The organism is Aeromonas australiensis (assembly GCF_000819725.1).
Classification (GTDB): Bacteria; Pseudomonadota; Gammaproteobacteria; order Enterobacterales; family Aeromonadaceae; genus Aeromonas; species Aeromonas australiensis.
The window spans coordinates 56,360-113,302 of sequence record NZ_CDDH01000069.1 but is presented as its reverse complement, the minus strand read 5'-3'; the positions used below and the strand labels follow the sequence as shown (position 1 = coordinate 113,302).

49 protein-coding genes, 3 tRNA genes, 4 pseudogenes and 1 riboswitch (2 of these 57 only partly in view) are annotated in these 56,943 nt (G+C 60.5%); of the genes and pseudogenes, 24 read left to right on the top strand and 32 right to left on the bottom strand.

What is annotated here, in order from left to right:
* The 12 genes and pseudogenes from yfiR to pspA all read right to left on the bottom strand — a co-directional run.
* Positions 1 to 357, bottom strand: the 5' portion of a protein-coding gene (gene yfiR, locus BN1117_RS11620; RefSeq protein WP_040097542.1) for a regulatory sequestration protein YfiR. It extends 201 nt beyond the left edge of the window; the window shows 357 of its 558 coding nt (coding positions 1–357); it begins with the start codon at positions 355 to 357; its stop codon lies beyond the left edge, outside the window.
* 190 nt (positions 358 to 547) lie between these two features.
* Positions 548 to 2,095 carry a transcriptional regulator TyrR gene (gene tyrR, locus BN1117_RS11615; protein ID WP_040097541.1) on the bottom strand — a complete coding sequence of 516 codons (1,548 nt, stop codon included), beginning with the start codon at positions 2,093 to 2,095 and terminating at the stop codon, positions 548 to 550.
* Positions 2,096 to 2,243: 148 nt separating this feature from the next.
* A pseudogene (locus tag BN1117_RS19085) lies at positions 2,244 to 2,360 on the bottom strand (4a-hydroxytetrahydrobiopterin dehydratase); the annotation flags it as partial.
* A gap of 33 nt (positions 2,361 to 2,393) precedes the next feature.
* Entirely contained in the window at positions 2,394 to 2,531 is a 138-nt protein-coding gene (locus tag BN1117_RS19080) for a 4a-hydroxytetrahydrobiopterin dehydratase (protein ID WP_082032595.1), read from the bottom strand.
* Between the two features lie 12 nt (positions 2,532 to 2,543).
* Positions 2,544 to 2,666, bottom strand: a pseudogene (locus BN1117_RS19945) (4a-hydroxytetrahydrobiopterin dehydratase); the annotation flags it as partial.
* 26 nt (positions 2,667 to 2,692) lie between these two features.
* Positions 2,693 to 3,031, bottom strand: a complete 339-nt coding sequence (locus BN1117_RS11610; protein ID WP_040097539.1) for a 4a-hydroxytetrahydrobiopterin dehydratase — start codon at positions 3,029 to 3,031, stop codon at positions 2,693 to 2,695.
* 52 nt (positions 3,032 to 3,083) lie between these two features.
* Positions 3,084 to 3,878, bottom strand: a complete 795-nt coding sequence (phhA, locus tag BN1117_RS11605) for a phenylalanine 4-monooxygenase (protein WP_040097537.1) — start codon at positions 3,876 to 3,878, stop codon at positions 3,084 to 3,086.
* Between the two features lie 158 nt (positions 3,879 to 4,036).
* A complete protein-coding gene (locus tag BN1117_RS11600; protein ID WP_040097535.1) occupies positions 4,037 to 5,068 on the bottom strand; it encodes a YcjF family protein in 1,032 nt (343 codons plus the stop codon).
* Positions 5,069 to 5,121: 53 nt separating this feature from the next.
* The gene (locus BN1117_RS11595; protein ID WP_040097533.1) at positions 5,122 to 6,528 is read right to left on the bottom strand and encodes a YcjX family GTP-binding protein; all 1,407 of its coding nucleotides are present in this window, start codon (positions 6,526 to 6,528) and stop codon (positions 5,122 to 5,124) included.
* Between the two features lie 145 nt (positions 6,529 to 6,673).
* Positions 6,674 to 7,078, bottom strand: coding sequence for an envelope stress response membrane protein PspC (pspC, locus tag BN1117_RS11590; protein WP_040097532.1), 405 nt, complete (start codon positions 7,076 to 7,078; stop codon positions 6,674 to 6,676).
* Positions 7,075 to 7,311 carry an envelope stress response membrane protein PspB gene (pspB, locus tag BN1117_RS11585; protein ID WP_005333672.1) on the bottom strand — a complete coding sequence of 79 codons (237 nt, stop codon included), beginning with the start codon at positions 7,309 to 7,311 and terminating at the stop codon, positions 7,075 to 7,077. The genes pspC and pspB overlap by 4 nt, the downstream gene beginning before the upstream one ends.
* A gap of 3 nt (positions 7,312 to 7,314) precedes the next feature.
* Positions 7,315 to 8,001 (bottom strand): phage shock protein PspA, encoded by a 687-nt coding sequence (gene pspA / locus BN1117_RS11580; protein ID WP_040097530.1) that lies wholly within the window; start codon positions 7,999 to 8,001, stop codon positions 7,315 to 7,317.
* 196 nt (positions 8,002 to 8,197) lie between these two features.
* Here pspA and pspF point away from each other — a divergent pair, with 196 nt between their 5' ends.
* From pspF to BN1117_RS11550, 6 genes are all read left to right on the top strand, one after another.
* Positions 8,198 to 9,226 (top strand): phage shock protein operon transcriptional activator, encoded by a 1,029-nt coding sequence (pspF, locus tag BN1117_RS11575; RefSeq protein ID WP_040097529.1) that lies wholly within the window; start codon positions 8,198 to 8,200, stop codon positions 9,224 to 9,226.
* 108 nt (positions 9,227 to 9,334) lie between these two features.
* Complete coding sequence (sapA, locus tag BN1117_RS11570) at positions 9,335 to 10,930, top strand: ABC transporter substrate-binding protein SapA (protein WP_040097527.1); 1,596 nt, start codon at positions 9,335 to 9,337, stop codon at positions 10,928 to 10,930.
* A 2-nt stretch (positions 10,931 to 10,932) separates the two neighbouring features.
* A complete protein-coding gene (locus BN1117_RS11565; RefSeq protein WP_040097525.1) occupies positions 10,933 to 11,892 on the top strand; it encodes an ABC transporter permease in 960 nt (319 codons plus the stop codon).
* Positions 11,893 to 11,927: 35 nt separating this feature from the next.
* Positions 11,928 to 12,821, top strand: a complete 894-nt coding sequence (locus BN1117_RS11560) for an ABC transporter permease subunit (protein WP_040097523.1) — start codon at positions 11,928 to 11,930, stop codon at positions 12,819 to 12,821.
* A 118-nt stretch (positions 12,822 to 12,939) separates the two neighbouring features.
* A complete protein-coding gene (locus BN1117_RS11555; protein ID WP_040097521.1) occupies positions 12,940 to 13,938 on the top strand; it encodes a peptide ABC transporter ATP-binding protein in 999 nt (332 codons plus the stop codon).
* A 34-nt stretch (positions 13,939 to 13,972) separates the two neighbouring features.
* Positions 13,973 to 14,758 carry a peptide ABC transporter ATP-binding protein gene (locus BN1117_RS11550; RefSeq protein ID WP_040097520.1) on the top strand — a complete coding sequence of 262 codons (786 nt, stop codon included), beginning with the start codon at positions 13,973 to 13,975 and terminating at the stop codon, positions 14,756 to 14,758.
* Between the two features lie 104 nt (positions 14,759 to 14,862).
* Here the strand turns inward: BN1117_RS11550 and htpG are convergent, their stop codons facing one another.
* Together htpG and recR are read right to left on the bottom strand one after the other, a co-directional pair.
* Positions 14,863 to 16,776, bottom strand: a complete 1,914-nt coding sequence (gene htpG, locus BN1117_RS11545) for a molecular chaperone HtpG (RefSeq protein WP_040097518.1) — start codon at positions 16,774 to 16,776, stop codon at positions 14,863 to 14,865.
* Between the two features lie 177 nt (positions 16,777 to 16,953).
* Positions 16,954 to 17,556, bottom strand: a complete 603-nt coding sequence (gene recR, locus BN1117_RS11540; RefSeq protein ID WP_040097517.1) for a recombination mediator RecR — start codon at positions 17,554 to 17,556, stop codon at positions 16,954 to 16,956.
* 207 nt (positions 17,557 to 17,763) lie between these two features.
* On the opposite strand from recR, the gene BN1117_RS11535 reads away from it, so the two are divergent.
* Entirely contained in the window at positions 17,764 to 18,486 is a 723-nt protein-coding gene (locus tag BN1117_RS11535; RefSeq protein ID WP_040097516.1) for a DUF2982 domain-containing protein, read from the top strand.
* Positions 18,487 to 18,759: 273 nt separating this feature from the next.
* On the opposite strand, the gene BN1117_RS11530 is transcribed toward BN1117_RS11535, so the two are convergent.
* Positions 18,760 to 18,847 (bottom strand) — tRNA-Ser (locus BN1117_RS11530).
* A 183-nt stretch (positions 18,848 to 19,030) separates the two neighbouring features.
* Positions 19,031 to 20,767, bottom strand: coding sequence for a C4-dicarboxylic acid transporter DauA (dauA, locus tag BN1117_RS11525; protein ID WP_040097514.1), 1,737 nt, complete (start codon positions 20,765 to 20,767; stop codon positions 19,031 to 19,033).
* A gap of 486 nt (positions 20,768 to 21,253) precedes the next feature.
* Here dauA and BN1117_RS11520 point away from each other — a divergent pair.
* The 5 genes from BN1117_RS11520 (at position 21,254) to BN1117_RS11500 (ending at position 25,307) form a co-directional block, all read left to right on the top strand.
* A tRNA-Asn gene (locus tag BN1117_RS11520) sits at positions 21,254 to 21,329 on the top strand.
* Between the two features lie 2 nt (positions 21,330 to 21,331).
* Positions 21,332 to 21,407: transfer RNA gene (locus tag BN1117_RS11515), tRNA-Asn, on the top strand.
* A 219-nt stretch (positions 21,408 to 21,626) separates the two neighbouring features.
* Complete coding sequence (locus BN1117_RS11510; RefSeq protein ID WP_040097512.1) at positions 21,627 to 22,112, top strand: YqhA family protein; 486 nt, start codon at positions 21,627 to 21,629, stop codon at positions 22,110 to 22,112.
* A 188-nt stretch (positions 22,113 to 22,300) separates the two neighbouring features.
* The gene (locus BN1117_RS11505) at positions 22,301 to 23,986 is read left to right on the top strand and encodes a hypothetical protein (RefSeq protein WP_040097510.1); all 1,686 of its coding nucleotides are present in this window, start codon (positions 22,301 to 22,303) and stop codon (positions 23,984 to 23,986) included.
* A 109-nt stretch (positions 23,987 to 24,095) separates the two neighbouring features.
* Positions 24,096 to 25,307, top strand: a complete 1,212-nt coding sequence (locus BN1117_RS11500; RefSeq protein ID WP_040097508.1) for a Bcr/CflA family multidrug efflux MFS transporter — start codon at positions 24,096 to 24,098, stop codon at positions 25,305 to 25,307.
* Between the two features lie 76 nt (positions 25,308 to 25,383).
* Here the strand turns inward: BN1117_RS11500 and nhaD are convergent, their stop codons facing one another.
* Positions 25,384 to 26,826 (bottom strand): sodium:proton antiporter NhaD, encoded by a 1,443-nt coding sequence (gene nhaD, locus BN1117_RS11495; protein ID WP_040097507.1) that lies wholly within the window; start codon positions 26,824 to 26,826, stop codon positions 25,384 to 25,386.
* A 105-nt stretch (positions 26,827 to 26,931) separates the two neighbouring features.
* Positions 26,932 to 27,402 carry a DUF4357 domain-containing protein gene (locus tag BN1117_RS11490; protein ID WP_040097505.1) on the bottom strand — a complete coding sequence of 157 codons (471 nt, stop codon included), beginning with the start codon at positions 27,400 to 27,402 and terminating at the stop codon, positions 26,932 to 26,934.
* A gap of 197 nt (positions 27,403 to 27,599) precedes the next feature.
* On the opposite strand from BN1117_RS11490, the gene BN1117_RS11485 reads away from it, so the two are divergent.
* The 5 genes and pseudogenes from BN1117_RS11485 (at position 27,600) to BN1117_RS11465 (ending at position 34,244) form a co-directional block, all read left to right on the top strand.
* Positions 27,600 to 28,280, top strand: a complete 681-nt coding sequence (locus BN1117_RS11485; RefSeq protein ID WP_040097503.1) for an ABC transporter ATP-binding protein — start codon at positions 27,600 to 27,602, stop codon at positions 28,278 to 28,280.
* A 30-nt stretch (positions 28,281 to 28,310) separates the two neighbouring features.
* Positions 28,311 to 30,740, top strand: coding sequence for an ABC transporter permease (locus BN1117_RS11480; protein ID WP_040097502.1), 2,430 nt, complete (start codon positions 28,311 to 28,313; stop codon positions 30,738 to 30,740).
* 277 nt (positions 30,741 to 31,017) lie between these two features.
* Complete coding sequence (locus BN1117_RS11475; RefSeq protein WP_040097666.1) at positions 31,018 to 32,058, top strand: lipocalin-like domain-containing protein; 1,041 nt, start codon at positions 31,018 to 31,020, stop codon at positions 32,056 to 32,058.
* 702 nt (positions 32,059 to 32,760) lie between these two features.
* Positions 32,761 to 33,033, top strand: a pseudogene (locus BN1117_RS19995) (type VI secretion system PAAR protein); the annotation flags it as partial.
* Positions 33,034 to 33,821: 788 nt separating this feature from the next.
* Positions 33,822 to 34,244, top strand: coding sequence for a hypothetical protein (locus tag BN1117_RS11465; protein ID WP_040097498.1), 423 nt, complete (start codon positions 33,822 to 33,824; stop codon positions 34,242 to 34,244).
* Positions 34,245 to 34,502: 258 nt separating this feature from the next.
* Here BN1117_RS11465 and BN1117_RS11460 read toward each other — a convergent pair.
* The 6 genes and pseudogenes from BN1117_RS11460 to BN1117_RS11435 form a co-directional block, all read right to left on the bottom strand.
* Positions 34,503 to 34,939 (bottom strand): annotated as a pseudogene (locus tag BN1117_RS11460) (alpha/beta fold hydrolase); the annotation flags it as partial.
* A gap of 172 nt (positions 34,940 to 35,111) precedes the next feature.
* The gene (locus BN1117_RS11455) at positions 35,112 to 37,904 is read right to left on the bottom strand and encodes an FAD-binding and (Fe-S)-binding domain-containing protein (RefSeq protein WP_040097496.1); all 2,793 of its coding nucleotides are present in this window, start codon (positions 37,902 to 37,904) and stop codon (positions 35,112 to 35,114) included.
* The gene (locus BN1117_RS11450; RefSeq protein WP_040097494.1) at positions 37,904 to 38,548 is read right to left on the bottom strand and encodes a LutC/YkgG family protein; all 645 of its coding nucleotides are present in this window, start codon (positions 38,546 to 38,548) and stop codon (positions 37,904 to 37,906) included. Before BN1117_RS11450 ends, BN1117_RS11455 begins: the two co-directional genes overlap by 1 nt.
* A 1-nt stretch (position 38,549) precedes the next feature.
* A complete protein-coding gene (locus BN1117_RS11445; protein WP_040097492.1) occupies positions 38,550 to 39,986 on the bottom strand; it encodes a LutB/LldF family L-lactate oxidation iron-sulfur protein in 1,437 nt (478 codons plus the stop codon).
* Complete coding sequence (locus BN1117_RS11440) at positions 39,979 to 40,755, bottom strand: (Fe-S)-binding protein (protein ID WP_082032594.1); 777 nt, start codon at positions 40,753 to 40,755, stop codon at positions 39,979 to 39,981. The genes BN1117_RS11445 and BN1117_RS11440 overlap by 8 nt, the downstream gene beginning before the upstream one ends.
* Before the next feature lie 12 nt (positions 40,756 to 40,767).
* Entirely contained in the window at positions 40,768 to 42,465 is a 1,698-nt protein-coding gene (locus BN1117_RS11435) for an L-lactate permease (protein WP_040097490.1), read from the bottom strand.
* 63 nt (positions 42,466 to 42,528) lie between these two features.
* Between BN1117_RS11435 and BN1117_RS11430 the strand changes: the two genes are divergently transcribed.
* Complete coding sequence (locus BN1117_RS11430; RefSeq protein WP_156129965.1) at positions 42,529 to 43,506, top strand: LysR family transcriptional regulator; 978 nt, start codon at positions 42,529 to 42,531, stop codon at positions 43,504 to 43,506.
* On the opposite strand, the gene BN1117_RS11425 is transcribed toward BN1117_RS11430, so the two are convergent.
* Positions 43,494 to 44,291: an alpha/beta fold hydrolase gene (locus BN1117_RS11425; protein WP_040097487.1), complete on the bottom strand. Its 798-nt coding sequence runs from the start codon at positions 44,289 to 44,291 to the stop codon at positions 43,494 to 43,496. The genes BN1117_RS11430 and BN1117_RS11425 overlap by 13 nt on opposite strands.
* 118 nt (positions 44,292 to 44,409) lie before the next feature.
* Here BN1117_RS11425 and BN1117_RS11420 point away from each other — a divergent pair, with 118 nt between their 5' ends.
* Genes BN1117_RS11420 through BN1117_RS11410 form a run of 3 tightly spaced genes read left to right on the top strand, consistent with a single transcriptional unit; the run spans position 44,410 to position 45,671 of the window.
* A complete protein-coding gene (locus BN1117_RS11420) occupies positions 44,410 to 44,793 on the top strand; it encodes an MmcQ/YjbR family DNA-binding protein (RefSeq protein WP_040097485.1) in 384 nt (127 codons plus the stop codon).
* Positions 44,790 to 45,278, top strand: a complete 489-nt coding sequence (locus tag BN1117_RS11415) for a GNAT family N-acetyltransferase (protein ID WP_040097483.1) — start codon at positions 44,790 to 44,792, stop codon at positions 45,276 to 45,278. Before BN1117_RS11420 ends, BN1117_RS11415 begins: the two co-directional genes overlap by 4 nt.
* A gap of 57 nt (positions 45,279 to 45,335) precedes the next feature.
* On the top strand, positions 45,336 to 45,671 hold the full coding sequence (locus BN1117_RS11410; RefSeq protein ID WP_040097481.1) for a DUF3802 family protein: 336 nt from the start codon (positions 45,336 to 45,338) through the stop codon (positions 45,669 to 45,671).
* A gap of 272 nt (positions 45,672 to 45,943) precedes the next feature.
* Here the strand turns inward: BN1117_RS11410 and msrA are convergent, their stop codons facing one another.
* The gene (gene msrA / locus BN1117_RS11405) at positions 45,944 to 46,576 is read right to left on the bottom strand and encodes a peptide-methionine (S)-S-oxide reductase MsrA (protein WP_040097479.1); all 633 of its coding nucleotides are present in this window, start codon (positions 46,574 to 46,576) and stop codon (positions 45,944 to 45,946) included.
* A 266-nt stretch (positions 46,577 to 46,842) separates the two neighbouring features.
* On the opposite strand from msrA, the gene argA reads away from it, so the two are divergent.
* Both argA and lysC read left to right on the top strand, forming a co-directional pair.
* Positions 46,843 to 48,171, top strand: a complete 1,329-nt coding sequence (argA, locus tag BN1117_RS11400) for an amino-acid N-acetyltransferase (protein WP_040097477.1) — start codon at positions 46,843 to 46,845, stop codon at positions 48,169 to 48,171.
* Between the two features lie 107 nt (positions 48,172 to 48,278).
* Positions 48,279 to 48,502, top strand: a riboswitch (Lysine riboswitch).
* A gap of 90 nt (positions 48,503 to 48,592) precedes the next feature.
* Positions 48,593 to 49,945: a lysine-sensitive aspartokinase 3 gene (lysC, locus tag BN1117_RS11395; protein WP_040097476.1), complete on the top strand. Its 1,353-nt coding sequence runs from the start codon at positions 48,593 to 48,595 to the stop codon at positions 49,943 to 49,945.
* A gap of 81 nt (positions 49,946 to 50,026) precedes the next feature.
* Here the strand turns inward: lysC and BN1117_RS11390 are convergent, their stop codons facing one another.
* Positions 50,027 to 51,112: a protein kinase family protein gene (locus BN1117_RS11390; protein ID WP_040097474.1), complete on the bottom strand. Its 1,086-nt coding sequence runs from the start codon at positions 51,110 to 51,112 to the stop codon at positions 50,027 to 50,029.
* Between the two features lie 254 nt (positions 51,113 to 51,366).
* Here BN1117_RS11390 and BN1117_RS11385 point away from each other — a divergent pair, with 254 nt between their 5' ends.
* Positions 51,367 to 53,622, top strand: a complete 2,256-nt coding sequence (locus BN1117_RS11385; RefSeq protein ID WP_040097472.1) for an LTA synthase family protein — start codon at positions 51,367 to 51,369, stop codon at positions 53,620 to 53,622.
* Positions 53,623 to 53,678: 56 nt separating this feature from the next.
* Here the strand turns inward: BN1117_RS11385 and BN1117_RS11380 are convergent, their stop codons facing one another.
* The 5 genes from BN1117_RS11380 to hppD all read right to left on the bottom strand — a co-directional run.
* Positions 53,679 to 53,861 (bottom strand): hypothetical protein, encoded by a 183-nt coding sequence (locus tag BN1117_RS11380; RefSeq protein WP_040097470.1) that lies wholly within the window; start codon positions 53,859 to 53,861, stop codon positions 53,679 to 53,681.
* 21 nt (positions 53,862 to 53,882) lie between these two features.
* The gene (gene maiA / locus BN1117_RS11375; RefSeq protein ID WP_040097469.1) at positions 53,883 to 54,518 is read right to left on the bottom strand and encodes a maleylacetoacetate isomerase; all 636 of its coding nucleotides are present in this window, start codon (positions 54,516 to 54,518) and stop codon (positions 53,883 to 53,885) included.
* Between the two features lie 68 nt (positions 54,519 to 54,586).
* Positions 54,587 to 55,582, bottom strand: coding sequence for a fumarylacetoacetate hydrolase family protein (locus BN1117_RS11370; protein WP_040097467.1), 996 nt, complete (start codon positions 55,580 to 55,582; stop codon positions 54,587 to 54,589).
* 10 nt (positions 55,583 to 55,592) lie between these two features.
* Entirely contained in the window at positions 55,593 to 56,744 is a 1,152-nt protein-coding gene (locus tag BN1117_RS11365) for a homogentisate 1,2-dioxygenase (protein ID WP_040097465.1), read from the bottom strand.
* Positions 56,737 to 56,943 carry the end of a 4-hydroxyphenylpyruvate dioxygenase gene (gene hppD / locus BN1117_RS11360; protein ID WP_040097662.1) on the bottom strand. Its footprint extends 945 nt past the window's final position, so the window shows 207 of its 1,152 coding nt (coding positions 946–1,152); the start codon falls outside the window, past its right edge; it ends in the stop codon at positions 56,737 to 56,739. The genes BN1117_RS11365 and hppD overlap by 8 nt, the downstream gene beginning before the upstream one ends.

The following is a 56,943-nucleotide window of genomic DNA, read 5'->3' as shown; positions in this document are numbered from 1 at the left end:
AAACAGCGCAATCCGGGTCGGCTCGTCGAGAACGCCCAGATAGAGTACATCGCAGTGATCGCTGATGGCCGGATCGCTCGCCTCGTAACGATGGACCTGCACGGTACGGCCATTGGCCTGACGATCGATGGTAAAGAGGGCGCCGGCATATTCGGTCGGCGCCGCCACACACAGGCGCAGCACCGCAGGCTCGGTGGGCCAGCGGGTGTAGCTCATGATATCGAGCACCAGCGCCCTGACCGCCGTTGCCCGGCTCTCTGCGGCCGTTTCCGCCAGCGCGCGGGGCAACAGCAGGCCACACGCCACCAACAGGAGCGCCAGACGGGCAGTTAAACGGGGGGAAAAGCGTAACAGCATGATCGGGAGGTGGTCGCCTTGACAATACCGCTGCTATGGCATTGCGGTTCGGGTAGATGAACCCGGATAGTAAGTTGGCTGACACTGGCCTGACAAGTCTGCCCCCCACCATCATCTACAGAGTTCGTGTAAAGAAAACGGAGAGCCCGTCTGATGACGGGCTCTCCGTTGGCAGGCAGCAAGGCGAAAATCACTTCTTGCTAATGCCATATTCCCGCAGCTTGTTGGCGATGGCGGTATGCGACACCCCCAGACGTTTGGCCAGCTGGCGCGTCGACGGGAAGGCGGGATAGAGCCGTGCCAGTAACTGGCTTTCAAAACGCTTCACCGCATCGTCGAGATTGCCCTCAAACCACTCGTCGATCAGCGGAGCCGCTTCGGCAACCACCGGCAGGTCGATCTGCTCGGGCCCCAGCTCATCCCCTTCCAGCAGGGTCATGGCACGGTAGAGACAGTTGCGCAGCTGACGCACGTTGCCTGGCCAGCGGTAGGCGGTCAGGTAGTCGGCCATGTTGCGGGTAAACCGTGGACGTGGCCGCTGCAACTCGCTGGCAAAGCGGGAGACAAACTGCTGGGCCAGCACCATGATGTCTGCCTTGCGCTCGCGCAGGGGGGGCAGCGCCAGACTGAGCACGTTGAGGCGATAGTAGAGATCCTCGCGGAAGCTGCCATCGTTGACCAAATCGAGCAACTGCTTCTGGGTGGTACAGATGAAACGGACGTTGACCTTCACCTCTTGCTCGTCACCGACCCGGCGAAAGACCCCATCCTGCAGCACCCGCAGGAACTTGGTCTGCAGATGAGGCGACATGTCACCTATCTCGTCCAGCATCAGGGTGCCGCCACTCGCCAGCTCCAGCACACCGCGCTTGCCCTCGGTGTTGTTGCCAAAGGCGCCGGGGGCATAGCCAAACAGTTCGCTCTCGGCCACGTTATCGGGCATGGCGGCGCAGTTGAGGGCCATAAAGGGGTGGCTGGAGCGCAGGCTGGCCCCGTGACAGGCGCGGGCCAACAGCTCCTTGCCGGTGCCGGTTTCGCCGACGATGAGCAGTGGTGCATCCTGCATCGCCAGCTTGCGCGCTTGCGACAGCACCTCTTTCATCTTGGGGCTCTCGGCTTGCAGGTGTTCAAAGCCCCCCACTTCCACTGCATGAAGTGCACTAAAGTGCAGGCCAATACGACGGGCAGACTTGAGCACCACTACCGCCCCCGCCAGCGCGTGCCGTCCCTTCTCTTCCGCCACGAACAGCGGCATCAGGTCTGCAAGATACTCCTCACCGTGGAGACTGAGCTTGCAGGTCTGTGGTTTGATCTCGTTCGCTTCCAACCAGCGACCAAACGAAAAACCCTTGACCAGCGAACCGAGTGCCACGCCGCGCACCTCCTCCACTGGTAACCCCAGGGTAGTGATCGCCGACTGATTGGCCTGAGTCACCTTGCCTTTGGCATCGAGGGAAAAGACCAGATCCGGCAGTGCCTTAAGCAGCGCCTCAATCTCGTGATGCTCCCGCTCGGAGGGCATGTAGGGGATGGTCTTGACGTCATAGACACCGGGAATGCGGCGGATCTCTGGCATCAGATGCTGAAAATCGCGAAATTCCAGCTCGGGAAAGTTGAGATAGATGATGCCTGAGGTATCGATTTCGATGCCGCGTAGATCGATATTGTGCTCCACCAGGCGGTCGAGCAGTTCCCGGGTCAGGCCCAGGCGGTCTTCACAGCTGACTTCAAGACGCATTCGGGACACACTTCCTAGCTAACTCTATGAATGAGCGGATAATACAGTCTCGATCCCCCCAGTGCGAGCGCCTGCCCATAAAAATGCGGGCCCACCCCGCTTTCGCAGGCAGGCCCGGGTCAACCAATGACGCTGGTGTGGGGTGCGATTAGCGGAGCAACTGATCGGGGCGCGCCGCCATGATGAAGTCGTTGCGATGTAAACCGCCAATCTTGTGGGTCCACCAGCTGACGGTCACCTTACCCCACTCGGTCAAAAATGCAGGAAGGGGGATACTCAGCCTCAACCTGCTCTCAAATTATCTGGGCAATTGGTCTGTACGCGCCGCCATGATGAAGTCGTTGCGGTGTAATCCGCCAATCTTGTGGGTCCACCAGCTGACGGTCACCTTACCCCACTCGGTCAGAAATGCAGGAAGGGGGATACTCAGCCTCAACCTGCTCTCAAATTATCTGGGCAACTGATCGGTGCGCGCCGCCATGATGAAGTCGTTGCGATGCAAGCCGCCGATCTTGTGGGTCCACCAGCTGACGGTCACCTTACCCCACTCGGTCAGAAATGCAGGAAGGGGATACGCCGCCTCAACCTGCTCTCAAATTATCTGGGCAATTGGTCTGTACGCGCCGCCATGATGAAGTCGTTGCGATGCAAGCCGCCAATCTTGTGGGTCCACCAGCTGACGGTCACCTTACCCCACTCGGTCAGGATGGCCGGATGATGGAACTCCGCTTCCGCCAGCTCCCCCAGGCGGTTGGTGAAGGCCAGCGCCTCCTTGAAGTTGCGAAACGTAAATTCCCGCCGCAGTTGCAGCGCCCCCTCCACCACCAGCGGCTGCCAGTCGGGAATCAGCTGCATCAGCTCGCGCAGCTCCTCATCGCTCACCTTGGGGGCATCGGCGCGGCACGCTTCACACTGCTGACTGGCCAGTTCGGACATGGGTGACTCCTGCTTGAATTAATGACAATGAAATAGGGTTGTTTGCTGTTGGTCAGCTCGCCTGCTTGCCAGTGGCAACCTCAAAGCGCGGCGGATAGAGGCCCAGCCGACTGGCCTCGGCCAGCGCAGCCATGATCTCCTGCCCGCTCAGCTGGTAGAGCTGATCGAGAGTCGGCAGCACAAAATAGGTGGGCTGCATGATGTCGATACGATACGGGGTGCGCAGCACGGTCAGCAGATCGAAAGATTGCAACAGCGGCTTACCCGAGAGGGCATAGGTAGTCTCGCCGATGGAGGAGAGAATGCCGCCACCGTAGATACGCAGCCCGTCCGGCGTTGCCAAGAGGCCAAACTCCACGGTGAACCAGTAGAGCCGCGCCAGAAAGACCCGTTGTTCCTTGCTCGCCTGTTGCCCCAACTGACCGTAGAGGTGGGTAAAGTGGGCAAATGCCGGATTGGTCAGCATGGCGCAGTGGCCGAAGATCTCGTGAAAGATATCGGGCTCTTGCAGGTAGTCGAGCTCGTCCCGGCGCCGGATAAAGGTCGCCACCGGAAACTGGCGATTGGCCAGCAGGGCGAAGAAGCGATCGAACGAGATAAGCGCAGGCACCGCCGCCACCGACCAGCCGGTCGCAGGCTGCAGCACGGCGTTGATCTCGGCCAGCTGGGGGATACGATCACGGGGCAAGTCGAGTCGCACCAGCCCGGACTGGTACTCGTCACAGGCTTTGTCCTCAAGCGCCGCCAGCTGACGGTCGATCAGGATCTGCCAGGTACCGTGCTCCTCGTTGCTATAGTGGATCACCCCGTCAGCATCCGGCTGGTGGGCGGTGTAACAGGTTGCCATAGCGGTTCCATCCTCTGGCGCCACATCAAGGCGCCTTGCCGTTTCATCACGGTTTCACTGTAACGAAATGGCAACAAAAAAAGCAGCCGACCCATGAGTCGGCTGCCTGAAACAGTTGTAAATAAATTGTGACAACAGCTGTTCATCTCCAGCAGCCATCAAGGCTTATTGAGATACTGCGCCAGCTGGCCGATCAGCCGCTTGCGCAGCTCGCCGAGTTTGGGTTTCTCGTCCGCACACCAGGGCAGCGGGCGGCACGCCTCTATGGTGCGCAGGCCAAGGCGAGCGGTGAGCAGCCCGGCCCCCACCCCCTGTGCAGCGCGGGCAGAGATCTTGGCGGCAAACTCGGCCCCCAGCAAGTCCATCCCCACCTCGGTCACCAGCTCGGTGGCACCGGCGTAGAGCATGTTGCGAAACACCTGACGAATAAGGCGAATGCGGCTCCAGTAGCCAAGCTCGATGGCGTAGACATCGGCGATATCCTCGATCATCCGCAGGTTGCGCCACAGCATCAACATCATATCGACAGTGGCAAGCGGGCTGAGCGCCACCAACACGGCGGCCTCCCCCGACCATTTGGCCACCCGCGCCTGTGCCAGCTTGTCGCGCTCGGCGAGCACCAGCTGGCTATAGAGGGTCAGCACTTCCCGATCGCTGTGGCTCTCGTCGAGCTGGGCCAGCCAGGTCTGATACCCCTCGCGCCCCTTGTCGCCACTTTTGGCTGCCAACCCTTCGCAGAAGGGCTGCCCCTGCCCGACTCCCTGATGGGCCAGCAGATCTTCTGCGCGCGAGCGCACATCCTGACGCCGCTTGAGGGTGCGCAGGCGCAGCCACTCGCGACCCACCACGCTGGCGGTCCCCACCGCCACCAGCGCCGAGGCTGCCAGCCAGGCGCTGCCCCAGAGCGGGGTGGTGAGAAACTGATCGTAAAGGAAGGCGCCATACTGGCCCAACGAGAGCAGACCGACCGCCCCAAGCCCCCACGCCAACAGCCGATGGCGGCGGCGCGGTTTGCTGACGAGGGCGCTCTCCACCTCGGTGAACTCGTCCAGCTCGTCGAGGCGCTCGAAACTCGCCTCCTCCAGTCGCTGGGCCGGTGCGGGCGGTCGCTCGTCACTGGCCACCGTCAAGGCTGGCTCAAGGATCACCTTGCCCTGCAGCGGTGGCCGCTCTTTTATCTGATCGTTCATCGCATTGTTCTCCTGTGCGCAGCCTTCGGCTCAGGTGCCAAGACCGCACACCGTTATTCGAGGTGATCCCCGAGTAGAAACTCCAGCGCCGCATCGAGCCGGATATGGGGTAGCGCCTGATGGGGGCTCATGGGCATGGGGCGAAACCCCTGAAAATCAAAACCCTGACTGTTCCACCACTGTGCGGGGGGAATATGGGGCGGCACCTCCCCGGGGAAGAGCAGCAGCGGCTCACCGCTCAGGCTGGTACCACGGATGGCGGGGAACTCGCGGCCATTGGCCACCCCCTTGCCCACCTCGGTCGCCTTGATGGCGGCAAGCGCCAAGCACTCAGTGGTGATCCCCTCAAAACGGGCCTGGCCGCGGCCACTGCGCACCAGATGCTGGAGCAGGGAGACCATGGGCCCATGCTGTTCTGGGGTGACGTGATCGGCCTTGCTCGCCACAAACAGCAGCTTGTCGATACGGGGCGAAAAGAGCCGGCGCCACCAGTTGCTCTTGCCGTAGGCAAAGCTCTCCATGATGCGGGCGATGGCCTGCTGCATGTCGCCAAAGCTGGCCGCCCCGGCGTTGAGGGGCTGCAGGCAGTCCACCAGCACGATCTGGCGATCAAAGCCGGCAAAGTGCTGCTGATAAAAACCCTGCACCAGATGCTGCTTGTACTGCTCGAAGCGCTGCTTGAGAGTGGCGTAAAGAGTGCCATCGGCGGGCTCGCCGGCGGGCATCTCCCACACCCAGGGGACAAATTGCAGCATGGGGGCGCCGGCATACTCCCCCGGCAACACGAAGCGGCCGGGCTGGATCAGATGCAATCCCAACTCCTGTTTGCAGGCGTGCAGATAGGCGGTATAGCGCTCGGCAAGTTCAGCCACCGGCCGCTCTTCGAAGCGCTGGTCGGCCTGCCACCCGGGGGTCAGCCAGCTGGCGGCAAGTGATTGCAGCTCGGGGCGACGCAGCTGCTCGCGCACCTGTTCACTCCACTGCTGGTAGCTCATCTCAAGGAGTGGCAAGTCGAGCAGCCACTCCCCCGGGTAGTCCACCAGATCCACGTAGAGGGTGGAGATCTCCCCCAGATGTTTGCGCAGGGGATGACGGGTGCGATAGCGAATTTCGAGGCGCACCTCGGCTACGCCGCGGGTAGGCTCGGGCCAGGCCGGTGGATCGCCAAACAGGGAGTCGAGGCCACGCTCATAGGCAAAGGTGGGAATGTGGGCGTTGAGCTGCGGCACCCGGCGCGCACCGAGAATGCGTCCCTGACGCAGGGCATCCCACAGCGGCAGGCGGCCATCGATGGCTGCGTGTTCCAGCTGGTTGACCAGCGCCGTGATAAAGGCGGTCTTGCCGCTGCGAGAGAGGCCGGTCACCGCCAGCCGGATGTGGCGATCCCGCACCCGGTTTACCACGTCGTTCGCCTTGTGTTGCAGGCGAGTCAACTTCTGTTCCAGTTTATTGCGTATCAAGACTTGACCTATTCTCCCTTGGTGGTTGCATCTGGCGTGATCGGCCGTGCGATAGGTCGACCGGTTATCCATCTCTGGATAGTTGGCATCGATGGTGGCGCATCACTGCAAGTTCCACCATCGCCATTGAGTGCTTGAGCAAGCACTACAGCTTGCGAAATTCCCGCTGCAGGGTGAACTCCCTGGAGGTCACCAGCTTCTCGATCCGCTGCACTCTGGGCTCCAGCGCGTCAAGTTCCTGCGCGATACGGCCCAGCGCCTGATGAGGGGTGATCCCCGCCTGCCAGCTGCGCGCCTTCATCCGCACCTCGGCAAAGTCGGCATCCTCTTGTGAATAGAGGGTGACCGGCTTTTTATCGAGCAAGAACCAGGCGGCGATATAGGCAGTGAAGGTGATGAAACCGGCGAAGATAAGGCCACTGATGGCGAGCAGCCGCACGATCCAGGTCTCCACCCCGAAATACTCAGCCAAACCGGCACAGATCCCGGCTATCTTGCCCTGCTGGGGATCGCGATAAAGGTTACGCCCTTCACGACTGACACTGCTCATACCTTGTTCCTCCAACCGGGTACTTCCGCATCCAGAATTGATTCCAGCGCGCCAACTCGCTCCTGCATCTTCTCGGTGCGAGCCAGCAATCCTTGCAGCTGTTCCCGCTCGCTATCGGCAAGACCGGCGCCAATCCGCCCCTTGGCACGATAGTGCAGCACCAGCCAGATGGGGGCCACCACCACCATGAAGACCACCATGGGAACCATCAATACACCCAACAGATCTTCCATCCGTTACTCTCCCTGTTTGCCTTCGCTTTTGCTGTCGCCCTGACCCAGCTTCTGGCGCATGGCTTCCAACTCGCGGCTTATCTGATCGTCTACTTCCAGCTCGGCAAACTGCTGTGCCAGCGCCTTGTCGGACTGACCCAGATCGGCGCGTGCTTCCATTTCGTCGATGCGACGCTCCATCCGCTCAAACTTGCTCACCACCGCCTGACTGTCACCACGGGCTACCTGGCTTTGCACGTTGAGACGGCTGCTGGCCGCTTCGGTGCGAATGGCCATTGCCTTTTGACGGGCGCGGGCATCTTCCAGCTTGGCTTCGAGCTGACGGATCTCCTCACCCAGCTTCTCGATACCGCTGTCGACCGCTTGCTGCTCGCGGTAGAGGGTCTCTGATAACTCGGTCTGTTTCTTCTTCTCGATAAGCGCAGCGCGAGCCAGATCTTCACGTCCCTTGGTCAGGGCCAGCTCAGCCTTGGCTTGCCACTCATCTACCCGCTCCTGATGACGGGCGACCTGACGGCCAATCTCTTTCTGGCTGGCGAGGAAGCGTGCCAGGTTGGAGCGCTCCTTGACCAGCTCGTCCTCCATCTCCTGGATGATCAGGCGCACCATCTTCTGGGGATCTTCTGCCTTGTCGAGCAGGGCCGTCAGGTTGGAATTGATGATGTCGGCCAGACGGGAAAAAATACTCATGATTGCACTCCTGTTATTGGCATGGCGTTGTTTCTCCATTGACAATGGCAACTTGTGTGCCAATCTGGAACAAAATTTAACTTGTTGATTTATATGGGGCAGAATAGCCGGATTGCAAGATGCCTCGCGCAAGTGATGATTAAAATCACCAACTTTTGGTAAGATTGACCAGCTTTTACAACTGACAGGGATCACTATGACCACGGCCACGGAAAGCCTGCTGGGGGAATCCAACGCATTTCTCGAGATCATTGAGCAGACCTCACGGCTCGCCCCGCTGCGCAAACCCGTGCTGATCATCGGTGAGCGGGGGACGGGCAAGGAGCTGATCGCCCACCGCCTACATTATCTCTCGGCGCGCTGGGATCAAAGCTTTGTCACCATCAACTGCGCCACCCTGAGCGAGAGCCTGCTGGAGACCGAGCTGTTCGGTCACGAGGCGGGAGCGTTTACCGGTGCGGCCAAGCGCCACCAAGGCCGCTTCGAGCGGGCCGATGGCGGCACCCTGTTCCTCGACGAACTGGCCACCACCAGCGCCCGGGTGCAGGAGAAGCTGCTGCGGGTGATTGAGTATGGCGAGTTCGAGCGGGTGGGTGGGGCCCAGCCCCTCAAGGTGGATGTGCGGCTGGTCTGCGCCACCAACGAGGATCTGCCGGCGCTGGCCGACAAGGGGCAGTTTCGCCACGATCTGCTCGATCGGCTCGCGTTTGATGTGATCACCCTCCCCCCCTTGCGGGAGCGGCGGGAGGATATCCTGATGCTGGCAGAGCACTTCGCCCACAGCATGACCCGGGAGCTGGGCTATCCGCTGTTTGCCGGGTTCTCGCGCAAGGCGACCCAGCTACTGCTGGATTACCACTGGCCGGGCAATGTGCGGGAGCTGAAGAACGTGGTGGAGCGTAGCATCTATCGTCAGGGCAATCCCCAGCTGCCGCTCTCGACCCTGGTGCTCAACCCGTTTGATTCACCCTGGCGACCACAGCTCACACAGCCTGCGCAAGAGACCCGAAGCGAGGTACAATCTGCATCCCCCCTTGCCCTGCCGCGCGATCTCAAGCAGGCGGTGGCGGAGTATGAGATTAATTTACTCAAGCAAGCGATGCTGCAATCCCAGTATAATCAGCGCAAAGCCGCTCAACAGCTGGCCTTAAGCTATCACCAGTTCCGTGGCATGCTACGCAAATATCAGCTGCAAGATGGCGATAATGATGCAGAACAAGAGTGAAAAAGCACGGTTAATGCCGATACCTGCAACATGCCAGCCTTCGCGCTGGCACATTTGTATCAAAAGATGCGTACCAAAATCCTATAAAAACATGGTTCAACAATGAGAATGCTCACCCCCCTGCTACTGGGTCTGCTGGTGCTGGTCACCGGCTGCCAGAAGCAATCCGAGGCCTCCAAAACCGGACTCATCTATTGTGCTGAGGGAGCGCCGCTCTCCTTCAACCCCCATGTTTCCAACTCAGGGGTAACGCTGGATGCCAGCGCCCGTCCGCTCTACGACCGCCTGCTGGAGGTGAACCCCAATACGCTGGTGCTGGAGCCGGCGCTCGCCACCCACTGGCACATCAGCGAAGATGGCCTCACTTATACCCTGACCCTGCGCAAGGGCGTGACGTTTCACCACACCCCCTGGTTCAAGCCAAGCCGTACCTTCAATGCCGATGACGTGGTCTTTACCTATGCCCGCCAGCTCGATGAGCAGCACCCCTATCACAATGTCTCCGGCGGCGATTACCCCTATTTCTACAGCCTGGGGCAGGATCAGCTGATCAAGAAGGTCTATAAGAAAGGGCCACAAACTGTCGTCTTTGAGTTGAACCAGCCGAACGCCTCCTTCCTCGCCACCCTGGCCAGCGACTATGCGGTGATCCTCTCCGCCGAATATGCCGATCAGATGCTGCAGGCTGGCACGCCGTCCCTGCTGGATAGCCGCCCCATCGGCACCGGCCCGTTCAGCTTCAAGGAGTATCGCCACAACGAGTTCATCCGCTATCTGCGTCATCCCGGCTACTGGGGCGGCGATGCCAAGATTGAACAACTGGTCTATGACATCACCCCCAAATCCGCCAAACGACTAGCCAAACTGCTGACTGGCGAATGCGATGTGATGAGTACGCCCGTGGCCAGCCAACTCTCGGTGATCAAGCAACACCCCAACTTGAACCTCTCGGTTCAGTCAGGGATGAATGTGGCGTATCTGGCACTTAATACCCGTACCCCCCCCTTCAACAACGTCAAGGTGCGTCAGGCCATTGCCAGCGCCATTAATATCGACAACCTGCTACAAGCGGTCTATTTCGATACCGGTCTGCCCGCAAACAGCCTGCTCCCCCCACTCTCATGGGGCTACAATCCCAGTCTGTCTGCTCGTAAGCCCGACCTGAAACGGGCGCGCCAACTGCTCAAGGAGGCGGGACTGGAGAAAGGGTTCGAGATGCAGGTGCTGGTCCAACCGGACGCCCGTCCCTACAACCCGGATGCGTTCAAGACAGCCCAGCTGATCCGCAGCGATCTGGCCAAGGTAGGGATCAAGCTCAAGATCGTACAGCAAGCCTGGCCAGTGATCGAAGGACGGCTCGCCAGAGGACAGTACGACAGCCTGCTGTCGGGCTGGATTGCTGACAACGCAGACCCGGACAACTTCTTTCGCCAGCTGCTGAGCTGCTCGGCAGTGGAGCGGGGTAACAACTACAGCCGCTGGTGCAGCCCGGCCTTCGATCAGCTGCTGGATGATGCGGTCACAACCCCCCAGCTGGCGTTCCGGCTGCGTAACTACTATTACGCCCAGACCCTGCTCAACGAACAGCTGCCGCTGATCCCGCTGGCACACGCCTTGCGTACCCAGGTCAGCCGCAGCGATATCGAGGGGCTGACGCTGATGCCCTTTGGCGGCACCTCCTTCAACCAGGCTCACAGGGAGTAAGCATGCTTTTATACACCTTGCGCCGCATCAACCTGCTGCTCATTACCCTGCTGGCGCTCACCTTCGTCGCCTATCTGCTGGACGTGCGACTTATCGGCCAGCATGCCAGCTTCTGGAGTGGCTATCCCGATTTCCTGCGCCGTATTCTGGATGGCGATCTGGGGCTCTCCAGCGTCTCCGGGCTACCGGTGCTGGACGAGATCCGCCACTACTTCCCTGCCACCCTGATCCTCTGTCTGGCAGCCTTTACCATCTCCCTGCTGGTAGGCATTCCGCTCGGTACCCTGGCGGCTCTCTCTCAAGGCAAACCACTCGACCTGGCCATTATGAGTGCCGGACTGATCGGCTATTCGGTACCTGTGTTCTGGCTGGCCCTGCTGGTAGTGATGCTGTTTTCGCTGGACCTCAGTTGGCTACCAGCATCGGGTCAGATCAGCCTGCTCTATGATGTGCCTCCCGTCACCGGCATTGCTCTCATCGATGTATTGCTCAGTAATGAACCTTGGCGAGAGGCGGCCCTGCACGATGCCCTGCGCCATCTTATTCTCCCGTCATTGGTGCTGGCGGTGGTGCCCACCACCGAGGTGCTCCGTCATGTGCGTAGCTCGCTGATCGATGTCATGAAGCAAAACTACATCAAGGCGGCGGCGAGCCGTGGCCTCTCCAAGGGCCAGATCGTCTGGCGCCATGGTCTGAAAAATGCCCTGCCACCGGTACTGCCGCTGCTGGGTCTGCAACTGGGCAGTGTGCTCACCTGTGCCATGATCACCGAAGTGGTGTTCGAGTGGCACGGGATCGGCCGCTGGCTCATCAACAGCATTGCCTTGCAGGATTACGCCGCCATTCGTGGCGCCACTCTGGTGGTGGCCAGTTTCGTTATCCTGACCAGCGTCAGCACCGAGTTGCTCACCACCCTTATCTATCCGGCACGGCGCAAAGAGTTGTATGCCAAACAAGATTGAACGCGCTCATGGCGTGACCAGGAGCCAGGTATCCTATGCAAGATAAATCGAACATCTATCCCGAGCTCAAGATCCTCTCGCCCCTTGAGCAGACGTGGGCCTCCTACAACCGCAATCCGCTGGCGATGGCGGGGCTCTGGTGTTTTTTGTTGCTGCTGATCATCACTCTGGTCGGGCCGCTGGTCGTTCCCTACGGCATCGACGAGCAACATGCCGAGCATTTGCTACTGGCTCCCTCCTGGGCAGCGACCGGCAATATCGACTACTTCCTCGGCACCGATGATCTGGGGCGCGATATGCTCTCCCGACTGGTGGTAGGGGCGCGTCTCACCTTTGGGTACGCCCTGGTGGTGGTGGTGATCGCCATGGTGGTGGGCTCCGCTATCGGTATCCTCGGCGGCATGAGCAAGGGGCTCAAATCGAGTGTGCTGCACCACCTGCTCGATACCCTGCTCTCCATTCCGTCCCTGCTGCTGGCCATCATCATGGTGGCCATCCTGGGGCCGGGTCTGTTCAACACCCTGATCGCCATCACCCTGGCGTTGATCCCCCCCTTTATCCGGGCCACCTACAACGCGGTCCATACCGAGATGCAGAAGGAGTACATCATCGCCAGCCGTCTTGATGGCTCGCCCCCCTTTCGGATCATGCGGCTGGCTATCTTGCCCAATATTGTTGAAACCCTGGTAGCGCAAACCACCCGTACCTTGTCTGCCGCTATTCTCGATATCTCGGCGGTGGGCTTTCTTGGCCTCGGCGCCCAATCCCCGTCCCCGGAGTGGGGCACCATGCTGGCCGACTCCAGCGACCTTATCTATCTCGCCCCCTGGACCGTCACCCTGCCCGGCATCGCCATCCTGTTTAGCGTGCTGGTGACCAATATCGTCGGTGAAGGCATTCGCGAAGCGCTCAAAGAGGGGAATGACTGATGCTGATAACCCTGTTAGATATTCGCATGGTCGCCATCGGCGCAGGTACACCATTATGTTGCATACCCATCGGCTATTCGCTGGTGGGTGAAGAGACCCTTGCCGCGGGGATGAACTGATGCCATTGCTAGATATTCGTAATCTCACCATCGAGATAGATACGCCGCAGGGCAAGGTCAAGGCGGTGGACAAGGTGAGCCTGACCCTTGCGGAGGGAGAGATCCGTGGTCTGGTGGGTGAGTCGGGCTCCGGCAAAAGCCTGATCGCCAAAGTGATCGTTGGCATCGAGAAGGATAACTGGACGGTACGAGCCGACCGATTCCGCTTCAACGATATGGATCTGCTGACCATGGCGCCCCGCGAGCGGCGCCGCATCATGGGGCGCGAGATCGCCATGATCTTCCAGGACCCCATCAGCTGTCTCGACCCCTCCGAGGAGATCGGTACCCAGCTGGAAGAGGCGATCCCGACCGATTCGTTCGAGGGGCAGCTCTGGCAGCGCTTCCAATGGCGCAAGAAGAGGGCTATCGCCCTGCTGCACCGGGTTGGGGTCAAGGATCACCGCAAGGTGATGCGTGCCTATCCCCACGAGCTGTCGGATGGCATGTGCCAGAAGGTGATGATCGCCATGGCGATTGCAAACCAGCCTCGCCTGCTGGTGGCTGATGAGCCCACCAGCGCCATGGAGTCCACCACCCACTCCCAGATCCTGCGACTGCTGGACAAGATGAACAAGCTGGGCAATACCACCATCCTGATCATCAGCAACGACATCGCCGCCATCGCCAACCTGACCGACACCATCAATGTGATGTACTGCGGCCAGATGGTGGAAGTGGGTACCCGCGAGCAGATCCTCGAGAGCCCGCATCACCCCTATACCGATGCGCTGCTCAAATCGATCCCCGACTTTGACAAGCTGGTGCGCCACAAGTCGCGGCTGGAAACCCTGCCTGGCGTCATCCCGCCACTGCAACACCTGCCCATCGGCTGTCGGCTGGGGCCGCGCTGCCCCTACGCCCAGAAGCAGTGTGTACAGACCCCGCTGATGAACAAGGTGAAAGGCCACCAGTTTAGCTGTCACTTCCCGCTGAACATGGAAGAGCCGAAAAAATGATGACCGTTAATGCCCCCATAAAGGAGCCCCGCTTGTGATCGAGCCGTCCCTGTTGCAGGTCAGAGGCCTTAGCAAAACCTACCAGAACCGCACCGGTCTGTTCCGCCGCCAGGCGGTGGAGGCGATCAAGCCCCTCTCGTTTGACCTTGAGGTTGGCCAGACCCTGGCCATCGTCGGCGAAGCGGGATCCGGCAAGAGCACCCTCGCCCGTATTCTGGCTGGCATGATCGAACCCACCGGCGGCGATATCGCCATTGACGGCCAGCTGATGGTGCACGGCGATTATCAGACCCGCTGCAAGCTGCTGCGGATGATTTTTCAGGATCCCAACACCTCGCTTAACCGCAAGATCCGGGTTGGCCAGATCCTGGAGACACCGCTACGCCTCAACACCGAAATGAGCGAAGAAGAACGTAGCGAGAAGGTGGTGCAGACCCTGCGCATGGTGGGGATGCTACCGGAACACGCCCTCTTCTACCCACAGATGCTCTCCGCTGGCCAGCAGCAGCGGGTAGCGCTGGCACGGGCACTGATCCTCAACCCCAAGATAGTGGTGGCCGATGAGGCGCTCTCCACTCTGGATATCTCGGTGCGCTCCCAGATCATCAACCTGCTGCTGGAGATGCAGGAGACCATGGGGCTGAGCTATGTGCTGGTGGCCAACGACTTGGGCATCGTCAGCCATATCAGTGACGAGGTGCTGGTGATGCACGAGGGGCGAGTAGTGGAGCGCGGCAAGACCCTCAGGGTGTTTGCCGATCCCCAGCACGAGGTGACCCGCCGTCTCATTCAGAACTACAACAACGAATACCGCAAATAGAGAGGCGCTGGCCCCTCCCCTTGCCACTGTTTTCGCCGAGCCCACACGGCGGGATCAAAAAAGCCCACTGCATGCAGTGGGCTTTCTGTTAGCGGCGTCGCGGCTTAGGCTTGCAGCAGCAGACGGTTGATGCGGGAGACGAAGCTCGCCGGATCATTCAGCCCGCCCTGCTCGGCCAGCTGGGCCTGTTCGTGCAGCAGGGTGACCCACTCACCGAACAGCGCCTCGTCTTCGATGGTATCGAGCTTCTTCACCAGCGCATGGTCAGGGTTGAGCTCCAGAATGTACTTCTGCTCCGGCACCGGCTGGCCGGCGGCGCGCATCAGCTTGATCATCTGGGTGCTCATACCGTAGGCGTCGGTGACGATGCAAGAGGGGGAGTCGGTCAGACGGTGAGTGACACGCACCTCTTTCACTGCATCGCCCAGGCTCTTCTTGACCCGCTCCACCAGACCGGCATTGGCCTTCTCAGCCTCTTCCTGGGCCTGCTTGGAGGCTTCGTCTTCCAGATCGCCGAGATCCAGCTCGCCACGGGTGACGGAGATAAGTTGCTTGCCATCGAACTCGGTCAGGTGGCTCATCAGCCACTCATCGACACGCTCCCACATCAGCAGCACTTCGACACCCTTCTTGCGGAAGATCTCGAGGTGCGGGCTGTTCTTGGCAGCGGCATAGGAGTCAGCAGTGATGTAGTAGATCTTCTGCTGGCCTTCCTTCATGCGGCCAACGTAATCCTCAAGAGAGACAGTCTGGGCTTCGCCCTCGCCCGCGGTACTGGCAAAGCGCAGGAGCTTCGCGATCTCTTCGCGGTTGGCGTAATCCTCGGCCGGGCCCTCTTTGAGCACGTTACCGAACTCTTTCCAGAACTTGGCGTACTTCTCGGCATCGTCTTTCGCCAGCTTGGAGAGCATGGTCAGGACGCGCTTGGAGCAAGCCTTGCGCAGGGAGGCGGTCACCTTGTTGTCCTGCAGGATTTCACGGCTGACGTTGAGCGGCAGATCGTTGGAGTCCAGCACCCCTTTGACGAAGCGCAGGTAGGTCGGCATAAACTGCTCGGCGTCATCCATGATAAAGACGCGCTGCACGTAGAGCTTCAGACCGTGCTTCTGCTCGCGGTTGTAGAGGTCAAACGGTGCGCGGGCCGGTACGTAGAGCAGACTGGTGTACTCCTGCGCCCCTTCCACCCGGTTGTGACCCCACAGCAGCGGATCTTCAAAGTCGTGAGCGACGTGCTTGTAGAACTCCTGATACTCCTCGTCTTTGATATCTTTCGGGTTACGGGTCCAGAGTGCCGTGGCGCGGTTGACCTGCTCCCACTCGCCCGGGGTGCCGACGATGGTTTCGCCATCCTCTTCCCGATCCGGGGTGCCCTCTTTGAACATTTCGACTGGCACACTGATGTGATCGGAATATTTGCCCACCACAGAGCGCAAACGCCAATCGTCGAGGAACTCGTCCTCTTCGGCACGCAGGTGCAGGATAACGTCGGTACCGCGACCCGCTTTGGTCACGTCAGCCACGGTGAAGGAGCCTTCCCCTTCAGATTCCCACTGCACGCCTTGCTCCGGCGCAGTACCGGCGGCGCGGGAGACCACGGTCACCTTGTCGGCCACGATAAAGGCGGAGTAGAAACCGACCCCGAACTGACCGATCAGCTGGGAATCCTTACCCTGATCGCCGGAGAGGTTTTTGAAAAATTCGGCGGTGCCGGACTTGGCGATGGTACCCAGGTGCTCAATCACCTGATCACGGGTCATACCAATCCCGTTATCGGAGATGGTCAGGGTACGCTTCTCTTTGTCCACCACCAGACGCACACGCAACTGGCCGTCGTTTTCGAACAAAGAGGCATCGGAAAGCGCCTTGAAGCGCAGCTTGTCCGCCGCATCGGAGGCGTTGGAGATCAGCTCGCGCAGGAATACTTCTTTGTTGGAGTAGAGGCTGTGAGCCATCAGGCTCAGCAGTTGTTTGACTTCAGTCTGAAAGCCGTGGGTTTCGGCATGAACACTTTGGGTCATGGACCAATCCTCAGAAACATCGGGTTGAACATATGCCCAACCTAGATGGGGACGGCCAATCAAATATCAAGGGGCGAGTGTGCAATCCTGCTCACTCGCCCCTTTAAACCCGCGCAAACGGCGATTTATTGCTCCACCCGAGCCCGTTTATGCGGGGCAGCAGGCAGGCTCACCATGTTATTTCAAACGTTGGCGTCCCATCAGGGAGTGGGAGAGCGTGGTGCCATCCACCAGCTCCAGCTCGCCCCCGACCGGTACCCCGTGGGCGATGCGGCTCACCTCTACCCCGGCCGCCCGGGCCATATCGGCAATATACCAGGCAGTGGCGTCCCCCTCGATGGTGGGGTTGGTGGCGAGGATCAGCTCGCTGATGTGCTCTTCCTTCAAACGCCGCTCGAGCATATCGAGCCCCAGCTCCTCCGGGCCGATACCGTCCAGTGGCGACAGGTGGCCCATCAACACAAAGTAGCGACCGGAAAACTGGCCGGTCTGCTCGATAGCAGCCACATCCGCCGGACTCTCCACCACGCAGAGCAGGCCATTCTCCTCCCGTTTGGGGTTGACGCAGATCTCGCAGCGCTCATTTTCCGTAAAGGTACGGCAGTGACTGCAGTGACCAATCTCGGTCAGCGCCCGGGAAAGCAGCTGAGCCAGCCGCAAGCCGCCACTTCGCTCGCGCTCGAGCAGGGTAAAGGCCATCCGCTGTGCCGATTTGGGCCCCACCCCCGGCAATACCTGCAGGGCCTTCATCATCTCATCGAGCAGGGGACTGAACTTCATAACACTCCTTACACGGGCTCGCCCTCGTCACCAGCAGGGTCACAACGGGTAAGCAAAACAGGATCACGCATTGGCGCAGGACTATACCCGAGCCCGTCTCTGACTGCCATGTGCTTTACGGGTCAGCGCAAAAACGCGACGCTTATACTTGCTCACAAACGGGTAGTATCGGAACGCTCGCCATCCTCAACAGGACAAGGAGGTTTAATGGAAACACGACATATCAAGCCTCTGGTCCGCCGCAATGGCTTGACCCTGATCTGGGCCGGGGGGCTTATCACCAGCCTGATGCTATTACTGCTTTGGTTGTTTGTGGCAAGCCCGCCCATCCCAGCCTATGTATTGCTGCTCAGTGGCCTGATGATGACATTGATTGGTTGTCTCAAGCTCAATGAGCCCCCGATCAGCCTCTCCCTATGCCAGCACTACCTCCACTATCACCACAAATATGGTGGCTGGGTCCTGAAGTGGCACAATATCCAGCGCATCGATCAACCCAGGGTCCATGTCGGGTGGGATCTCCAGCCATTGCCTTACATAGGCTTCAAGATCAAACGCTATGACGAGTTTCTAAAGCTCATCACCCCCAGACTGGCCGTGCATCTACTGACCGAACAACGCTCCTTGCTACTGCAAGCCATGCAAAACGAACCACTCCATGGCCAACCCGTTCGGGGAAACGACCCCCTGCAGGGCATCGATTTACTGGAAGAGAGTGCATTTTGTACCCCCGAAGGAACAAGGTATGACGGGGCACTGGCCATGCTCGCACAACGCATGACCCGGATGCGCCACTTGCTCGGCTATGATCTGCTCATTCCGATAAACAGCCTGGATCGGGAACCGGATGACTTTCTGCAACTGCTGCGCCAATATCGGCACGCATCTATGATGCTCTTGCCATCGCCAGCAGATCCGCACGAGCAATGACCCTCTCGCACCCTGTGTTCCCCCTCTGTCGCGCCTTGCTAACCGACTGCCGCTATCAAGGTCGGTGCGGTTACGTTCGATGTGGGTGTGCGGGTATGTGGAGTGCAGGTATGTGGGTGTGCGGAATGCGGTGTGCGCTGTGCGGGGGCCGTGCGCACTAGATGCCGGCGGCCGGTTTGCTCAGAGAGATGATTGTTCCACGCGGTTGATCCAGGAAAAAATCACGTAAGTCTAGAAATGAAAAAACCCGCTGATAAATCAACGGGTTATATTTGGCGGTGAGGGAGGGATTCGAACCCTCGATACGTTGCCGTATACACACTTTCCAGGCGTGCTCCTTCAGCCACTCGGACACCTCACCAAATTTTTGCTCACTGCTTTATGTGCTTGAGCTGCACATTCGCTGGCGGGCTATGCCGCGGCGACGGGGCGTAATGTAAGGGATACGATGGCTTTTGGTCAATGCAATTTTTTACTTTTTGCGTTCGTTTGCTCAATATCCGAACCAAGTGACCAAAAATATGCCGTTTCGTATCCCTTTCAATCAATTTACCGCCGCTTCGTGCAAATGTTCACCTTTGAGTGCTTCTTCCAGCGAGCTGTAAAACTCCAGCTTGCCGGGTACTGCACGCACCTGGGCCCGGGCCAGGGTCTTGAGCGGTTGGAACTGCAATTCGGCGATCCGCACCTGCACACCCGCCTTGGCCATTTGCTTTTCAAACTGCAGAAAAGCAGCGAGCCCCCCTGCATCGAGAATGGAGACGGCCTCCATCTGCAATACCAGCAGCTGGTGTCCCTTTACCTGAGCCGCCAGCTCGGCAAAGACCCGTTCCGCAGCGGCAAAAAACAAGGGGCCATTGACCTTGTAGAGCAAGGTGTCTGCAGGCACCTCACCGGCATAGCGCTTATGCTTGGCCAAGTCGTGCAGCTTGGTCATCTTGGCGATTTCACGCATAAAAAGCAGAGAAGCCAGGATCACCCCGAAGGTGATGGCGATGACCATGTCAAAGATGACAGTCAGCGACAGGCAGACCAGCAACACCAGCACATCGGATGTGGGGGCGCGACGGATCAGCTCCACCACCTTGTGCGCTTCACTCATGTTCCAGGCCACGATGAGCAACAAGGCAGCCATGGCCGAGAGCGGCAGCCAGGAGAGCCAGGGGGCCAGCACCAGAATGGCGGCCAGCACCACCAGCGCATGGACGATCCCCGAGATGGGGGACGTAGCGCCGGCACGGACGTTGGCAGCGGAGCGGGCAATGGCAGCGGTAGCAGTAATGCCACCAAAGAAGGGAGCCGCGATATTGCCAAGCCCCTGCCCCACCAGCTCGGCGTTGGAGCTGTGCTTGCGACCTGTCATCCCATCGAGCACCACGGCGCAGAGCAGCGATTCGATCGCACCCAGCATCGCCATGGAGAACGCAGCAGGCAGCAGTCGCTCAAGGGCCGCCAGGTTCCATTCAACCGGCAAACCATCCGGCCCCGGCAGTGCCCAGGGCATCACCAGCGTCGGCGCAATGGGGGGGATCCCCGTTCCCTGGGTGCCATCGGCCAGGGTATAGCTGAACTTGCTGCCGATGGTGGCCACATCAACACCGAAATAGTGCAGAGCAAAGCCCAGGCCCACCCCCACCAGCACCGCGGGCAGATGGCCAGGCACCGGCAGACGCAGACGCGGCCAGAGCAGCAGCACCGCCAGCGTGGCAACCCCCACCAGGGTATCGCCCCACTGCCAGCTTGGCAGGGCGGCGGCCAGCGCCTCGACCTTGCCCAGATAGGTTTCCGGCATCTCGGGCACAGTCAGGCCCAAAAAGTCCTTGATCTGCAAGGTGGCGATCACGATGGCAATACCACCGGTAAAGCCCAGCGTCACTGAAGGGGGGATGTACTCGATAAGACGGCCAAGACGGGCCATCCCCATCGCCACCAGAAAGAGGCCGGAGAGCAGGGTCGCCATCAACAACCCCCCGACCCCGAACTGCTGGGCAACCGGATAGAGGATCACCACAAAAGCGGCAGTCGGGCCAGAGACGGAGTAACGGGAGCCACCGGTCACGGCAATCACAATACCGGCGATGATAGCGGTATAGAGACCATGTTGCGGCGGCACACCGCTGGCGATGGCCAGCGCCATGGCGAGCGGGATGGCGATGATGCCCACCGTCACTCCGGCGATAAGATCACGGCCGAAGCGGGCCATGCTGTAGGGTTCATCAATACAGGACTGGCGTAAGGCGATGGCGAGCTTCACGCTATTTAAAGAGGCTTGCTTGTGCATGTATATCGTAATACCAGAAGAGGGAGATAAAGGCCGGAGGGATCCGGCGCCCGATCATCATCAAGGGCCGGCAGGGCTGTCGACGCGGCGATGGTATCCTGCGCAACCTTACTCCAGCCCGACCATTTTTTCGATGGGCAGGATCAATGAAAAACACTCTGACTCATGATTTGGCCCATTTACCGCCAAATCACCGATGTTAACTCTTGCTCTCCCCCTTTTAGCTGCAAAGATTACCATTTGAAACCCAATTGGTTACCTGCACGTTCGCGACATCATGCCGGCATCATCATGTTGATGCGAAACGCACAAATGCCTCTGCTCCGATCTGCCAAGGTGATGGCAAGGGACTGATTGTTCTGAAAATAAACCGTAAAGCGCAACTTTTGGGCAAACAGTCTGAAAATCCCGTTTTCGGGGAGCTCGCGGGTTGACACCTGCCGCCCTGGTCATTAATATTCGCCCCGTCTCAACGAGACAGGCAATTCCTCCTTAGTTCAGTCGGTAGAACGGCGGACTGTTAATCCGTATGTCACTGGTTCAAGTCCAGTAGGAGGAGCCAATTCCCTCGTAGTTCAGTCGGTAGAACGGCGGACTGTTAATCCGTATGTCACAGGTTCAAGTCCTGTCGAGGGAGCCATCTTCTAAAGCCCAGCCTTATGGCTGGGCTTTTTCATATCCATCTCTCCATTGTTTCAAGCCGAGCCAGCTACCCCTCACCGCTTGCTCTGCCACATTCCCCTCGCAGTGAACGATCCACTCCCACACAGAATCATTTACAGGCTCAGGCTTAGGGGTTCCACCTTGTCCTCTTTTTCACGCCATAATGAGCGCTACCTTACCCTGTTCAGGAGTGTTCATGCGCCCTTTCAACTTCATGCTCAATGGCAGCCGGTTGATGATGTTCCCCTTCTATATTTGCATGTTGATCTGCGTGGCTTTATTGATGATCAAATTTGTCATGCAACTCTATGAACTGTGCCGTGACATCATCAATATTCCCTATCTTGAGCTCATCACCGGTGTCTTGACCCTGGTGGACTTTGTGCTGGTGGCCCAGATGCTGATCTTGGTGGCCATCTGTGGTTATGTGCAGTTTATACAGACCCAGGATCAGCGGGCAGCTCTGGGTAATAACTGGCTAAGCAAGATCAACTTCGCCTCCTTGAAACTTATTGTCATCAACTCGCTGGTGACCATCGCCGGGATCGAGGTGCTCAAAGCCTTCTTGAGCGGGGGTAACAGCAATGAGACAGAAATGAAGTGGTCGGTGATTGTCTTTCTCGCGTTCTCCCTCGCCGCATTGATTTATGCCGTCACCGAGCGACTGGCAGAACACAAATAACCGCCATCCATATTGCCTGGATATGGACGCCGCTGACCCTATTCAGGCTCACTATCCCCTCGCTGCGGGCTATCCGTGCCCATGGCGACAGCCCGGTTAAAGAGCGTACATATTTCATCTGGCAGAGGCCAACGCGAGGGGACAAGTCGGTTACACTCACTTCGCATCCATAACAGATGAGTCTCCTTATGCGTGTAACCAGAGAGTGGCTGTGGGTTGTGTCGGTACTGACCGGGGTCTGCGCCCTTCTGTTGCTGCCATTCTGGCTGCGCGGCGGCAGCCAGGGCCATGATCTGTTTCACCATCTGCTCTCCGGTCACTTCTTTGCGGTGCAGCTGTGGCAAGGTGAGCTCTATCCGCGCTGGTTGATGGCGATGAATGGCGCCTTTGGCAGCCCGGTCTTTTTCTTCTATCCCCCCCTGCCCTACTATGTGAGCGCCCTGTTCGCCGGCCCCACCCCGCTGGCCCACGAGGCGATGACGCCGCTGCTCTGGAGCAGCAGCGTGGCGCTCTGGCTCTCCGGCCTGTTCGCCTATCTCTGGTTGCGCCCCTTTGCCGGCCACGGCCGGGCGCTGGCGGCCAGTCTGCTCTATATGGCGCTGCCCTATCATCTGGCCATTGATATCTATGCCCGCTTTGCTCTGGCGGAGAGCTGGGCCTTCGTCTGGGCACCACTGGCTCTGCTGGGGCAGGATCGCCTCTGCCGCCGCGCTCCTTTTGCCCTGCTGCTGCTCACCTTCGCGGTGGCCATGCTGACGCTTTCCCATCTACCCAGTACCCTGCTTGTTCTGGGCTTGCTCACCCTGCGCAGCCTGCTGCTGGTCTGGCGCGACAAGGGGAACACAGCACTTGTCAGTTCGCCTGTTACCGCCTCCCCGCTTATCGGCACCCTGCTGGGCCAGCTCTGGGGGTTGGCGATGGCCAGCCTGTTGCTGCTGCCCGCCCTGCTGGATCAGGGGGGGATCTCCATGGAGCAGATGCGCACCGGTATGTTCGAATTTCAGCGCAACTTTCTCGACCGCTTGCCCCAGAGCCGGGATGACTGGCGCTTTCGCGGCCATCTGGCCTGGCTGACGCTGCTCACCCTGGCCCTGCTGCTGGTAGCGTGGGCCGCCGCCCGCGAGCCGCGCCATCCCGAGTTGCTGATCTGGGGGATCATCGGCGCCCTGAGCTTTCTGATGATGTTGCCGCCAAGCGAGCCCCTGTGGCGCCTGCTCACGCCGTTGCAACTGGTGCAGTTCCCCTGGCGCCTCAATCTGCTACTGGTCATTGCCACCGTGGCCGTGGTGGCATTGGGCACCCCCTCTTATCGGCCATGGCAGTGGGTGTGGTGGGCCCTACTGGCCCTCACGCTGCTATCACAAGGGCGTTATATACGCGAGGCGCCACTCACCCAGGCCCCCATCAAGAGTCAGCTCGATGGGGAGTTCGACAGCAAACGCAGCGCCCGCGAATACCGGCCAAAACAGGTGCCGCGTGGCATGTTTGCCCCCACCCTGCTGGCCTGGAAAGATGAGTTTCAACCCGCCATCACCAGTGAACAGCACGGCGTATCGTGGCAGATCCTGCACTGGCAGCCGCGCCATATCGAATTGACCGTGGATGCCCCGGCGCCCGCCAAGCTGATCCTGCACCAGTTTGACTACCCGGGCTGGCAGGCGACGCTCAACCAGCAGCTGCCGCTGAGCGTCAGCAGCACCCCCAACGGGCTGGTGCAGGTATGGGTACCCGCCGGCACACATCGTCTCACCTTTACCCTGAGCGCCCGCTGGCCGGAGCGGCTCGGTTATGCCGTCTCGTTGCTGGCCTGGCTGCTCTGGCTGACGGTGCTGCTCAACACCGTGGCAACCCGGCGATCCGGGCCTTCGGGGTGAGGTCTATCCCCCTCTTTTGAGGGAGCAGGATCGTCATGCCGACCACAGGTAAACCTGATAGACTCGCTCTTCTCCCTTTTTTCAACCAAGGTTCACCAGCGGATACCCTATGCCCCACAGCCAGCCCCCCCAGGCCACCATGCTCTCTCCCCGTTTTCTGTTTATCCTGCTCGGCGCCCTGGCGGGACTAACCCCGCTGGCGGTGGATATGTATCTGCCCGCGATCCCGGCTATTGCCAACGATCTGGCCACCAGCATCGACGGCGCCCAACTCACCATCAGCGCCTTTTTGGGTGGCTTTGCCATCGGTCAGCTCTTCTACGGCCCGCTGGCCGACAGCTATGGCCGCAAGCCGGTGATCCTGGCGGGGCTCATCATGTTTGCCATCGCCTCGGTGGGCTGCGCCATGGCCGACTCCCTGCCCGAGCTGCTGGCCTGGCGCATGTTGCAGGCGGCTGGCGGGGCGGCAGGCTCTGTGGTGGTCAATGCCCTGCTGCGCGACCTGTTCGAGAAAGATGCGTTTTCTCGCGCCATGTCGTTCGTCATTCTGGTGATGACGCTGGCCCCGCTTGTCGCGCCGGTGGTGGGCGGCTATATCAGCGCCCATGCCGACTGGCGGGTGATCTTCTGGCTGCTGGTGGGGATCAGTCTGCTCATCTGTCTGGTGATGCAGTGGAAAATAGAGGAGACCCTGAAACCGGAGCACAAACAGCCACTGCGACTCGGCCAGGTGCTGAAGAACTACTGGGGCGTGCTCTCACACCGTGGCGCCATGGGCTATGTGCTGTGCGGCGCCCTCTCCAGCTCCGGCATGTTCGCCTTCTTAAGCGGCTCCCCTTACGTCTATATCGAGTACTTCAAGGTGCCGACCGAACATTACGGCTGGCTATTTGGCCTCAACATCCTGCTGATGATGGTGGTCACCTTCGTCAACAGCCGACTGGTGAAGGGGGTTGGCGCCGAGCGGATGCTGCAATACGGCCTGCTGGTGCTGCCCTGCGCCGGCGCCTTGCTGGTCTACAACGCCTGGAGCCAGACTGGCGGCCTGTGGGGCATCGTCATTCCGGTGGTGCTGTTTGTCGGCCATATCAGTCTGGTGGGGGCCAACGCCATGACCGGTCTGATGGGCCACTTCCCGCAGGCGGCGGGCACCGCCTCCGGGCTGGCTGGCACCCTGCGCTTTGGCATCGGCGCCCTGGTCGGCATTCTGGTTAACCTCAATCCGCCCCAATCGCCGCTGCCGATGGCCATCGCCATCGCCTGCTGTGGCCTGGGCTCGACCCTGAGTTACTGGCTGCTGGCGAGCAAGCGAAAGGAGTGATCCCCACTCTTGCGGCCAGATAAACAAAAGAGGCTCCCGTCAACGGGAGCCTCTTTTCGTGCTGGCGGCCAGTTATTCAGAACAAGGCACTGTTGAGCCAGAGGTGCGCGCCTATGCTCACCAGATAGCCAAGCAGAATGGCTGGCAGCCACTTCAGATGGCCAAAGAAGGTATACATGCCGTGAGCCTGCCCCATCAGGGCTACCCCGGCGGCAGAACCGATAGAGAGCATGCTGCCCCCTACCCCTGCGGTCAGGGTCACCAGCAGCCATTGACCCAGCGCCATATCCGGGTTCATCGACAGCACGGCAAACATCACCGGAATGTTATCCACGATGGCCGACAGCATCCCGATAAAAACGTTGGCCATGGTCGGGTCACCGCCGTCATAGAGCCAGTGTGACACCAGCTCCAGATAGCCCATAAAGCCCAAGCCACCCACACACATCACCACCCCGTAGAAGAATAACAAGGTATCCCACTCCGCCTTGGCGACCTTGTTGAATACATCAAACGGCACCACGGATCCCAGACTGCGTAATCGCTCGGTATCGCCATTGCGCTCATACAGCGCCCGCTTGCGTGCCAGCGATACAGGCAGGGTCTTGCGCAGGAAAAACCCGAAAAATTGCAGATAACCCAACCCCATCATCATGCCCAACACAGGAGGCAGATGCAGGAAGTTATGGCAGGCCACCGCGGTAACAATGGTCAAAATAAAGAGCCCGACGATACGGAATGCACCACGTTTGAGCTCGACCACCTCGTTCAACGCTTTGGGGACATGTTTGGGCACAAACATACTCATCAAGAACGCAGGGATCACAAAGTTGAGCACCGAAGGGATAAACAGCAGCAGAAAATCAATAAAGTGCACCTTGCCCGCCTGCCATACCATCAGGGTGGTGATATCCCCAAAGGGGCTGAATGCCCCGCCGGCATTCGCGGCAACCACGATGTTGATACAGGCCAGATTGACGAAACGCTTATCCCCGTTGGCTACCTTGAGTACCACAGCGCACATCAGCAAGGCGGTGGTCAGGTTATCCGCAATAGGGGAGATACAAAACGCCAACCCGCCAGTCATCCAGAACAGAGTGCGCATACCAAAACCCGAGCGCACCAACCAGGCCCGCAAGCCATCGAACAGCAAGCGATCTTCCATGGCGTTGATATAGGTCATCGCCACCAGCAAAAACAGCATCAGCTCGGCGTATTCCAGCAAGTTATGACGAAATGCCGCTTCAGCCTCGGCACTCAATCCCTGCTCGGCATACATGACCCCGATCAGGATCCAGATCACCCCGGCCGCTACCAGCACCGGTTTGGACTTGCGCAGTTGCAGATACTCTTCGGCCATCACCAGGGCATAGGCCAATATAAAGAGCCCCAGACAGAAGAGGCCGATCGAAGAGGCGGTCACTTGCAGTGAACCACTGCTGGCATGGGCAGGAGAGATAAAGAGAAGAGACAGTAAAACAACACGGGTAAGCACAACAAAGGGAGAATATACGGACATGGGCCTTTTCCTTATGGAACCATCAGCCGGGATGCTAGCACCTGAATAAAAAGAAACGTTCATCCAGGTCAATGAAAGTTCAATTAATTCAAGGCCGCGGACAATCTACGACTTTTTACCAAATCCCGACTTCTTGAGGGTATAACCCGCACTGTTCTGCCAGGCGTCCAACCCGCTCCTGTTGTTACCCGCCACCAGACTGGCGGCCAGACTCGGGCTGTTGAACAGCTGATCGGCAGTAAAGACAAAGCCGCCCTGACTGCGGGGCACTATAACCCCCTTCTCCAGCAGTTCGTGACGCAGCTCGATCACCGCTTCACGCAGGGAGGCGGCATCCTCGCCATTGGCGGTGGAACCGGCCAGCACCATAAAGCCCGGATTTTGCCGCTTGCCCACCGGATACCCGTGGGCCTCGGCCCCCTTGCCGTTGAAGTGGTAGAGCTCGCGCTCCCCCGGCCGGTTGTCGGAGAGGGCCCTTTGCAAGGTCATCAGCTCGTTGTAGATCTCGATGGGGACCACGGCAGCCTGCTTGTTGCCTTTGCTGTCGATGATAAAACTGACTTGCTTATGTAACATCCTTGCTCATCCTGTGACCCATGAAAGTACCTATTCTAACCAGCTCGGGTGAGCGGGATCCAGCCAGGATCCTCACCTCTTTTGCCGCCTTGATCACTAACTGGCACTCTTGATCAACCGTAAGGGGTGTTGATCATTGTTGGCCGTGGTAGCGTACATGACATGATGAAAGCCATTGACCATCAAGCGGTTATCCCATGCTGACCCTGCGCAACCTCTGCAAGAGCTTCGATAACGGCAGTGAACGACTGCCGCTGTTCCACGCCCTCGAACTCGCCCTACCCGCTGGCGAGATCACCCTGCTGCTGGGCCAAAGTGGCTGCGGCAAGTCCACCCTGCTGAACCTCATCGCCGGGCTGATTGCACCGGATGCAGGGGAGATCTGGCTGGGGGAGCGCCGTCTCGACAACCAGTCACCGGACGAGCGGGCCCGCCTGCGCGGCCGCCATTTCGGCATCGTCTATCAGGATTTCAACCTGCTGCCGACCCTGACGGTGGCCGAAAACCTTGCCCTGCCGCTCGCCATCAACGGCATGCCACCGGATGAGGCCAGGATTGACCAGTTACTGCACCGGCTTGATATGAGCCACAAGCGCCATGCCTGGCCGGAGCAGCTCTCCGGCGGTCAGCGCCAGCGGGTGGCGCTGGCCCGCGCCCTGATCCATCAACCCAGCTGGCTGCTGGCCGACGAGCCCACCGGCAGCCTGGATGAGCACAATGCCGAGCAGGTGATGGCGTTAATGATCGCGGCAGTGCGCGATACCGGCGCAGGCTTGCTGCTGGTGAGCCACAACCCCGCCTATGCTGCGCTGGCCGACCGGGTGCTGCGCCTCGAAGGGGGCCAACTTATCGAACTCAAGGGGCCTCGCCATGACTAAACAGCGACTGCGTCTGTCGGGGGCACGCTGATGCTGCCACTCAAAGCGCTGCTGCGCCTCTATCGCAGCCACCCCTGGTTGCTACTGATGAGTCTCACCGGGCTGGTATTGGGGGTGTCACTGGTGGTGGCCATCGAGCTGCTCAATCACAGTGCCCGTACCAATTTTGTCGCCGCCCGCAGCCAGCTCGCCGGGGAAGCCAACTACCGGCTGGCTCCCGCTGGCGGGCTGGATGAGCAGCTTTACGTACAGCTGGTGACCAGCCAACCCGCCCTCGATGCCATGCCCCAGCTCCATGGCTGGCTCAAGGATGACGAGGGGCGCAGCTTTCAACTGCTGGGAATGGATCTCTTCAACCCCGGCCCCCTGCGCCAGCTGTTTGGCGCCACGCGGGAGAGCGAGCCCGCCTTTTCCCTCAACCGCGCCGACAGCATCTGGCTGGCGGCCCCCGAGGCCCATCGCCTTGGCTGGCAAGCAGGCCAGAGCCGCCGTTTTGTCTTGGGCGGCAGTGATGGTACAAGCCCCCGAACCCTGACCCTGACACTGGCGGGCACGGTTGAACCGGGCGCCGTGCCCATGGAGCGGCTGCTGATAACCGACATCGGCCTCGCCCAGCCGCTGCTGGATAAAGCGGGTCGGCTCGATCGCATCGTCTTCAAGCTAAGCGACGCCGAGGCTCGCACCCTGCAGGCCACCCTGCAAACCGATTACCCCAACCAGCCCTTGTGGCTTGAGCCCATCAGCCCGGCACTCGATGCCAGCCAGCTTGGCGATGCGCTGGCCCTCAACCTCACCGCCCTCTCCCTGCTCGCCATGGCGGTGGGATTGTTCTTGGTGTTCAACGCCCAGCGCTTTGTCCAGAGCGTGCGCCGCCCCCAGCTGGCCCAGTTGATCACTCTGGGGATGGGGCCGAGCCGGGTGCTCCGCTGGCTCATTCTGGAGCTGATGATCCTCGCCACCATCGGCACCCTGCTCGGGTTGCTGCTCGGCAGCCTGCTGGCGCTGGCGCTGATGGGGCAACTGACCCAGGCGCTGGCCGATCTCTATGGGCCCAACCCCATCGACCTATTGCGCCTCTCCCCGTTGAGCCTGCTCAAGGCGCTGTTGATCGGGCTGCTCGGCACGCTGGCTGCCAACCTGCCCGGCTGGTGGCAACTGCTGCGCCAATCCCCCCTTGAACTGCGCGCCGGAAACACTCCTCCCCCCGCTCACCCATGGCGGCGGCGCATGCTGGCCCTCGCCATCTTGCTGCTGTGCGCTCTGTGCCTGTGGCTGCCGCAAACCGGTCTGAGTGGCGCCCTCTTTATCGCTGGCGGCTGGCTGCTGGCCATGGCGCTGATGCTACCCGATGCCCTGCGCGGCCTGCTTGGCTGGCTGCGACGGCGCGCGGGCGGCCCCCTCACCGCCCGGCTCGCCGTGGCCGAGACCCGCTATCACCTCGATCGCACCGCCATCGCGGTGATGGCGTTGCAGCTCGCCATCGCGGCGGCCATCGGCATCGGGGTCATGGTGTCGAGTTTTCGCTCCAGCGTGGAGATCTGGCTCGGCCAGCGTCTGGCCGCCGATCTCTATGTCACCGCCCCCAAGGGTGTGGCTGGCAGTCGCGGCACCCTGGATCCGCTGACCCTGCACACCCTGCTCGCCGCACCAGAAGTAAGCGCCGCCTCGCGCCGCGCGGTGCATCCCGCCCGCTGGCAGGGGCAGCCCATCGAGTGGGCGCAGATGGATTTTATTCCCCAGATCAAAGCCGCCTATCCGCTGCTGGCCGGGCGCTGGCCGACCCGCCCTGACGAGGTGCTGGCGAGCGAGCCGCTGACGGTGCGCCTCGGGGTCAAGGTGGACCAGACGTTGGCGATCAGCGGCGAGCAGGGGCCAAGGCAGTTCACCGTCACCGGCGTCTATCAGGATTACGGCAGCGACAAGGGGCAAATTTTGCACGCCTTCGAAGGGGGCGCGGTGCAATCCCTCGCCCTCTTTAGCAACGACCCCGAACAGCTGGCCGACCGTCTGCGCGAGCGCTTTGGCGAGCTGCTCAATCTGCTCTCCGCCCCCGCCATCCACAGCGCGGCCCTCAAGGTGTTTGACCAGACCTTTGTGGTGACCGAACTATTGAAATTGCTGATCCTCGGCATCGCCTTTGTCGGCATTGGCTCGGCCTTTATGGTGCTGGGGCTGGCCCGCCGTGGCGAGCTGCAGACCTTGCAGAGTCTGGGCTTGAGCCCCCGCCACTGCCGCCAGCTGCTGGTGTGGCAAGGGGCGGGATTGGGACTGCTCACCGCCCTGCTGGCCCTGCCGGTGGGCTATGGCCTCGCCTGGGTGCTGATCGAGGTGGTCAACCCCCGCGCCTTTGGCTGGCGCCTCGCCTTCGAGGCCGCCCCCCTTCATGCGGTCACCGCCCTGTTGCTGGCACCGGTCTGTGGGGCACTGGCCTCCTGGTATGCCGCAAGGAGGGTGGTATGAGCCGACAACCGCGAGATACGCCAGCATGCTGGCTCTCACACCTGATACACGGCGCATTGGCCTCCTGGTATGCCGCAAGGAGAGTGGTATGACATATCGGTTAGCGCGCTGGCTCAGCCATGCTTTGACGATCCCATTGACCAGCCCTGTATCCCCGGCCTTACGCCAGCGCAGAGAAGATCGCAGAGCGGCCGCGAGATATCCCCTCTCCCTTTGGGAGAGGGCCAGGGTGAGGGGAAGCTTCTCCTCCTTGCGGTTCCTGTGGCTCGCCGCCCTCTTGCTCCCGCTTATCGCCATGATTGGCAGCGCGCAGGCCAGTGATCTGGGCGCCCTGCTCGGCGGCGGCAGCGACAGCTTTAAAAAGGTGCTGCCGGGGCAAACCATCCAATTGCCGGAGGATCACGCCGCCCACCCCGATTACCGCTCCGAGTGGTGGTATCTCACCGGCAATCTCAAGGATGAACAGGGGCACGAATATGGCATGCAGTGGACCCTGTTTCGGCAAGGGATCGAACAAGCACTCCGCACCAGCAACCCCTGGCTCACCCCCCAGCTCTGGCTGGCCCAGTTTGCCATCACGGATCTCGACCGTGGCACTCACCAGCAAGATGAACGGGCCAGTCGGCAGGGGCCGGGACTGGCAGGGGCCAGCGGCGGCCAATATTGGCTCAGGGAGTGGCGGCTTGCCTCGCAAGGGGCCGCGCTATTCCCCGCCACCCTCAAGGTGCAGAGCAAGATTGGTGAACTGAACCTCACCGTCACTGCCGCCAAGCCGCTGGTGCTGCAAGGCAAGGCCGGTTACAGCGAGAAGAGCCCGGGCAACGCCTCCTTTTACTACTCCTACCCGCGCCTCACTCTTCGCGGCACCCTGACTCGCGATGGCGAGACCCGCACCGTCACCGGACAAGGCTGGTTTGATCACGAGTGGAGCAGCTCGGTATTGGCCGAGTGGCAATCGGGCTGGGACTGGTTTTCGCTGCAACTGGCCGATGGCCGCGAGCTGATGCTGTTTCGCCTGCGCACCAAGGCTGGCCGCGCAGAGCCCGAGAACCGCTACGGCATCTTGATTGAACAGGATGGCAGCAGCCGGGTGCTCGCCCCCGACGCGATTCACCTTACGCCGGGCAACACCTGGCGCGGCCCCAAGGGGCAGGATTACCCCGTCGAGTGGCAGCTAAACGCCGCCGGAATGAGCCTCACCATCAAAGCCCGTCAGCCCAATCAGGCCATGACAGGTCGCTTTGACTACTGGGAGGGAGCTGTCTCTGTCTCGGGGGATGCCAAGGGGGTCGGCTATCTGGAGATGACCGGCTACTGAACACCCTCGACAAACGTGGCCGGTCTGCTCGATGACCCGAAACCCATAGCCCTTATAACAGGGCATCACAGTGATATTGCCCAGCCACTTCTGTCACTTGGCGCCAGTCGTCAAGGATGTCTTATCTGTTTATTTATTGAACACACCTTACCCACTCAACCCGCAGCCAACTTGGCTCAAGTCTGATCCTCGTCAAAAAACCTTTCAAAATCCGAGCGATAACTAACTTTTTACTCACTTTAGTTGGTCGGTTTTTGATATCTTTCTCATCCGGCACCCAAGGTTCCGAAAGAGGCTAAATAGCCACTCCGAATAGTAGATTACTGCACTCGTAGCGCTTCTACAGGTGACATGGATCACACATCGTCGCTGGGTCTTGTTACCTCAGACATTGCCGTCAGAATGCACTAATTCCTTACGCCACAAGGCTTCTGGCAAGATGTAGCACTGTTGGGATCAGTAATTTAGCCCACCTGAGCAGTAATGATGTTGAGCAAGTAGATTATTTTTAACTTGACAGAGCCAGCTTCAATTGTGAATCCATTGCTCATTCGCGGCCCCAATGAAAGCCACGCATGACATTGTTGTTATGATCACGTCACAGACTGCCGCTTTCAGAAATCGTTTTTATGGTCTCGATTGGTGCATTGATGATAAAGTGCCCTTTTTGCCTGCTTTATCATCGATAGCAAGGAGCACGGTTTGAGCAAGAAAGCCGCGAAAGTTGGGGATATTGGGACAGATCATGATGGATTTCATCCCACTGCCATCATTGCTGGTTCGCCGGATGTATTCATTGACGGTATCCCAGCAGCCCGTGTTGGTGATCCCCTCGCCCCACATGACAAACCAAACAACCCACCGCACCCCAGATCGATTGCATCAGGATCTTCTACCGTCTTTATCAATGGAAAACCCGCTGCATTAACTGGTGGGGCTGTTGATTGTGGTGGTGTGATCATCGGCTCGGGAACTGTAGTAATTGGGGATCAAGCACCAGCAGCAAGATCGGCAACTGCACCAATGCAACAACCTGCTGCTCCTGTAGAAATCCCAGCTAAGAATGCCTATTGGCCTCCCTATGACTTTGCCCAGGGCAAAACGCTAGAGGTCGTATACACAACCGCACCAACTGATATTGCAGTCTTGTCACTAGAAGAAGCTAAAGAGCTGCTACAGACGCTTTATACCGAGATGGGTGGCAAAGATGCTGTGGGTACGACTAAGAGCTACCACGACTTGGTAGACGGCGTTAAAACCGCAGCTCAGACAGCTAAAGGACTTGGTGGGTTTGGTGTTATGTCTTATACCAAGAACATCAAGGGTATCGATTATGTGATCATCAAAAACTATCGCCGTCATGCTCAGACCTTGATGAAAGGGAACAAATGGAAGGCGAGTAATCCACGAGTAGTTCAAATCGGTATTGGTTTGAATGATGTCAAAGGGGCGGCTCGATGGGTCAAGGTAAATGCGGGGATCGAGGTGGCCTTTGCTGTCGGGGTCAATGCTGCTGATTACATCTTGCGTGATGAAGCGACTTTAGCCGAGTTCGTGGGCAATAGCTCTGGCGACATTATCAAAGGTATGACGACGTTAGTAACCATGTCTCTAGTCGTTGCGACACTACCTGTATCAGGGATTTTGGCAACAGGCGCACTCTTTGCGTTTGGTTCCTTTTTCATGGGACGTGAGCTTGACGCATTAGACGAACGGTATGGATTCTCAGATGAGATCGGCAACTCGCTTAAAAGGTTGGTTGAATGATCCATTTCGTCAGACTAATCATTGCAGCAGCTTTTATCTGGTTCGGTTTTGAACAGGTATCAGAGGATTTGTACGCAGCATTATCTAATAGTGCTGAGTCATTTCGGATTAGTGGTATTGCCAATATTTGGGCCTCTTACTGTGCTCCATTAGTTGGCATGATATTAATAATTCATGTGTTAATGTCTGTAGCAAAGGTTGGTAATCCAGATAAGTTTTTTCAACGCGGCGTTTTGATTGTTATTTTCGCTATAGCACCGACCTTAACCTTTGCAACAAAAATGAAGTTAAATGCTAAAGCTGAATATTATGTAGAGTGTCAAGATTTAAAGCGAGTGTCTCGTTGGAACTCTTATCAAGTCTATTCCATATCAATTGATGAATGTCATAGATTAAAAGAAAAACAGCACACGGACTGATAGCTCAATTGTGGCTTTTAAACTTTAAAATCGATTTTCATAAAAGTAATTTTCTTGTGAAAAAGGCCAGCATATGCTGGCCTTTTCCATATCAGTTTCGTCTAAAAGCTTTCTCAAAAGCCCTGAAAGTGTCTCAACTGCCAACACCTCAATGCTGTCATTTGTTGTGAACGCGCAGCTATCGCCGCCGAAAAAGCAATCAGGTGCGGAATGTCGGTTAGAAACGGGATGACGTGAGCGCGTTAAGGATTAGGATGTTCACGTTGGCCGGAATGGCTGTTCAACTTCGCCGGAATTCGCGAGCGTACGACGATTAAACTGCTCCGGCTGCTCCACATTGCAGACATGGCCGCACTGCTCAATGACCGCCAGCGAAGAGCTGGCATCGCGGGCCACCTGTTCGCGCACAGGTGCCAGAAACATATGATCCTCCTCCCCCATTACATAGAGGGTGGGAATGGGCAGGGAGCGTTCGCGAAAATAACGCATCAGCGGGTTAACCTCGGTGGCAAGGCGGAACCAGCGTTTGAACTCCTTCTGGCAGAGCTTGCGGGCCTCGCGCACAACTCGCGCACAAAAAGGTTGCGCAACTCCTGATGGTGCTGGCGTGGCATGATGATGAAGGCAAACAGCCGGTAGAGCCACATATAGGGCAGGAAGTGCTGGCCAAGGCGGCCCAGTTGCACCAGCACCCGCGGTAACTGTTCACCGGCAGGTGCTTGACGCACACAATCCGGCAGGGATGGGATAATCCGTTTTCTCTATGCAAGCTCTGACAATCGCGCACAACCATTCCCGGGGATAACGCCCCGGGCGTTTGGCTCCTCCACCAACGGCAGGATTTTTTATCCTGCCGTTTTTGTTTTCCTATTTCGCTGCCAGATCCACCAGATACAGAATGCTGTGATAGGGAATGCCCGCGTGCTGGCTGAGCCCCATTTCGCAGGTACGGCTATTGCTAAAACCCTGACGGCAATCCCTGGGCACCTGGGCGGGCAGGCTGGCGAGCGCGGCGGCGTTAAGCTCCGGGGTCATCAGCCCCTTGTCACCGGCAAAGCCGCAGCACTGGATATGCTCGGGAACTATCACCTCGCGGGCACAGGTGCGGGCCACCGCCAGCATCTTATCCCCCAACCCCATGCGCCGGCTGCTGCAGGTGATATGGAGCATCACTGTCTCATCGATGGGTGTCAGCTCAAGGTGGGGCAGCAGGTGTTCCAGCACAAAGGCAGCGGGCTCAAACACCCGAAGGCCCTTGCCGAGTGCCCCTGAAAGCAGCCGCTGCACGCAGGGGCTGGTGTCGAGCAGCACGGGCCAGCGCCCCTGCTCGCTTGCCTGCCACAGGGCCTCGGCCAGCTCATTACGCTTGGCCTGTGCCACCTCGCTCATCCCCTTGCTGTCATAGGGCATGCCGCAGCAGAGCCCCTCAACGCTCGCCGGCACTATGACCCGGCAGCCCGCCTTCCTGAGCAGGGATTGCACCACATCCGGCAGTGACGGGGCCTCCTCCTGCTGGCCAAATACCCGGCTGGCGCACGACGGCAGATAGACCACAGCGCGCTCGCGTGAACCGTCATTGCTCCCCTCCCCTGGCGGCCACTGGTAGCGGCTCGGCCCCGGCAGGGTCGGCAGCCAGGCTGGTGTGCGCTGGCTGCTCAGATGGCGAACCCCTTTAACCAATCCTGCCAGCGCCTTGTCTCCCAACACCTTGCCGGCAATGGCTTTGAGGCCCAGCGCACTGCGGGCTGTGCGGGTAACGCCGGCGAAGTGATCGGCGCTCCAGCGGGCGATGGGCACGAAGCGCTGGTACTTTTCGCTGCGCAACTTCTTGATAAGGCTGCCGGTGTTGATGCCGACCGGACAGCGATCGGCGCAGAGCCCGGTCGCTGCGCAGGTGTCGATGCCCTGATAGTCAAACAGCCGGGCCAGCTGGTTGGAGGGCTCATCGGCACGATTGCGACGGGCCAGTTCGCGATAGAGCACGATGCGCTGGCGTGGCGAGAGCGACAGGGTGCGCGAGGGGCAGACCGCCTCGCAAAAGCCGCACTCGATACAGGGGTCCACGATGGCATCGCTCGCCGGCATGGGCTTGAGGTGTGCCAGGTGGGCCTTGGGGTCGTCGTTGATGATGACGCCGGGATTGAGCAGGCCGTCCGGGTCCAGCAGCGTCTTGATGCGCCGCATCAGCGCCATCCCCTCCGGCCCCCATTCCAGCTCCACATAGGGGGCCATGTTGCGGCCGGTGCCGTGCTCGGCCTTGAGGGACCCGCCAAAGCGCACGGCGACCAGCTCGGCTACCGCATCCATAAAGGCGCCGTAGCGGGCCACCTGGGCCGGATCATCGAACCCCTGGGTAAAGACGAAGTGCAGGTTCCCCTCCAGCGCGTGGCCAAAGATGATGGCCTCGTGATACTCAAACTTGTCGAACAGTTGCTGCAGCCCCGCCACCCCCTCCGCCAGGCGCTCGATGGGAAAGGCGACATCCTCGATGATGACGGTGGTGCCTGTGGTACGCACCGCCCCCACCGCCGGGAAGAGCCCCTTGCGAATGGCCCAGAGCCCGGCGCTGTCGGTAGTAAAAGGCACAGAGGCGACCTGAGCGAACTCGGCCGCCATTGCCGTCACCTGCTCGCAGCGATCGACCAGCTCCTCTTTCGATGCCCCATGCACCTCGATCAGCAGGGCGCAGGCGGTTAAATCCAGCGCCTTGATAAAGTCCGGCAGGCCGGGCTTGCCCGCAACCGAGCGAAGGGATCGTCCATCCATCAGCTCCACCGCCGCCACCGGCGCACTTTTCAGGCGCGAGGTGGCCAGACACGCCTGCTCGGCGTCCCGAAACACCAGCAGGGCCGAGGCCTTGTGGGGGTATTCGGGCACGGTGTCGAGCACCACCTCGGCGATAAAGCCGAGGGTTCCCTCCGAGCCAATCATCAGGTGGGTGAGGATATCGACGGGGTCCTCATGATCGAGCAGGGCATTGATGGCGTAGCCGGTGGTGTTCTTGAGCCGGTACTTGTGGCGAATTTTGGCAGCAAGCTCGGCGTTCGCCAGCACCTCGGCGCGCAAGGCGGCGAGCCCCGAGAGCAGCTCCGGGCGCCTGGCCGCCAAGGCGGCGCGGCTCTGGGGATCGCCGCTCTCCAGCACGGTGCCATCGGCCAGCAGCAAGGTCATGGCGTGCAATGTGTGATAGCTGTTATGGGCGGTGCCGCAGCACATGCCGCTCGCGTTGTTGGCGGCGATGCCGCCCAGCTTGCAAGCGTTGATGGAGGCGGGATCCGGCCCAATCTTGCGGCCCAGAGGCGCCAGATAGCGGTTGGCATCGGCGCCGATCACCCCGGGTTGCAGGGCGATGCGGGCGCCCTCGTCCAGAATGCGGTGGCCGCGCCAGCTGTCGGTCAGGGTGATGAGCACCGAATCGCTCAGGGCCTGACCCGAGAGGCTGGTGCCGGCGGCGCGAAAGGTGCACGGCAGACCCAATTCGCGGCACACCCCCAGCACGAAGCGCACTTCATCCAAAGAGTCGAGGCGCACAATGCGCTCGGGCACCAGCCGGTAGAAGCTGGCGTCCGTGCCGTGGGCCAGCCGAAGATCCGGGTCGCTCACCAGCCGCTCCGGCGGGATGTGCGAGAGCACGGCGGCATCAAACTGGTTCCAAAGCATCAGCAATCCTCCACCAGCACTACCAAGAGGCGGCTCGGGCCGTGGGCACCGTAGGCCAGGGTCTGCTGAATGTCGGCGGTCTTGGAGGGGCCGGAGACCAGCAACAGATTGGTGGGCATGGCCTGCTGCCAGCGCCCGGCCGCCACCAGCCCCGCCAGGTTGTCGGCGATGGTGGAGGCCGCCAGCAGGGCGATATGGCAGGGGGGCACAAGCGAAATGGTACGCGACTCGCCGCTATCGGGCAGCAACACCAGGGTGCCGGTGTCAGCGATGGCCCCCGCGCAGTGGGTGATGCCCGCCTGACAAACGTCAAACAGATCGTCTTTCCAGCCGGCGAACTCCCCCGCCGGGGTCAGCACAGATCGCCCGGCACAGGCGGCCGCGACCGCTTCCTGCCAACGGCCGCCCTGGCCACAGGCCAGACTCGTCACGCCTTCTTCATCCAGCCAGGCGGTCAGATCCCGGGCAAGGGTTGCCTCCTTGACGGTGAGGATCTCGGCGTGGCTGGCGGTGATCATGCCAACAAAGCGCTCGCGACGCGCCTGTTCATCCTCCCCGCGCCAGGGTTGCCAGCCATGGGGGGCGTGGGCCATGGGGGTGGCGGCGCCGCGCAGGCGGTTCAAGATAGCCTCTTTGCTCGACATCTCAGGACTCCTTCTTCTTCTGGCGCAGCAGGGCGTGCAGGCTCTGGGGGGCGGGTTTGGGGGCTTCACGGCACTGGGTCCAGGGACCCAGATGTTTGGGCATCAGCCCCCGCAGGCGACCGGCCACACCGGTCGCGGCGTGGTAGAGGCGCGGGTGGGTGGCGGCAAAGGCAAAGCCTTGCATGGCAAGGGTCTCGAGCCGGCTCTTGGCCGCTCCCTGCCCCGCCAGCGGTTCGTGGCCGGGCAGTGCGTCATGTTTGGCCTCCCGGCGCAGGCGCTGCAACAGGTCGGGAATGGGGATGCGCACCGGGCACACCTCGCCGCAGGCACCGCACAGGCTCGAGGCCGTCACCAGATCGCTCGTGCTTTCCAGCCCCAGCAGGTGGGGGGAGATGATTTTGCCGATGGGCCCCGGGTAGATGGTGCCGTAGGCGTGGCCGCCGATGCGGGTATAGACCGGGCAGTGGTTCATGCAGGCGCCGCAGCGGATGCACTGCAAGGTCTTGCGCAGCTCCTCATCCCGGTAAGCCTGGCTGCGGCCGTTGTCGAGCAATACCAGGTGCACCTCGTCCGGGCCGTCCAACTCCCCTGCCCGGCGCGGGCCGCTGATGACGTTGAAGTAGGTGGTGATGGCCTGGCCGGTGGCCGAGCGGGTCAGGGCGCTGTAAAGGGGCGGCACGTCGGATAGGAACTCCACCACCTTCTCGATGCCGGTGATGGCCACATGGATTTTCGGCACCGTGGTGCACATGCGCCCGTTGCCCTCGTTCTCCACCAGACACAGGCTGCCGGTCTCGGCCACCGCGAAGTTGACCCCCGACAGCCCCATGCCGGCGCGGCGAAACTCTTCACGCAGGGCCCGCCGCCCGGTCTGGATCAGGGCGTCCACGTCGGTGGTGGGGGTGAAATCAGCCAGATTGTCGGCGAAGGTGTCGCTCACCTCCTGCTTGTTCTTGTGGATGGCGGGCATGATGATGTGGGACGGGGTGTCGCCATCGAGCTGGACAATAAACTCCCCCATGTCGCTCTCAAGGCAGCGGATACCGTGGCGCGCCATCTCGTGGTTGAAGCCTACCTCCTCGCTCACCATGGACTTGCCTTTGACGATGCTGCTCACCCCATGTTGCTGGGCGATGCCGAGGATGATGGCGTTGGCCTCAGCCGGCGTCTGGGCCCAGTGCACCCGGATGCCGTTACGCTCGCAGTTGGTTTCGAGCTGCGCCAAAAGATCGGGCAGACGCGAGAGGCAGCGCTGGCGAATGTGCTCCGCCGCATCGCGCACCGCCGCTTCTTCCTGCGGGTCGGCGAAGGCATCGCGGCGCTTGCCACGCAGGTAATCCATGGCGCCGCGAAAATTCTGGCGCAGCACGGGGTCGCCCAGGGCCGCCTCGGCCTGGGGATGGAAGCGGCGCGGCGAATACTTGGCGTGCTCACTCATGATGGGCCTCCTCTTTTTCTGACAAAGGCTTGCTGTGGGCGAGCAGGAAGCTGGCCAGGTGCATGGTGGGCAGTGTCTTGCCCTGATAGGCCAGGGATCCCTTGATGTTCAAAAGACACCCCCAGTCCGCGCTCACCAGGGTGTCGGCGCCGGTGGCCAGCAGGTGGCGGGTCTTGTCCTCCACCATGGCTTGGCTGATGTGGGGATGGCGCACCGAGAAGGTGCCGCCAAAGCCGCAGCACTCGCTCTCGTAGGCCTGCTCGTTCAGGGTGACTCCCTCGAGCTGCCCCAGCAAGCTGCGCGCAGTGGTGTGCACCTGCATCTCGCGCCGGGCCGAGCAGGAGGTGTGCATGACGATGCTCGCCCTTCCCACCCCGTGCCAGCGTACCCGGCAGATCTGGGCCAGAAACTCGGTCAGCTCGAACACCCGCTCACAAAACGCCGCCACCTCGGGGTTGCCCGGAAAGATACGGCCATAGTGGTGGTGCATCATGCCGCCGCAAGAGCCCGAGAGCACCACCACCGGCCAAGGCTCGGGGAAGAGCGCCATCTGACTTTGCGCCACTTTGCGCGCCTCCTCCTCGTGACCCGAGGTATAGGCCGGCTGCCCGCAGCAGGTCTGTTTCTCGACAAAGTGCACCCTTATCCCTTCCCGCTCGATCAGGGCGATGGCATCAAGCCCAGCCACTGGGTCGAACAGATCCACCAGACAGGTGGCGTAGAGATAGACATCGGCCGGCTTGGCCGGATAGACCCGCATTACCTTCATCACTTGCTCTCCTTACTTCAATTGCAGCAGGGCGTCCGAGACGTGGAAGCTGTAGATGATCGCCAGCCCGATAAGGCCGGTAGCCAGCAGGTAGTAGAGGGTCGGTAGCGCCGTCTTGCGCAGCGTCGCCCCCTCACGGCCGAGCAGCCCCACGGTGGCCGACGCCGCCACCACGTTGTGGATGGCGATCATATTGCCGGCGGCCGCGCCCACCGCCTGCAGCGCCAGCATGGCGGCGGTGGAGACGCCGAGGGTCTGGGCTACCTCGAACTGGAACTGACTGAACATCATGTTCGACACCGTGTTGGAGCCGGCGATAAAGGCCCCCAGCGCGCCTATGGTGGCGCTGAGCGCCGGGAAGAACTCCCCCACCAGCCCGGCGGCAAAGTTGGCGGTGGTTACCGGCATGCTGGCGAGATCCGCCCCGTTCACACCGGAGTTGATGAAGATGCGCACCATGGGCACGGTGAAAATCAGCACGAAACCGGCGCCGATCAGGGTGCGGCCGGACTCTCCCATAGCCTTGCCAAAGGGGGCGAGGGAGCGGGACTGGATCAGGGTCGCCACCAGGGCGCAAAATACCAAGAGGCCACCCGGCAAATAGAGCGGCTCAATGGAGGCGCTCACACCCTTCTCTCCCAAGAGGTCGGCAAACGGCAGGCTGACCGACAACAGGCTCGCCTTGAACTCCGGGCTCACCCGGCTCGCTACCAGCAGGAGGGCCAGCGCCACATAGGGGAACCAGGCCAGCAGCAATGACATGGGACGGGCGGCGGCCTCCTTGAGATCCAGCTTGATGGCGCCCAGCCACTCGGCGGGCCACTCGTTCTCGGGGGCGAAATCCCAGCTGGTTTTCGGCACCAGAAAACCGGCTCGCGCCGCCGTCACCACAAGGGCCAACCCCACCAGACCGCCGATGAGGGACGGGAACTCGGGGCCGAGCAGCATGCCGGTCAGGGCATAGGGCACGGTGAAGGCGAGCCCGGCGAAAATCGCGAACGGCAGGATGGCGAGCCCCTCGGTCCAGCTGCGATGGCGGCCGAAGAAGCGGGTCAGCATCATCACCATCAGCACCGGCATCAGGGTGCCAACGGTGGCATGAATGAGGGCCACGTTGGTAGTCACCTGTTGCAGGTAGATGTCCCAGCTGCTGCCCCCGGCGCTCAAGGTCTGGCCGATGGCCTGACTGTCGAGTCCCTTGTTGATGCCCACCAGGATGGGGGTGCCCACCGCGCCGAAAGAGACCGGGGTGGACTGGATCATCATGCCGAGCAGCACGGCGGCGAGCGCCGGAAAGCCGATGGCCACCAGCAGGGGGGCGGCGATGGCGGCCGGAGTGCCAAAGCCCGAGGCCCCCTCGATAAAGGCGCCGAAGCACCAGGCGATAATGATGGCCTGGATGCGCCGGTCCGGCGAGATGTTGGTGAAACCGCCGCGAATGGCGGTGATGGCACCTGTGTGTTTGAGAGTGTTGAGCATCAGGATGGCGCCGAACACTATCCACAGCACGGTCACCGTGATGATGAGCCCCTGCAGGCTGGAGGCGAGCACCCGGGTCGGGCTCATCTGCCAGCCCCACAGGGCGATGAATACAGTCAGGATAAAGGCGATGGGCATGGCGCGCTTGGCGGGCCAGTTGAGGCCGACCAGCAGCACGGCGGCCACCACGATCGGCGAGAAGGCCACCAGGGCCAACAGGGTGTCTGTCATCATTGCATCCTTGTCCAGAGGTCGTGCGACTGGCGCACCTTGTTGTTGTTTTGTTAAGCGAACGTGACCTTACCCTGTTCCTTTTTCGCGATATATGGAAATAATGAACAACATTCATTCCTAAAATCGACAAATATGGCCAGTACCGACGACCTCATTCTCTTCGCCCAAGTGGTGGAGGCCGGCTCCTTCAGTAAGGTGGCTGAACAAAATTCCCTGACAAATTCAGTGGTTAGCAAGCGTATCGGGCGCCTGGAAGAGGAGCTCGGGGTGCAGCTCCTCTATCGCACCACCCGCCGGCTCACCCTGAGCGAGGCGGGCAAGGAGCTCTATCAGGGTGCCAAAAATGTGAAGGCCGCCGCACTGGACGCCTTCGACGCTGTGGCGGGATTCGGTGAAAAGGTGAGCGGCCATGTGCGGATGTCGGTGCCCACCATCTCCGGGGAGCTGCTGCTGGCCGACGCCGTGGCCGATTTTTGCCAGCAGCACCCCGGGCTCACGGTGGAGATGTCGCTGGACAACCGCTTCGTCAACCTGGTGGAAGAGGGGTTCGATCTGGTCATTCGCACCGGCTATCTGGATGACTCGAGCCTGATTGCCCGCCACATTCTCGACTCCCAGTGGGTGATCTGCGCCGCCCCCGCCTACGTGCGCCGTTTCGGGGCACCGCGCGAGCCGTCAGACTTGCTTGAGCACAACTGCCTGCGCTACGCCTACCAGAGCACGGGAGCCTCGGAGTGGGCCTTCAAAGGGGAACAGGGGGATTATCTGCTGTCGGTGTCGGGGAGCTTCTCCACCGACAACGCGGGGGCCCTGCGCAAGGCGGCGCTGGGGGGGCGCGGCATCGTCTATGTGCCGCGCTGTCTCGTCTATCACGACCTGATGAACGGGGATCTGGTGGACTTGTTTCCGGACCGGGTGGGCAAGAAGCTCGGCATCTATGCGGTCTACCCCTTCACCCGCCAGCCGCCACGCAAGATAAGGTTGCTGATCGAACATATTCGCCAGCGTTACCTCGACATCGCACACTATTTCGGATGAGCGGATGAACTTTGGCGGGCTATGAAGTCCAGGGTAGTACGGTTGAACTGCTCCGGCTGCTCCACATTGCAGACATGGCCGCACTGCTGGATCACCGCCAACGAGGAGCTGGCATCGCGGGCCACCTGTTCGCGCACCGGTGCCAGAAACATATGATCCTCCTCCCCCATCACATAGAGGGTGGGAATGGGCAGGGAGCGTTCGCGGAAGTAGCGCATCAGCGGGTTGACCTCGGTGGCGAGGCGGAACCAGCGTTTGAACTCCTTCTGGCAGAGCTTGCGGGCCTCGCGCACAAAGAGGTTGCGCGACTCCTGATGGTGCTGGCGTGGCATGATGATGAAGGCAAACAGCCGATAGAGCCACATATAGGGCAGGAAGTGCTGGCCGAGTCGGCCCAGTTGCACCAGCACCCGCGAGCGGATATCGAGCCGCAAAATGGCGCCCCCCAGTACCATGCTTTTCACCCGCTCCGGGCAGAGCTCGGCCAGATGGCGAATAAGGATGGTGCCAAGGGAGATGCCGACAAAGTGGGCGCGGCGGATATTAAGGTGATCGAGCAGCCGAACGATATCTTCGGTCACTTCCCGAAAGCTGTAGTGGCCCTTGACCACCTGTTGCAGCTGGTGGGACTGGCCGTGGCCGCGCAAGTCCAGCAGCAGCACGTTGAAGTGTTCGCGATAGGCGCGCAGCTGCTTGAACCAGATGGAGGAGCTGCCACCAGCGCCGTGGACAAACACCACCCAATCCCGCTCGGGACCCAGTTCGAAAGTCTTGTGATACAACATCCAATAGGCTCCCTTGGTGATGGGGGGTATACTCGGCTGCGCGCATATTAACAGAACAGGCCCGCCGATAGATATGCGTCAGATATGACCCGGATCACCCCTTGCGCGAGAACCCACCATGGATTTGCCCCGTTTGCGCCACTTTCTGCTCTCCCTGCCGGGCGCCACCGAAGATACCCCGTTTGGCCCGGAGATCCTGGTCTACCGCATCGCGGGCAAGATGTTCGCGCTGGTGGATTGGCAGGCCGAGCCGCTCACCATCAACCTCAAATGCGAGCCCGAATTGGCGTTGCTGCTGCGGGAGATCCACCCCGAGGTCAAACCGGGCTGGCATATGAACAAGCAACACTGGAACACAGTGACCCTGAACAGCACCTTGCCAGATGATCTGTGGCAGGGCTGGGTGCACCACTCCTATGAGCGGGTTGTCGCGGGTCTGCCCAAAGCCAAACGGCCACAGGCGCCGCGCCCCCTCTCCCCCACTGACGGCCAGACCTTATGACCCCGGCACTTAGTCCAGCACTTTGTATTGTCCCCCTTGGCGAGGCACATATCCCCGCCCTCGTGATCCTGTTTGAGCAGGCGGTGCGATGCAGCGGCCCCGAGCACTACAGCGCCGAACAGGTGGAGCAGTGGGCCCTCGGTTCACAACATCCGAGCTTTGTCAGCCAGCTGCGCGAGCATCACGGCTGGGTAGCGGAGCTGGCAAATGTGCCCCTCGGGTTTGTCACCCTGAGCCCAAATGGCCACCTCAGTCTGCTCTACGTGAGCGCTGATCATCAGCGCCAGGGATTGGGTAATCTGCTGCTCACCACGGCGCTCGCAGGGGCCCGAGGGCTCGGTATGACCCTCATCACCACCGAGGCCAGCGCCTTCAGTTATGAGCTATTTTTACGACATGGCTTTAGGTTGACCGGGCTGGAGTACGTGGAGCGAGGCGGGGTCAGTTTTACTCGCCACCGCCTGCACTACTGCTTGCCAAGCTAGGGCAAGCCACTAAAATACGCGTTATTTTCGTATTGTTACTGTATTGAGGCCGCAAGCATGGTGGTAGAAAGTGAAGGCTATATCTCGCTGATCGAGTATCTGGTGGAGAGTTTGGGATTGTTTGAATCCCAACAGCAGAGCAACGGTGAAGAGACCATCGAAGATTTGGTCAGCGGCCATGTTGCCAGCAACCTGATGGCCATTTGCGAGCAGCATCCCGAGCTCGACCCCAAGGTGCGTTTCGCCATCATGCAGGAGGCCGATGCCGTGGTCGCCGACCTGGAAGAGGTGCTCTCCGCCGTCTGGCTGCATGCCCCGACCCCGGAACAAAAAGCCTTCCTCATCGAGTTTATCGATCTCATCAAGAACCTGTTTGACAGCGAGATCGGCTGATCTTCGGGTGGGCACGCCCAGCGCACGATGTCAGCGACACGATTTAAAAAACAGAGAAAGGAAAAGGGCCGCCTTGGTGGGCAGCCCTGCTTGCTATCATTTTCAACCCGCCAGTGCGTTCATTCATCAGGCGGTTTTCAAGGCAAGAAGTAATGTGTCTGGTCTTAGCATCCTATCCCTGGACGCTAACTAGTTAGTCCCGACTGGTCGCAATAAGTTCCCTCCTCCGACCATTTATTTTCACTTTTATTAAAAAATGGTCACAAACCTGTTCAGCGGTTCAGGCTGGGCGGCAAACAGACGCCAATGCCACCCAATCCGCAGTAGCCATCCGGGTTTTTCGCCAGATATTGCTGATGGTAATCCTCGGCGTAATAGAAGGGGGCCAGCGGCAGAATGCGGGTGGTGATGGCACGACTGTCGCCGCTTGCCGCCATCGCCTGCTGATAGGCCGCCATGCTCTGCTGGGCAATGATCTGCTGGCTCTCGTCCCCATAGAAGATCACCGAGCGGTACTGGGTGCCCACATCCCCTCCCTGCCGCATCCCCTGCGCCGGATCGTGCTGCTCCCAGAACAGTCTGAGCAGATCGCCGTAGCTGATCACCGCCGGATCAAACACCACCTGCACCGTTTCGGCATGGCCGGTCAGGCCGCTGCACACCTCTTTGTAGGTGGGATTCTGGGTCACACCGCCCTGATATCCGGCTGCGGTGGAGTAGACCCCCGACTGCTGCCAGAACAGGCGCTCCACGCCCCAGAAACAGCCCATACCAAACCAGGCCACCGCCATCCCTTCAGGCCAGGGGCCCTGGGTCGGGTTGCCATTCACCGCATGCTGCTGACCAATCACCATGGCATCCCGTCGTCCCGGCAGGGCATCTGCCGGTGAAATAATCTGTTCCATGAATCCTGTCCTTGTATAAAACCCTGTGACATCACACAGCTGACGAAAAGGAGCATCGAAGATAGCAGTTTATCGCGCCGGATCAACCGGCGGGCCCCTCCCTGCTCGCCCAACGGCCATCTGCGCTTCTAACCCTCCTTCCCGACCCGCACGGCCAAGCCGCCCCTCGTAGACCAGAAACGGCCAAAATCAATATTTAGTCTTGATTTGTGAATTTATTTTCATATATTGAGCCAATCGCTGTTTTTTTATGGAAGAAATATCAAGTGCGCGAACGCGAACCCAGTCTGGTCAATGCCTTCCGGCAATCTACCCCCTATGTCAATGTCCATCGGGGGGCCACTTTTGTGCTGATGATGGGGGGAGAGGCCATCTGCCACCCCAACTTCGCCAATATCGTCAGCGATATCGCCCTGCTGCAGACACTGGGCATACGCCTGGTGCTGGTGTTTGGTTCACGTCCGCAAAACGATGAAGCGCTGGCCCGCGCCGGTATTGAGGCCCAGTATCACAAGCGGATCCGGGTCACCGATGACGAGAGTTTCTCCATCATCAAACAGGTGTGTGGCGGCCTGCAATATGACATCACCGCCCAGCTCTCCATGGGGCTCGCCAACACCCCCATGCAGGGGGCGCGGATCAGCGTGGTGAGCGGCAACTTCGTCACTGCCCAGCCGCTGGGTGTGGATGATGGCATCGACTTTTGCCACAGCGGCCGGGTGCGCCGCATCGACGTGGAGGGGATCACCCGCCAGCTCGACCAGAAGAGTCTGGTGCTTATCTCCCCCATCGGCTGCTCGGTCACCGGTGAGAGCTTTAACCTCAGCTCCGAAGAGGTGGCCCGCCGGGTGGCGGTCGATCTCAAGGCGGACAAGCTCATCTGCTTTAGCAGCACTCAGGGGGTGATGGACAGACGCGGCGAAGCCATCTCCGAGCTCTTCCCCGAGCAGGCCGAAGAGCTGCTGGTGGAGCTGGAGCAGGCGGGGGAAGAGATGTCCGGCACCGCCCGCTATCTACGTGTGGCCATTGCCTCTTGCCGTGGCGGCGTGCCCCGCTCCCATCTGGTGAGCTATCAGGATGATGGCGCCATGCTGCAGGAGCTGTTCAGCCGCGACGGCCTCGGCACCCAGATCGTGCGGGAGAGCGCCGAGCAGGCCCGCGCCGCCACCATCGAGGATATCGGCGGCATTCTGGATCTTATTCGCCCGCTGGAGGAGGAAGGCATTCTGGTGCGCCGCTCCCGCGAGCAGCTGGAGATGGAGATCGACAAGTTCACCATCATTGATCGCGATGGCCTGATCATCGGCTGCGCGGCCCTCTACTGCTTTATGGAAGAGGCGATGGCGGAGATGGCCTGCGTCGCCATTCACCCCGACTACCGCAATTCAAACCGGGGGGATCAACTGGTGGCCAAGGTGGCCGAGCGGGCCAAGCGGCTTGGCATTCGCCGCCTGTTCGTGCTCACCACCCGCTCCATCCACTGGTTCCGGGAGCGGGGCTTCGATCCGCTGGAAGTGGAAGATCTGCCGGTGGCGCGCCAGCGTCTCTACAACTGGCAGCGCCGTTCCAAGGTTTTGTCAAAGACCATTGTCTAAGCCATTGATTCTGCGTTGAGTTAGTCGACAATTTGAACTTTTTCACAAACTCGATTGACAGTGCAATCCAACGCAGGGTATTTCTAAATGCACTCCACCGCCCTGGTGGAGCCAGAAGAGGAGCGCTGCCCAGGCAGCCCTAGGGAGGACGCCAGCGTCCGGTGAACTTGGGTCAGGGGGAGCAGCGCCGAGACGAGTGAGGAGACTGGTGACCTCAACGTCGGCCACGGGGGCTGAATCCCCCGGGTTGTCATCGGTAGTGATCATCCCCCACCGCGCCCTGTCAGGGGCGGTACGGGATGGGCTCTGCAGGTGGAGTGCTTCTGGCCGGGATAGCTTCGTTCATTCCTGCCATTTTCAGCCTCCTCCTCTCTTTTTTGCCCGATGGAACCGGAATTTTAAAATAAGACAGGAGTAAGCAATGAGCCCGATCAATGTCGCCAAGTTTGGCGGAACCAGTGTCGCTAACGCCGCGGCCATGAACCACTGCGCCGATATCGTGCTGGCCAACCCCGCCACCCGGGTGGTGGTGCTGAGCGCCAGCGCCGGTGTCACCAACCTGCTGGTCGCCCTGGCGCAAGGGGAGCTGGACGAAGCGGGCCGCAACGAGCAGCTGGCCAAACTGGCCGGGATCCAGCAGGCCATTCTGGCTGACCTTGGTCATCCCGACGATGTCAGTGCCCTCATTCATGGTCAGCTGGACGAAATTCGCCTCATGGCCCAGCAAGCCCACCAGCATACCGATGCGGAGCTGGCCGACCGACTCATCGCCTGCGGCGAGCTGATGTCTACCCGCCTCTTTACCGAACTGCTGCGCCAGCGCGGCGTCAAGACTCACTGGCAGGATGTGCGCCAGCTGATGCGCACCGACAGCCGCTTTGGCAAGGCCACCGTTGATCTGGCCGCCACCCGTATTCTCTGCCAGCAGACGCTGGGCCCGCGACTGGGCGACACCCTCGTCATCACCCAGGGCTTTATCGGTGCCGATGGCGATGGCCGCACCACCACCCTCGGTCGCGGCGGCTCTGACTACAGCGCGGCCCTGCTCGCCGAAGCGCTCGATGCCGCCAGTATCGAGATCTGGACCGATGTGCCCGGCATCTACACCACGGATCCGCGCCTCGTCACCCGCGCCCGACCCATCCCCGAAATCAGCTTTGTCGAAGCAGCCGAGATGGCCACCTTCGGCGCCAAGGTGCTGCACCCAGCCACCTTGCAACCGGCGGTGCGCCAGAATATTCCGGTGTTTGTCGGCTCCGCCAAAGACCCCGCCGCCGGTGGTACCTGGATCCGTGCCAGCACAGATTCAAGCCCGCTGTTTCGCGCCGTCGCCCTGCGCCGCCAGCAGGTGCTGGTGACCCTGCACAGCCTCAATATGTTCCACGCCTACGGCTTTCTGGCGGAAGTGTTCGGCATTCTGGCCCGTCACCGCATCTCGGTCGACCTCATCACCACCTCGGAGGTGAGCGTGTCATTGACCCTGGATCACACCGGCAGCCAGAGCAACGGCGAGCCGATCCTGAGCGACAAGGTACTGGCCGAGCTGGGGCAACTGTGCAAGGTGGAAGTGGAAACCGGTCTGGCCCTGGTGGCGCTTATCGGCAACCGGATGAGCGAAGTGAACGGGGTGGGCAGTCAGGTCTTTGACGCCCTGCGCGAGCACAACATACGGATGATCTGCTACGGCGCCAGCGCCCACAACCTCTGCTTTCTGGTCAAGGAGAGCGAGGCGGGCAATATCGTCAACCGCCTCCATCAGGAGCTGCTGGACTGATCCTCACCCGAGGTAATTTCGAACACGCAACAGGGCGCCTACAAGGCGCCCTGTTCATTTGTACTCCGCAAAGGTATTGGCTCAGGCAAGGCTGGTGGCTGGCAACTGACAGGCCACGGCTTCCCGGCGCAACTGCTGCAAGCGGGCCAGCAGCCCGGTCTGCCCCAGCTCAGTCTCCTGGGGCGAGAGATTGTCCACCAGCAGCGGATAGTGATCCGTCACCGCCTGCATCAGCCAGTCGAGGCGACGCAGGGTGAGCGGGCCGCAGCTCTGGCCGCTCAGATCATCGGCCACATCGAGCCGGTGGCTGCGATACATATCCCGCCACCAGTTGGCGATCAGCGCCTCATCGCTCGCCAGTGCGGCGCTCCACTCCCCTTGCAGGGCGTGCAGGCGGGCCAGCACGGGCGCGCTGGCTCCTTCACGGATCAGGTGGTGGATCTCCCGTTTCACCCATTTCAGACAAAGCTCGCGCCAGTAGCGAAATTGCGGCAAAGGATCGGCCTCATCGAGCCAGAGTCCGGAGAGAGTGCGGGTCTCCAGCCGCTCCGGTACATGGAACTGCGGGTCGACCAGACCGTTGGAGTTGTATTCAAAGCGGGGATCGAAGGTCCACATATAGCCAAAGTCGAACACGCAGATCTGCTCGCCGTCATCGAGCAGGTTGCCCGGGCTCGGGTCCCAGTCAAACCAGCCCCAGCGGGCCAGCTCGCTCTGCACCTCCAGCATCTGGGCCAGATTGCATTCGTTAAGCTGATGGACCGGCACGCCCCGCAACCAGGGGGAGACCAGCACCCCGGCCCGCGCCGAGCCAAAGCTGGTGCAGACCACGTGGGAGAGGATGGTAGGATGCAGCTCGCGCAGCGCCTCGATTTCACGCCGCCGCTCCAGCTCGGTCAGAAAGGCGGTCTTGCCATCGAGGTTGGCTACCAGCGGATCCTGACGCCGCCGCTTGAGGCACCAGTGATGCCCCTCCACCTTGAGGTGAAACACATCGGCGGTGAGACCGTGGCGATAGACCTTGACCACAGCTGGATGGCTATCCTTCAGTTTGAGTAGCTGGGCCAGCGGCAGCGGGCAATCGCGCTCGCGTCCGATCCGGATCTCCTCCTTGCTCTCCAGCATGCGCAGCAATCTGGCCTGACGCGCCATCACTTTGGGATTCATACATGTACCTCCAGTCGCTATCGAGAGACTAAACAGCAGATCCCTCCCAGGCCAGTGGTAAAACACCATGATGACGCTTTCATCACATATTCTGAACAACCCCTCGATCGGGATCACAATTTGCAAGGTTGAGCGGTAACCAAATATTCATTAACCGGTCATTAAATTGACAAGCTGAAACAGGGCCCGCACCATCGGGGCACACGCTAGGGGATGCACGACCTCTCCCTCACTCGCTCAAAGGATGAGCTTATATGAATCGCCCCTCCTCAGGCCGCGCCCGCGTTCTGGGTCTGCCCTCCCTGCTGCTTGCCCTGCTGGGCGGATTGCTGCTGCTGACCCTGCTGCTACCCCTGCTCAAACCGGGCAGTTGGCTGGGCCGTGGCGATCCCCTGATCCTGGGTCCTGCCGATAACCCATTGGCGACCCTCACCCACCACGCCCTGCTCTATAAAAGCGATAACCGGGGTCTCTATCTGGTGGTGCGCAGCCAGTGGCAGTTGCGGGGGCCGTTGCAAGCGGGGGACAAGGTGCGGGTGGAGCTGCTCAACGACAAGGGAGAGCGGATTGACCAGCTCAGTCAGGCGGTGGATAAGCGTCAGGTGTGCCGCAATAACCGCTGTACTCTGGATCTCAACAGCACCCTGCGCGCCCCGGACGATGCGCTGTCCAGCCGTTATCAGCTGCGCATCGGTCTGCTGCTCACAGATCGCCCCGAGAGCGGCGACTTCAGCCAGATCCTGCAAACCCTGCCAGAGCAGGGCTTCAACCTCACCTATCTGGTAGTCAGCCTGACCCTGGTGCTGGCCCTGAGCGCTGCCGTGCTCAAAACGGTGTTGCCAACACTGCGCCGCAGCCTGCGCTGGCGGATCATCGGCAGCCTGCTGCTTGGCAACCTCACCTTCGTGCTGCTGCACGGCTTCGTGGTATTCAAACTGGGGGAGTTTCTGCTCTGGTCAGGCTTTCGGCCGGAGCACTACTATCTGGCCTGGGGCAGCATGGTGCTGGGCTGGAGCCTCTGCGCGCTGGCGGGCTTCAACCTCTATATGGGGCTGGTATTCACCGCGCTTTCGGGCATCGGCCTGCTCGCCAACTTTATGAAGATCGCCATCTACGGCGTGCCGCTCGGCGGGGACGATTTTGGCAACCTGCTGGCGCTGCTGCGGATCCTGCTCGATCAGCACCCCATCCTGCCCATCTTCACCGTGTTGCTGGCACTGTTTCTCTGCTGGCGCTTTGCCCTGTCGCGCTGGGTGTTGCGCACTGCCGCCGCCACCGTCGCCTTCTTTGCCCTGTGCGTCTTTGCCACCCAGACCGGCAACAAGCTGCTGGGGGCCAACATTCGCTACGTGGATCGCGCGGTCAACTACCACAGGGACATCATCCGCTCCGGCCCCGGCCTCTATCTGTTCAATCTGGTGGACGAGATGCTGCAAAGCGGCAGCGTGTTTCGCTACCCCTTGCAGATCAACGAGCTGACCCCGCAGCTGAGTTATCCGCCCCAGGGCATAGCGCCGCGCTGGGATCTGGTGATCGTGCTGCAATATGAGTCGCTGATGCTCGACTGGAAGGGGCGGATCTGCGCTCCGGCCCCCACCCTCTCCCTGCCCGCCAGCGTGCAGCAGTGGCAAAAGACCATCCACTCCCCCACCACCGGCGGCATGACGGTGCTGGCGGAGTTCGAGATGAACACCGGCCTGCCGGTGGGCTTGCTCAAGCAGGGCGTGGTGCCCTACTACTACCTCTCGCAGCAGGTGCCGGGGCTGGCCCAGAGCGCCAGACAGAGTGGCTACCAGACCCTGTTCGCCCACCCCTATGTGGAAAAATTCTGGGGCCGCGCCAAGGCGATCCCGGCACTCGGCTATGAGGAGCGCTGGTTCGACACACGCTTCACCGCCCTTGAGCACAAGGGGCGCTATATCTCCGATGATGCCCTCATCGACCACCTGCTCAAGCGCAGCGAGCAGGATGACAAACCGCTCTTTGCCTATGCGGTCACCATGCAGGGGCACGGCCCCTTCGATGGCCCCCGCTATCAGGGGCAGGAGCGCAGCGGCGCCTGCCCGAACCAGAGCGAGAGTGACACCCAGCTGCTCAACACCTATTACACCGGGGTGGTGGATGCCATGGCCTCACTGGAGCGGCTGCTCAAGAGCCTCGACCAGTCGGGCAAGCGCTATCTGGTGGTGGCCTTTGGCGATCACCAGCCGTTTTTGATGTCCGCCGGCAAGGGGATTCACGGTGACAAGCCGGCACGCGATGCCACCTACCAGATCCCCATGATGGCCTTCACCCGCGCAGATGATCCCCTCAATCTGGCGGCCCAGTTTGCGCCGGTGCGCCAGCTCTACCAGATGGGTCAGGCCACCCGCCAGCTGCTGGCGGGGGATATCACCCCCATCGAAGAGAAACCCCTGCTCCATCCGGTGCTGGGCGAGGAGAAAGGGTTCGATCCTGCCCACCTGGTGCCGCAGATCCGCGCCAGCTTCCGGCCCGATGCCCTGCCCTGAACCTCACCCACAAGGCCGCCGTGACGGCCTTGTGGTTTGACCTCCATTTTTGACTCTCATGTCGCACTCATCCGGCTCGCCAGCTGAGCGGTCAAGGCTACGGCCACCATCATGGCGTCATCGATGTTGGTATCACTGGCGATCCGCAAGCTGGTCGCCGACAAGAAGAGGACAAGGTTGATGGAGAGTACGAAGTCGCACTTTTTAACGGAGTGCACGGGATGGCGTGTTGATGCCATCCCGCGATTCAAGTCAGTAGGTCACTGCGCGTCCGGCTGGTTGGCGGGGGCGGCTTTGATAAAGGCTTGCAACTGTTCGCAGTTGGCGACGATGCGACGAATAGTGGGGTAATCGTCCAGGGTCATGTCGTAGCGGCGGGCGTTGTAGACCTGGGGCACCAGCATGCAGTCAGCCAGGGTCACTTCATTGCCAACGCAGTAGACACCAGCGGTGGTCATCAACAGCTGTTCGAGGGCAGTGAAGGTCTCGTCAATCCAGTGGCGATACCAGCTTGCCTCCTGCTCGTTATTGGCCCTGAAGTGCTCTTCCAGATAGTTGAGTACCCGCAGATTGTTGAGTGGGTGGATATCACAGGCGATCATGTTGACGATCTGGCGCACCCGGGCCCGCGCGTCGGGGGAAGAGGGCATCAGAGAGTAGGCGGGATAGGTCTCGTCAAGGTACTCCATGATGGCGACCGACTGACCGATCTGCACATCGCCATCCACCAGAAACGGCACCAGTCCTTGCGGGTTGATCCGGCGATAGGCCCTCTCGCTCTGCTCGCCTTGCCGCAAATTGATGGGATGCTGCTCGTAGGCGAGCCCCTTGAGCTGCAACACGATCCGCACCCGAAAACTTGCCGATGAACGCCAATAGCCAAACAACTGCAACATACTTCGTCCTTTTGTTGTCAGCCGAGAAGGGGCATGACCCCCTCTCGGCCCCCGATTCTCGGGGATCATTACTCTCTCTGGGCTCCTCCCTGCACCACTAACTGCTCAATGGTGCCAAACAGGTTTTGGCCAGCGCGATCTTCCATCGCGATCGCCACTCTATCACCAAACTGCAAATAGGGGGTTATAGCTTGATCACAATCAAGAATTTCCAGCATGCGGCGCTCGGCGATGCAGGATGAACCGGCGCTGCGATCGTAGTTGGAAACGGTGCCGGAGCCGATGATGCAACCCGCTCCAAGTGGTCTGGTCTTGGCGGCGTGGGCAATCAGCTCGAAGAAGTTGAAGGTCATGTCCACCCCGGCATCCGGTGCGCCAAACAGGGCGCCGTTTAGGTGGGTACGCAGGGGCAGCAGCACCTTGCCATCGCGCCAGTCATCCCCGAGCTCATCCGGGGTGATGGCCACCGGCGAGAAGGCGCTGGACGGTTTGGACTGGAAGAAGCCAAAGCCCTTGGCCAGCTCTCCCGGAATGAGGTTGCGCAGGCTCACATCGTTGACCAGCATCAGCAGCTTGACGTGGCTGGCGGCCCCCTGCGCACTCACCCCCATCGGCACGTCGTCGGTGATGATGGCGATTTCTGACTCGAAATCGATCCCCCACTCTTCCGAGCCCATCACAATCGGCCCACGGGGGGCAAGAAAGCTGTCAGAGCCCCCCTGATAGATCAGGGGATCGTGCCAGAAGCTCTCCGGCATCTCGGCGCCGCGCGCCTTGCGCACCAACTCCACATGGTTGACGTAGGCGCTGCCATCGGCCCACTGGTAGGCACGTGGCAAGGGAGAGAGGCAAGACGCTTCGTCAAAGGGGAACGCCTCGGTCACGCGCCCCTCGTTAAGCTGCTGATAGATAGCCTCCAGCCTGGGGGCTACCTCGGCCCACTCGTCGAGGGCGGCCTGCAGGGTGGGAGCAATCTCGCTCACCCGTACAGCCCGGGCCAGATCCCGGCTCACTACCACCAAAGCGCCATCGCGCTTGCCATTGTTCAATGTTGCCAATTTCATAAGCGATTCCTTATTTGCCGGCAGCCGCGTCCGGGCGCTGCCAGCTGGAGACATAGCGGGTGTTCTCGATCCCTTCGCACAGGCTGCCGACGTTCAGTGCATCGCGGGTGTCTAGCATCACGGCCACCTCGTCGGTGAACTTCTTGGCATAGGCCTGCCCCGCCGCAAACGCCTTGGGATGGGGGCCGTGGGTGAAACCGGCGGGATGGAAGGTGACCATGCCCCGCTCGATATTGTCCCGGCTAAAGAAGTCCCCGGCGTGGTAAAAGAGCACTTCGTCGTAATCGTCATTGCTGTGATAGAAGGGCACCTTGAGGGCGCCGGGATCGCTTTCGATGGGGCGCGGCACAAAGGTGCAGATGACAAAGCGGCTCGCCACAAAGGTCGAATGGGCCGACGGCGGCAGATGGTAGCGGTGGCTCATCAGCGGGCGGATATCCCGCCAGTTGAGGCGCACCACACACAAGTCACCATGCCACCCTTGTGCGTCCAGCGGGTTGAAGGGCCAGGTGATGACTGACACCTGATCGTGGCGCTTCACCTGCAGCGACCAGGGGTTCTCATCCTGCTGGGCCAAAAAGCGCTCGTTGATGGCGGGCACATCGAGCGCCGCCGGGTCGAAGATGGCGTGATTACCCACCAGCCCCTTGTCCGGCAGCTGGTAACTGTCATTGGTCGCCTCGATCATCAGGATGAACATGGGCGCGCTGGGTTCGATGCGCCACATGGTGCCGCGGGGGATCACTACATAGTCGCCGTCCCGCAGGCTCAGGTGGCCGTAGTCGCAGAAGAACTCGCCGCTCCCCTCGTGGATAAAGAGCAGCTCATCGCCGTCGGCATTGCGCACCAGAAACGGCATCGCCTCGGAGAGCCGCCAAATCCGATAGCGGCAGTGGGGGTTGCTGAGAATGTCGGGGGCCACCCAGGGGGAGAGGGAGCTCACCTCCTCCTGCAGAGCATTGAGGTCAAACAGCCGTGGCCGCAGCGGCCCCTCCCAACTGCTCCAGTCGGTGGGGGCATGCTTGTGGTGCATGTGGGTGGCGGGGCCGAAAAAGCCGCTGCGCCCCAGCTCGCGCTCATAGATGGCCTGCTCGGGCAGGTCGGCATGGGCCTGCCGGGAGTGGGTGCCCTCCCGGTGAGGAAAGTTAATCCAGTTACGCATCGCTCGCTCCCTCTTTGCGGGCACCCTTCTCATCATCACCGCCATCCAGCACACCACGGCGGATCTGATCCAGCTCGATCGATTCAAACAGCGCCTTGAAATTGCCCTCGCCAAACCCTTCGTTGCCCTTGCGCTGGATGATCTCGAAGAAGACCGGGCCTATCACGGTGTCGGTAAAGATCTGCAGCAGGATGCCATC

Coding starts and splice junctions, on each gene's coding strand:
- BN1117_RS11445 (WP_040097492.1), bottom strand. CDS start 39,986: ATGAGTGAGCACGCCAAGTATTCGCCGCGCCGCTTCCATCCCCAGGCC.
- htpG (WP_040097518.1), bottom strand. CDS start 16,776: ATGACCCAAAGTGTTCATGCCGAAACCCACGGCTTTCAGACTGAAGTC.
- BN1117_RS11560 (WP_040097523.1), top strand. CDS start 11,928: ATGCAAGATAAATCGAACATCTATCCCGAGCTCAAGATCCTCTCGCCC.
- maiA (WP_040097469.1), bottom strand. CDS start 54,518: ATGTTGCAGTTGTTTGGCTATTGGCGTTCATCGGCAAGTTTTCGGGTG.
- BN1117_RS11480 (WP_040097502.1), top strand. CDS start 28,311: ATGCTGCCACTCAAAGCGCTGCTGCGCCTCTATCGCAGCCACCCCTGG.
- BN1117_RS11490 (WP_040097505.1), bottom strand. CDS start 27,402: ATGTTACATAAGCAAGTCAGTTTTATCATCGACAGCAAAGGCAACAAG.
- BN1117_RS11565 (WP_040097525.1), top strand. CDS start 10,933: ATGCTTTTATACACCTTGCGCCGCATCAACCTGCTGCTCATTACCCTG.
- nhaD (WP_040097507.1), bottom strand. CDS start 26,826: ATGTCCGTATATTCTCCCTTTGTTGTGCTTACCCGTGTTGTTTTACTG.
- BN1117_RS11380 (WP_040097470.1), bottom strand. CDS start 53,861: ATGGCATCAACACGCCATCCCGTGCACTCCGTTAAAAAGTGCGACTTC.
- BN1117_RS11535 (WP_040097516.1), top strand. CDS start 17,764: ATGGAAACACGACATATCAAGCCTCTGGTCCGCCGCAATGGCTTGACC.
- BN1117_RS11450 (WP_040097494.1), bottom strand. CDS start 38,548: ATGTCGAGCAAAGAGGCTATCTTGAACCGCCTGCGCGGCGCCGCCACC.
- BN1117_RS11500 (WP_040097508.1), top strand. CDS start 24,096: ATGCCCCACAGCCAGCCCCCCCAGGCCACCATGCTCTCTCCCCGTTTT.
- BN1117_RS11485 (WP_040097503.1), top strand. CDS start 27,600: ATGCTGACCCTGCGCAACCTCTGCAAGAGCTTCGATAACGGCAGTGAA.
- msrA (WP_040097479.1), bottom strand. CDS start 46,576: ATGGAACAGATTATTTCACCGGCAGATGCCCTGCCGGGACGACGGGAT.
- BN1117_RS11510 (WP_040097512.1), top strand. CDS start 21,627: ATGCGCCCTTTCAACTTCATGCTCAATGGCAGCCGGTTGATGATGTTC.
- tyrR (WP_040097541.1), bottom strand. CDS start 2,095: ATGCGTCTTGAAGTCAGCTGTGAAGACCGCCTGGGCCTGACCCGGGAA.
- BN1117_RS11390 (WP_040097474.1), bottom strand. CDS start 51,112: ATGAATCCCAAAGTGATGGCGCGTCAGGCCAGATTGCTGCGCATGCTG.
- BN1117_RS11410 (WP_040097481.1), top strand. CDS start 45,336: ATGGTGGTAGAAAGTGAAGGCTATATCTCGCTGATCGAGTATCTGGTG.
- BN1117_RS11370 (WP_040097467.1), bottom strand. CDS start 55,582: ATGAAATTGGCAACATTGAACAATGGCAAGCGCGATGGCGCTTTGGTG.
- BN1117_RS11385 (WP_040097472.1), top strand. CDS start 51,367: ATGAATCGCCCCTCCTCAGGCCGCGCCCGCGTTCTGGGTCTGCCCTCC.
- BN1117_RS11420 (WP_040097485.1), top strand. CDS start 44,410: ATGGATTTGCCCCGTTTGCGCCACTTTCTGCTCTCCCTGCCGGGCGCC.
- BN1117_RS11555 (WP_040097521.1), top strand. CDS start 12,940: ATGCCATTGCTAGATATTCGTAATCTCACCATCGAGATAGATACGCCG.
- pspB (WP_005333672.1), bottom strand. CDS start 7,311: ATGGAAGATCTGTTGGGTGTATTGATGGTTCCCATGGTGGTCTTCATG.
- phhA (WP_040097537.1), bottom strand. CDS start 3,878: ATGGCAACCTGTTACACCGCCCACCAGCCGGATGCTGACGGGGTGATC.
- BN1117_RS11610 (WP_040097539.1), bottom strand. CDS start 3,031: ATGTCCGAACTGGCCAGTCAGCAGTGTGAAGCGTGCCGCGCCGATGCC.
- recR (WP_040097517.1), bottom strand. CDS start 17,556: ATGAAGTTCAGTCCCCTGCTCGATGAGATGATGAAGGCCCTGCAGGTA.
- BN1117_RS11505 (WP_040097510.1), top strand. CDS start 22,301: ATGCGTGTAACCAGAGAGTGGCTGTGGGTTGTGTCGGTACTGACCGGG.
- BN1117_RS11465 (WP_040097498.1), top strand. CDS start 33,822: ATGATCCATTTCGTCAGACTAATCATTGCAGCAGCTTTTATCTGGTTC.
- BN1117_RS11455 (WP_040097496.1), bottom strand. CDS start 37,904: ATGCTTTGGAACCAGTTTGATGCCGCCGTGCTCTCGCACATCCCGCCG.
- lysC (WP_040097476.1), top strand. CDS start 48,593: ATGAGCCCGATCAATGTCGCCAAGTTTGGCGGAACCAGTGTCGCTAAC.
- BN1117_RS11440 (WP_082032594.1), bottom strand. CDS start 40,755: ATGAAGGTAATGCGGGTCTATCCGGCCAAGCCGGCCGATGTCTATCTC.
- pspC (WP_040097532.1), bottom strand. CDS start 7,078: ATGAGCAGTGTCAGTCGTGAAGGGCGTAACCTTTATCGCGATCCCCAG.
- sapA (WP_040097527.1), top strand. CDS start 9,335: ATGCTCACCCCCCTGCTACTGGGTCTGCTGGTGCTGGTCACCGGCTGC.
- BN1117_RS11435 (WP_040097490.1), bottom strand. CDS start 42,465: ATGACAGACACCCTGTTGGCCCTGGTGGCCTTCTCGCCGATCGTGGTG.
- pspA (WP_040097530.1), bottom strand. CDS start 8,001: ATGAGTATTTTTTCCCGTCTGGCCGACATCATCAATTCCAACCTGACG.
- BN1117_RS11600 (WP_040097535.1), bottom strand. CDS start 5,068: ATGAACGATCAGATAAAAGAGCGGCCACCGCTGCAGGGCAAGGTGATC.
- BN1117_RS11365 (WP_040097465.1), bottom strand. CDS start 56,744: ATGCGTAACTGGATTAACTTTCCTCACCGGGAGGGCACCCACTCCCGG.
- BN1117_RS11415 (WP_040097483.1), top strand. CDS start 44,790: ATGACCCCGGCACTTAGTCCAGCACTTTGTATTGTCCCCCTTGGCGAG.
- dauA (WP_040097514.1), bottom strand. CDS start 20,767: ATGCACAAGCAAGCCTCTTTAAATAGCGTGAAGCTCGCCATCGCCTTA.
- pspF (WP_040097529.1), top strand. CDS start 8,198: ATGACCACGGCCACGGAAAGCCTGCTGGGGGAATCCAACGCATTTCTC.
- BN1117_RS11425 (WP_040097487.1), bottom strand. CDS start 44,291: ATGTTGTATCACAAGACTTTCGAACTGGGTCCCGAGCGGGATTGGGTG.